Here is a 45,819-nt window from a genome sequence, read left to right as displayed (position 1 = left end):
CCTTCCCCCCCCCCCCCCCCACTCCCCCCCCACTCCCCCCCCCCCCCCCCCCCCCCCCCCCCCCCCGCCCCCCCCCCCCCCCCCCCCCCCCCCCCCCCCCCCCGGGGCCGCGCTCATCCCGTGCCCGCGCGGCGGCGGGAGCCGCTCATGACGCGTCCGGCAGGGTCAGCTGGCCCCGGAACAGCAGCCGGGTGCCGTCCGGCCCGATGGCCGTACGGCCGTGCAGGGTCCGCTGGTTGTCGATGATCAGCAGGTCCCCGACCCGCCAGCGGTGGGTGTACGCGTACCGCTCGGAGCGCAGGAAGGCGTCCAGCTCGGTGAAGAACCGGTCGGACAGCTCGGGGGCCATCCCCCTGACCCTGACCTCCCAGGAGCGCGGGGACACGTCGGGGGGAAAGGCCGTCGCCAGGTTCAGCGACCTCACCCGGCCGTAGTCCCTGGTCGCCGGGATGGCGTACCAGTCCTCGGGGACGGTCGGGAAGTAGCCGCGCTCGGTGACCAGGTACTCGATCTCGTACTCGTCGAGGACCCGGCGCAGGTGCTCGGGCATCTCCGCCCAGGCGGTGAGCTGGTCGCTGACGTAGGTCTCGCCGGAGCCCGGGGCGTCGGAGAACTCGGCGGCGTACAGGATGATCAGGTCGACGCGCTCGCCGACCAGCAGGCCGTCCGTGTGGATCGGCAGCGGGCCGCGACCGGTGACGACCTTCCCCTCCTCGCGCGAGGCGTTGAGCTTGAGAAGGTCGGCGCCGCCCTCGCCGAACTTGTGGTCGACCGTCTCCCCGAGCGAGCGGACCAGCAGCTTGAAGTCCCCCTCGGTCAGGGCGAGTCCGCGCACCAGGGCGCAGCCGCCGCCCAGCGCGGCCCGCTTGGTCTCCTGGGCCAGCTCCTCGACGGGCCGGCCGGGGCTCCAGGGGATGACCGCGCCCATGCCGGACGGAGTCAGCCGCTGGTAGCCGTCGTTCGCTGTGTCGGACATGCCGATTCCCCTCCCGAAGTGGTTGCCTGCCGGTGCCGTCACGCGTGGGTGCCCTGCGCGATCAGTGCCGCCAGCCGGGCCGCCGTGACGGGCTCCGAGAACAGGAGCTCCACGTCGAGGTCGATCCCGAAGGCGTCCTCCAGCGCGGACAGGACCTGGATCAGCGTCACCGAGTTGACGCCGAGGGCGACCAGGTCCGCGTCGTCCTGTGCCGGGGACAGCGGGTGGCCGCGGGAGGCGAGTTCCTCGCGGACGGCACCCGGTACGTCGGTCCCACTCATGCCCTGTCCGTCCTTTCGACCGTTCCGGTGTCCCCGGTGTCCCCGGTGTCCCCGGTGTCTTCGGTGTCTTCGGTGTCTTCGGTGTCTTCGGTGTCTTCGGCTTCCTCGGTGACGGCGTCCGCGATCCGCCGGGCGTTGCCCGGCGCGAACACGTCGAAGTGGCCGCCGGTCAGCACCGCCGTACCGGCGGTCCGCGCCACCCGCCCCCAGGCGTCCGGGTCCGGCTCGGCCGGCCGCTCGGCGGCCCGGAACTCCACGACGGGCAGCGCGGCGGGCTCCGGGCGCCAGGCGGCCAGCGCCGCGAGGTTCTGCCGGTACACCTCGAACCGGGTGCGCAGCGTCGGATCCGCGGCCACCTCCGCCCGGTCGACGTCCGCCCCGCTGGTCTCCCGGATGTCCCGGAGGAACCCGTCCAGCAGGGCGTCGTCTCCCGAGCCGGGAAGCCGCGAGGCGGCGGAGGACCGCGAGGCGGCGGAGGACCGGGAGGCGGCGGAGACCGGGGTGTCGACCACCACGACCCGGGCCACCCGCGCCGCGCAGGCCCGGGCCGCCTCGAAGGCCAGCGCGCCGCCGAAGGACCACCCGGCGAACACCAGCGGCTCGCCGCCGGACAGCACCTCGGCGGGCAGCTCCCGCAGGCAGCCCCGGGCCAGCCCGGCCAGCGAGGACGCCGGACCGGGCTCCGGCACCGGGGCGTCGAAGCCCGCGACATGGACGTCGACGTCCCCCGGCAGCTCCCGGATCAGCCCCGCGTAGCAGGAGACCCCGCCGCCCACCGGCGGGAAGAGCACCAGCCGCAGCCTGGGGCTCGCGGCGGCGCGCGGGCGGTACGTCCAGATGCCGGAGCCGTGTCCGCCCCGCTCCCGGCGGCACAGCGCGACCAGGCCGGCGAGCGTGGGGTCGGCCATGAAGTCGCCGAACGACACCTGGTGGCCGAGCCGGGAGCGCACCAGCGAGAGCAGCCGGATCGCGTCGTACGAACTGCCGCCGGCCTCGAAGAGGCTTCGCCGGCCCGGGAGTTCGCCCAGCACCTCGCGCCAGCAGCCGGCGACCTCCCGGCCGGTCAGGCCGCCCGCCGGGGCACCGGCGGAGGCCTCCGGCCCCGGGCGCTCGGCCTCGGGCAGCGGCAGCGCCTGGAGGCGGCGCCGGTCCACCTTGCCGTTGCCGGTCAGCGGGATCCCGTCGAGGGCGACCAGCGCTTCCGGGACCATGTAGTGCGGCAGGGCCCTGCCGAGCGCGGCGTACGCGTCCTGCCGCCAGGTCGGCGGCGCGTCCTCGGCGAGGGTGACGAACCCGACCAGGTGCCGGCGCCGGCCCTCTCCCCGGACGCAGACGGCGCTGGCGCGGACGCCCGGCGAGCGGTCCAGCAGGTGCTCGACCTCGCCCAGTTCGACCCGGTGTCCGTTGAGCTTGACCTGGGTGTCGGTGCGGCCGAGGAACTCCACCACCCCGTCCGGGTGCCGGCGGCCCCGGTCGCCGGTGCGGTAGAGCCGCCCGAACACCGGGTCCTCGACGAACGCCGCCGCCGTGCGCACCGGGTCGTTGGCGTAGCCGTCGGCCACCCCGGCACCGCCGATGCAGATCTCCCCGATGTGCCAGTCCGGGCACAACCGCCCTTCCCGGTCGAGCACATGGATGTCCTGCCCGGGCAGGGCACGGCCGTACGGGATGGAGCGGCGCCGGCAGTCGGCCTCGGTGACCAGGTGCCGGACGGACCAGATCGCGCCCTCGGTCGCGCCGCCCAGGCTCATCACCCGCGCGGCCGGCGCGAGGCGGCGCAGGGCGGCGGGGAGCGTCAGCGGGATCCAGTCGCCGCTGAGCATGAAGGTCCGCACCGTGGGGACGGCGGCGCCCTCCTCGGCCAGCAGGGAGGCCAGCGCGGGGGCCGAGTTCCAGACCGTGACGCCGTACCGGCCGATCAGGGAGGCCCAGGCGGCCGGGTCCCGGGCGGAGCGCGGGGAGAGCATCACCACGGCGCCGCCGCGCAGCAGCGGCCCGAAGACGTCGTAGACGGACAGGTCGAAGCCGATCGAGGAGACCGACAGGACGCGGTCCCCGGCGCCGAGGCCGAGTTCGTCGTTGACGGCGTCGATCGTGGTGAGGGCGGCGGTGTGCGAGATCACCACGCCCTTCGGCTCTCCGGTCGAGCCGGAGGTGAAGATGACGTACGCGGTGGGTGTGGCCGCCTCCTGGGGGACCACGGACGCACCCGGCTCCGGCAGGCCCAGGGGCCTCACCCCGCGCCCGGCCCAGCCCTCGTCCGTCTGCGGACGGCCGTCGGTGAACGCGAAGCGGACCTCGCCGCGCCGGGCGATGCCGTCGAGCCGGCCGTCGGGGAGGCCGTCGTCCAGCGGGACGTAGACGCAGCCGGCCAGCAGGGCGCCGAGGACGGCGACCACCTGGCCGCGCCCGCGCGGCAGGTGCACGGCGGCCTTGTCGCCGGGGCGGGCCCCCGCCGCGCGCAGGGCACGGGCGGCCGCCGAGGCGCGGGCGACCAGTTCCGCGTAGCCGAGGGTGCCCTGCTCGTCGTGCACGGCCGGGGCGTCGGGCGTCTCGGCGGCGCGGCGCAGCACCCGGCCGTGCAGGGTGTCCCCCGCGGCGGTGGCGGGCGGCCGGGCGGTGGCCGGGGCCGGGGCACGGTGCGGCAGCCGCGCCCAGTGGTCGCGGGACTTGGCGAGTTCCCCGACCAGGTCGGCGTACTGGCCGACGAAGTCCTCCACGAAGCCGGGGTCGAAGGCCTCCGTCCGCCAGTCGAAGCCCAGCCGGACGCTGCCGTCGGCCTCCATCACCACCTGGTGGTCGAGCAGCACCTGGGGCACCCGCAGCCGCACCTCGTCCCAGCGGCGGCGGAAGCCGAGCCGCGCCTCGCGGTGGCCGTCGGCCGTCAGCGCGGTGAAGGCGAACGGGTACGGCAGCCGGCGCGGGTCGCCGCCGGGGTCGGCCAGCCGGGTGATCTCGGCGCCGCTGAGGGAGCCGTGCAGGGCCTGGGCCAGGTAGCGGCGCTGGACCGTCCGGGCGGTCTCGGCGAAGCCCTGCCCGGTGGTCGCCGGCACCTCCAGCGGCATGGTGGTGCCGTGGTTGCCGAGGTCGTCGGGGGCCGGCGACCGCCCGGCGCGCCGGGAGTACAGCACGGTGAGGGTGTGCGGGACGCCGCCGCCGAGGCGGCCCAGGGCGACGCCGTAGACGGCGAGGTAGACCATCGGGGCCGTCAGGCCGTGTTCGCGCGCCGTCCCGGCGAGGGCGCCCGCGGTGGCCGCGTCGACGGTCAGCACGCGGTGGCCGACGCCCGGTCCGGCCCGCCGCCAGTCGGGGCACAGCGGCAGCTCTGCCGGGCCGGGCAGCGCGGCGGCCCGTTCGCTCCAGAACCGCCGGTCGCGTGCGGAGCGGTCCCGGCCGCCCGCCGCCGCGGCAGGGACGGCCGGGGCGGCGGGCGGCCGGTCCGACACCAGGGCGGCCAGGAAGACCTCCAGCGAGGCCGCGTCCATCAGCCACAGGGCGTAGACCAGGTGCAGCCGGGCCCGGCGTCCGGATCGGACGGCGACGACGCGCAGCAGCGGCCCGGCGCCGAAGGCGAAGCCGTCCGCGGCGAGGGCCTCGCGCACGGCGGCGTCGGCGGCGTCGAACTCGCCGTCGGCGACCTCGCGGAGCTCGACGTCGACCGCGTCGGCGGCCTCCTCGGGCAGCACCGGCAGCGAGAGGTCCTCGGCCACGCGGGCGCGCAGCACGGCGTTGGCGCGCACCAGCCGGCGCAGCCGGTCGCCGAGGCCGGGGACGCGGGCCGGGTCCAGGTCGCAGCCGACGTAGTAGCGGGCGGGCCCGCTCAGCTCCATGCCCGGCTGCTCGCCGACGAGGTAGGCGCGCTGGATGGGGCTCAGGGATTCGGGCGGCAGGACGGCCGTCGTGCCGCCGGTCGTGGTCCCGGCCATCAGAGGACGATCTCCCTGGCCCGGTCGCGGCTGAGGAAGCCGCCGGGGCTGAACGTCGGCCCGTAGGCGCCCACGCCGAGGAACATCAGGGTGTCGCCGACCGCCACCGGGGGCAGCGGTACGTCCTCGGCGAGCACGTCCAGCTGCGAGCAGAGCGGCCCGGTCACGTACGCGCGCTCCGAGGCGTCCCCGGGCTCGGCCCCCACGGCCCGCACCAGCGGCTCGCCCCGGCTGCCTCCGGCCACCAGCCGGCCGGCGATGAACAGGTGGTTCAGGCCCGCGTCGACGGCCACGTAGCGCCGGTCGCCGACGGTCTTCACGTCCAGGACGGTGGTGAGCAGCACCCCGGCCGGGCCGGCGATCGAGCGGCCGTACTCGCAGACGACCGTCCGGCCGTCGCCTCCCCAGGGCAGCGGCTCCCCGCCGGCCGCTCCGAGCCCGGCCCAGTCCACCTGCGGGTCCGCGTCGCACCACGGCAGGGCGATGCCGCCGCCGACGGAGACCATCCCGAGCCGCAGGCCGAACCGCTCCTCGACGTCCCGGGCCCGCTCCAGGGCGGCCCGCCGGGCCGCGCCGACGACGGCCGCGTCGGTGTACTGCGAGCCGAAGAACAGGTGCAGGCCGTCGATCGTCAGGGCGGAGTCCCGCAGGACGCCGACGACCTCGTCGAGGTCCTCGGCCGCCACCCCGAACTGGTTGGGCGAGGGCGCGCCGCCCGGAGTGCGGGACGGGTACGGCGTGTTCAGGCGGACGACGGCCCGGCCGCCGACCCCGAGCCGCTCCGCCGTCTCGGCGAACAGCCGTGCCTGGCCCGGGGACTCGACCGTCACCGCGACCCCGGCGGCCAGCGCGGCGGCCGCTTCGGGGCGGCTCTTCGCCGGGCCGGTGAACAGCACCTTCGCGGTCGGCGCCCCGGCGTTCAGCGCCGTCTCCAGCTCGGCGAGGGAGCAGACGTCGAGGCCGTCCACCAGGGACGCCAGGGCGGTGACGACGCCGGGGTGCGGGTTGGCCTTCAGGGAGTAGTAGAGCTCGGCGCCGGGGACGGACGCGGTCCGGACCCGGTCGACGGCGGCGCGCAGGGCGGCGCGGCTGTAGACGAACGCCGGGGTCGAACCGGCGCGGTGCAGCAGGAGCCGGACCTCGGGTTCGGTGGGCGTCCAGAACCCGGCCCGGTCGGAGGGCGCGTCAGTCCGCACAGCCGGTCCCCCCGGTCTGACAGAGCGCTTCGATGACGCGGCCGTGGAGGCGGTCGACGAGGCCGGTGAGGTCGGTTCCGCGCATGGCGATCCCCTGTCGGTAGTAGTACGTCAGCGCCATCTCGGCGGCCGACATCTGCAGTTCGCCCTGGAGCTGGTAGCGCAGCGAGCGGCCCAGCGGGCGGGGCTCCCAGGAGCCGAGGTCGCGGGCCCGCAGGCCGCGTGCCCTGGGGTGCTGGTTGAACAGCACGGTGGAGAACGGGAAGCGGTCGGCGCCGTCGAGGCCGTGCTCGGCGGCGCGCTGGTCGAACTCCCAGGCGCTGTGGGCGAGTCCGGCCGCCAGCTGCCGGGCGTACTCCCGGGCCTTGTCCCGCAGCGTGGCCTCGCCGCCGCCGCGCAGCACGAGCTGGCTCATGAACAGGCCCGCCACCGTGCCCGGCACGCCCTCGCGGGACTGCACGGGGACGACGACGTTCAGCTCGCCGAGGCCGAAGGTCCGGCGGACGGCCCGGTCGTACGCGGCGAGGACGACCGAGAAGACCGAGACCCCGGTCTCCGCCGCGAGCCGGTGGGCGGCGCGCACCACCCGGACGCCGAACGGCCGGGAGAGCAGCACCCCTTCGCGCGCGCCGGCGCCGGGCTCCTCGGGCAGTTCGGTCTGCTCGACGCCCTTCAGCGCCCGCCGCCAGTACTCCGCGTCCGGCGACGGCCCGTCAGGGCGGCGGGTCGCCGCGCAGTAGGCGCGGAAGCCGTCCGGCGGCGGGGCCTCACCGAGCGGCTCGCCGAGCAGCAGCGCGCGCAGCTCGCGGGCGACGAGGTCCATGCTCAGCCCGTCCAGGAACAGGTGGTGGGCGACCAGCAGGACGGAGGTGCCGCCCCCGCCGGGGACCAGGGCGGCCCGCAGCGGCGGCGCCGCGGTCGGGTCGATCAGCGGCGTCACCGCCTCGACCCGGGCCTCCTGCACCGTCCGGGAGCCGGCCCGGTGGACGGTGAGCGGGCAGTGCACCACGGCGGCCTCGGTGTGGACCTGCCCGTCCCACCCCGGGGTGAGGGCGAGCCGCAGCACGTCGTGCCGGGCGACCAGGGTGTCCAGCGCGGCCCGCAGCTCGGCCCCGGTCACCGGCCGCTCGACGCGGATCTCCCGGGAGAGGTTGCACCAGTTGGCGTTGCCGTCCGCCATGCAGGTGGCCAGGTAGGCGAGTTGGCGGGTGGAGAGGGGGTGGACGGCCCGCCCGCCGGCTTCGGGCGCGGCCGGCGGGGGCGGCGCGGGCGCGGGCGCCCCGGTGCGGACCAGCCGGTCGACGGCCGCGGCGAGGGAGGCGAGGTCGCGGTGGCCGAAGCAGTCCTGGGCCGAGAGCTCCAGCCCGAAGTGCCGGTTGACCCGGGCCACGAAGGTGATCAGGTCGAGCGAGCCCAGGCCCGCCTCGACGAACGCGTCAGACGGCGCCAACTCCTCACCGGAGCCCAGGAGTTCGCGCAGGACGTCGACCGTCGCCGTCCCGCCCCGGGCCGGCGTGCCGGGCGCGGACGCCTCCTCGGCGCGGAGCGAGGCCGCCAGCGCCACCCGGTCGACCTTCCCGCTGCGCAGCAGCGGCAGCTCCCGGCGCACCCGGACGCCCGGCACCGGCAGCTCCAGCCGCGCCGCCACCGCCCGCACCCGCTCGCGCAGCGCGCCCTCACCCGCGGGCGGCAGGTCCGGGGCGGCGACGAAGGCGTACGGGGCCTGCCGGTCGACCACCACGCACTGGGCCACCCCCGCCAGTTCCTCGACCTCGGCGACGAACCGGTGGTACGAGACGCGCCGCCCCGACACCTTCAGGTCGTTGCCCGCGCGCCCGGCGATCACCAGGTCCCCGCCCGCCAGGAAGCCGATGTCGCCGGTGCGCAGCGGGGAGGGCATCGGTTCGACGCGGAAGGTGCCCGGGGCGGCGCCGGGGCCGTCGGCGAGGACGCCCAGGGCCGGTGCGGCGGAGGTGACGAGCACCTCGCCGCGGCCGTCCCGGTCCGGCTCGGCGAGCGTCACCGCCACCCCCGGGCGGGGCCGCCCGACCGGCAGCCCGAAGGCGCCGGCCGCGTCCTCGGCGCGCACCGCGCGGCGGAAGAGCTGGGCGAGGGTGCCCTCGGTCATGCCGTAGAGGTTCACGATCTCGGCGCCGGGGGCGAGGTCCGCCCACTGCCGCACCACCCGGGCGGGCAGCACCTCCCCGGCGAAGAAGGCCAGCCGCAGCCGGTCGAGCCGGGTGGAGCGGTCGTGCAGGACGTCCGCGACGCGCCGGGCGAGGGAGGGGACGAGGAAGGCGAGGGTCGGCCCGCTCCCGGCGAGGTGCCGGCCGAGCGCGGCGAGGTCCAGCTGGGCGTCCACGGGCGGCAGGCACAGCCGGCCGCCGGCCGTGAGCACCGCGAGCAGCTCGCGCAGCGACGGGTCGAAGTTGACCCGGGTGAGGGCGGCGCAGGTGTCCCGCGGACCGAGGCCGAACTCCTCGACGAACCAGGTCAGGAAGGTGTGCAGGCCCGTCCGGCTGCCGACGACCGCCTTCGGCGCACCGGTCGAACCGGAGGTCGGGATGAGGTAGCCGGCGTCGTCGTCCGGGTACCGCGAGGCGCTGCCGGGACATCGGCGGCCCGCGGTGTCGAGGACGACCCGGCCGGTGGCCGCGTCCACGACCAGCTCCCCGACGTCCCCACCGGTCGCGCCGCGGAACAGCGCCACCGGGGAGACGTCGCTGCTCAGCAGCACCGACGGCCGGGTGATCCGCTCGGTCCACGCGTACTGCCCGGGCGTCATCCCGGCGTCCACCGGCACCGGGACGGCGCCGCTGCGCAGCGCGGCCAGCAGCCCGACCACGTAGCCGGGGGTGAGCGGGCCGAGCAGCAGCACATGGGTGCGGGCCGCGCCCGCCCCGGTCAGCCGCTCGGCCAGCTCGTCGACGGCCGCGCCGAGCCGCTCGTACGACAGCGCGTGCCCGCACCACTCGACGGCCGGGCGGTCGGCCCGGCCGAGGTCGAGCAGCCGGCCCAGGGAGTCCGGTGTCCGCATCGCGGCGCTCACGCGGTCCCGGCGGTGGGCGGGTCCAGGACCAGCCGGGCGAGTTCCCGCCGGGCGGTGTCGCCGTCGGCGGCGAGCACCTCGGCCAGGTGCCCGGAGTCGTCCTTGTGCTGGTTCAGCCGGAAGCAGGAGGAGATCCGCAGGTCGTGCAGCCGGTAGCCGACGATGTTGCGGAGGTAGCCCTCGGTGATCCGGGCCGGCATCTCGTCCAGGGACCAGGTGGACCCCTCGACGGTCTGCCCCTGGAGCCGGTCGATCAGGTCGACGACGTCGGCGCGGGTGCGGGCCGGGTTGCTGACCTCCAGCCGGCCGGAGATCTCCACCGCGCAGTAGATCCAGGTGGGGATGCGGCCGCGGGTGCCGAACCACTCGGCGGGCACGTAGCTGTCCGGGCCCATCACGGTGACCGTGGCCGGCGCGCCCGCCTCGAAGGCCGCCGTCATGCCGTTGGCGCGGGCGACGTGCCCGGCGACGAACAGTCCGGTCTCCTCGCTGCCGCGCAGGTCCACCGGCAGCGGGGAGGTGTGCACGGTGCCGGCGTGGTAGGTGGCGAGGACGCCGAAGGACCTGGCCCGGACGAAGTCGACCATGGCGGGCAGCGGCAGGGTGAAGGGCTTTCGGGTGTACATGGTCAGCGGCGGTCCTTCGACTCGGCGTCCAGCGGTTCCAGGCCGACGCCCTCGCGGGCGCCGCGTTGCGGCGGGTGGAAGGCGATGGCGTTCAGGGCTCCGGCGAGCAGGGTGAAGAAGCCGGTGCGGGCGAAGGTGCCGCCGCCGGCCGCGCGCAGCAGTTGGCCGCCGAGCGCGCCGATCCCGTCCTCGACGCCGTCGCGGGCGCGGACGGCCGGGTTGAGTCGCTCGCCGTCCGGCCGGTCCTCGTCGACGGCGCGGGCCGCGTCGAGCACCCCCGCCTCCAGTCGGCGCAGCCCGTCGAACGCCTGCGTCCACCGCTCGGAGCCCGCCCGCCGCCCGGGCGGGGTGGCGGTCGCCAGGCAGCGGGCGGCACCGAGGTAGGAGGCGCTGATCAGCAGCTGGAACCAGGTGTAGCAGTCGGTGGCGAAGCTCCGGCCGGTCTCGCCGCGCAGCGGGAAGACCCGGTCGTCGGGGACCCGCACGCCGGTGAGCCGGACGGCGTGGCTCTCGGCGGCGCGGAACACCGGGCTGGTCCAGAACGGTTCGCGTTCCAGGCCCGCGGCCCCGGCCGGGACGAAGACCTGCGCGTAGCCCTCGGGGGTGCCGTCGGGCGCGCGCAGCTCGGCCATCAGGGACAGCACGTCCATGCTGGTGGACAGCGAGCACGGCCGCTTCAGGCCGGTGACCAGCCAGTCGGAGCCGTCGCGGACGGCCCGGCTGCCGAGCGTGCGCAGGTCACGGCCGGGCGTCGACTCGGCGCCGCCGGAGGCGAGCAGCCGGGCGCCGGTGCCGAGGTCCTTGAGGATCGCCGAGGCCCGCTCGTCCCCGGAGCGCGCCACCCGGGCGAGCGCGGCGATCTTGTAGTGGTGCATGGTCGTGGCGACGGCCACGGCCGGGGCCAGGGTGCCGACCGCGATCTGGAAGCGTACGGCGTCCACCGCCGACGCCCCGGCGCCCGCGCACTCCCGGGGGACGAGCAGGGCCGTGGCGCGGGTCCGCTTCAGCGCCGCGAACGCGGGCCCGGCGTCCTGCTCGTGCTGCTCGGCCGACCGGGCGGAGAGGTCCGCGAAGAGCCCCTCGGCCAGCGCGTCCAGTACGGCCCGGGCGTCGGCGACGACGCCGTCCTCGATCTCACCACCGGTCACGGGGCGCTGCCCTCCTGAGGGTTCATCAGCCGCCGCACGGCGGCGTAGTCGGTCTTCCCGAGCGGGGTGCGCGGGATCGCCGGGACGGTCTCGTACCGCTGGGGCAGCTGGTACGACAGCAGCCGCTCGCCGAGCAGCCGGCGCACCTCGGAGAGGTCGAACCGGTCGTCGGTGACGAGCAGCGCGGCGATCCGTTCGGTCTGCTCGGCGTCCGCGACGCCGACCACGGCGCTGTCCAGCACCCCGGGGCAGCCGCGCAGCGCCGCCTCGACCTGGAGCGGGCCGACCTTGTTCCCGGCGACGTTGACGAAGCCGGACAGCCTGCCCCGCACGTACCAGCCGTCGCGGTCGGCGCGGACCAGGTCGCGGGTGCGCAGCCAGCCGTCCTCGAACATCTCGGCGCCGGACTCCGGGTCGCGGTAGTAGCCGCGGGCGAGCGCGGGGCCGCGCACGTACAGCTCGTGCAGCTCCTCCTGCCCGGCGCCGGCGCCCGGTGCGGGCTCCAGCCGCCACTCCACGCCGGAGACGGGGGTGCCGATGGAGCCGTGGCCCACGTACGGCCTGTCGAAGCAGATGACGCCGATCTCGGACAGGCCGTACACCTGGCGCAGCGGCACCCCGAAGCGCTCGTGGAAGCGCTGCTGGGTGTCGAGGCCCAGGGGCGCGCTGCCGGAGATCACTGTGCGCAGGGAGCGGGCCCAGTCCGGCGGCAACCGACTTGCCTGGGTGAGAAGTTGGTAGAGCACGGGCAGTCCGCTCATCAGCGTGACGCCGTGGCTCACGACCTGCCGGGCCAGGCCGCGGCCGGTCAGCCGGCCGGGGCGGGCGAACACCACGGCCGCTCCGGCGAGCAGGGCCGGCAGGGTGAGGACGTCGATGCCGTGGCAGTGGGCCAGCGGCAGCGGGCACAGGACCACGTCCCGCGCGGTCAGTTCCAGATCGCCGCCCCAGAGCCGGACCCGGGCGGCGATGGCCGCCTGGCTCATCACGATGCCCTTCGGCTCGCCGGTGGAGCCGGAGGTGCAGTGCACCACCCAGTCACCGGGCTCGTAGCCGCCGGCCGCCCGGGCGCGGTGCCGCTCGGCGCCGTCGGCCTCGCGCAGGGCGTAGGCCCCCCGGGCGGCCGGCTCCCCCCGGTCGACGGCCAGCCGGGTGACGTCGAAGCGGGCCGCGTGGTGGTCGCGCTCGGGTGCGGACAGGCGGCTGTCGAGCAGGACGGTGACGACGCCGAGGCGGGCGGCGGCGAGGTAGAGGGAGAGGAAGGTGAAGGGCTCGTCGACCGCCAGGCCCAGCACCTCGCCCGGTCCGAGCCGGGCGGCCAGGTCGTCGGCGGCGGCGTCGACGGCGGCGAGCAGGTCCGCGTACGTCGACTCGGTGCCGTCGTAGCCGACCACCGCCCGCGCCCGGGGTGCGGCGAGTGCCACGTCGCGGAACGCCCCGTACAACTCACCGCGCAACTCACCGGACGGCGCGGCCGACTCTCCGGATCTCACGGCCGGCTCACCGGCCGGCAAGGCCGTTTCGGCAGGGATGCCGTCCGGCATGGTGGACCTCCCCCTGGTTGTCGCCTCGATCACGAACGGTGAGGGTCCGTCATGAACCGGGCGGGCGTGAGGAATCGTTACATCGCTGAGCCGGAAATCGATCCCACCACAGCCCCTTTCCGTCACACAAGATCCGGTCGAATCCCGAGATTCCTGAAACGCCGTCAAAAATGGTCAGTTGAGCGGCCACCCTCCGCCCTCCGCGGCGGCCGGACCGAGCTCCTCCGGAGCCGCCGATCCACGCTCTGGCCAGCACGGCAAGCGGCGCCGTCCACAGGCTGTGGACGGCGCCGCCGTGGCGAGAACCCCTCGGCCGCCCACGACGTGATCACTCCGAAACCGTGGCGCAGGTCACGGCGGGGAGAGCGGCGGGGACGGGCGGCGGCGACGGGCCCGGCGGTCAGTCGTCCTGGAGGTCCGCGGTGGTGTGGAGGGTGGCGTACAGGGCCGAGAGGCGGGCGTTCCAGTTGGCGTACGTCGGGGCGTCGACGGCGTGCTTCTTGCCCAGGTCCCTGATCACCTTCTGGGCGTTCTTGAGCTCCTGCGCGGCCGCGTCCGGGTCCCCCTCGTTGAGGCGGGCGGAGCTGGTGTCCAGGACCTTCAGCAGGTCCGTCTGCCTGTCCCGCTCCTTGCCGACGTGGGCCTGGGCCACCGCCTGCCGGAAGGACTGGAGCTGGAGCGCCGCCGGCTGGTTGCGCGGGACGGGCTGGGCCTGGGCCGGGGCCGCCGACGACGTGGCGGGGGGCGCGGAGGCGGTGGTGGCGGTCGGCGTCGGCGCGGTGGCGGTGGCGGTGGGGGTCGGGGGCACGGCGGGGGCGGTGGCCGCGGCCGGTTTCGCGGCGGGCGCGCTGTCGGCCGGCTCGTCGAAGGCGGTGAGGGCCAGCGCGGCGACGCCGGCCAGGCCCGCCACGCCCAACGCGCCGAGCACCAGCGGCTTCCGGCGGCCGGGCCGGGCGGGAGCGGGAGCGGGAGCGGGAGCGGGAGTGCGAGCGGAGGCGGCGGAGGCCGGAGCGGGAGGCGGGACGGGGATCGGCGCCATCACGGAGGTGGCGGCCGGGGGCCGGGGCGGCAGCGGAGTGGTGTGCCGCCCGCTCGACGAGGGGGCGTAGGGCCCGGCCGCGGGCTGGGGCGGCAGCAGGGCGGTGTGCTGCTGGTCCGCCGCCGGGGCGTGGGGCACCGGCGGGAGGAGCTGGGTGGCCGCCCCGGCGGTGCCCGCGAGCAGCTCCGCCGTCGGGTCGCCGACCACCAGCCCCGGCACCGTGCCGAGGAGTTCGGCCCGGGCGGCGGCCGCGTCGGCCGGGCGGTCGGCCGGGTTCTTGGCCAGCAGCCGCAGCACCGCCGCGTCCAGCGCCGGCGGCAGGCCCGGGCGCCGGGCGGAGGGCGGCGGCGGCAGCTCGCTGACGTGCTTGAAGGCGATCGCCACCGGCGTCTCGGCGGTGAACGGGGTCGCGCCGGTGAGCATCTCGGTCAGCACGCAGCCGACCGCGTACAGGTCGGTCCGCCCGTCCAGCGCCGAGGCGGTGGCCTGCTCGGGCGAGAGGTAGGCGGCCGTACCGAGCACGCTCGCCGTCTGGGTCAGGTTGCCGGAGGAGCCCGCCCGGGCGATGCCGAAGTCGACGACCTTCACCCCGCCGTCGTCGGTGATCATGATGTTCCCGGGCTTGATGTCCCGGTGCACCAGCTCGGCCGCGTGGGCGACGGCCAGCGCCTCGCAGACCGCCGCCGCGATGCCGACCGCGCGCTCCACCGGCAGCACCTGCTGCTCCGCCAGCAGGGCGGCCAGCGAACGGCCGTTGACCAGTTCCATGACGATGAACGGGGTGCCCTCGTCCACGCCCGAGTCGAAGACCATGACGATCCTCGGGTGCACCAGCATGGCCGCGTGCTGGGCCTCCCGGCTGAAGCGCTCGGCGAAGCGGGGGTCGTCGGCGAGACCGCCGTTGAGCACCTTGACGGCCACCTGACGGCCCAGCACCCGGTCCACACCGCGCCAGACGGTCGCCATGCCGCCGACGCCGAGTATCCCGACGAGTTCGTAACGCCCGTTCAGCGCCCGTCCGATCACCTGGAGCTCCCCTCACGTGCCCTGCCCGGGGTCCCGGGCCGCCTCGTGCACCCGTGCACGATAGCCGCACCGCCGAACGGGTCCGCCGGGGGCGGAAGGTGGCGGTCGGGGGACCGGGCAGCGGTCCCCCGGCCGCCGGCTCGGGGGTGCGGCCCGCCCTGACTGCGGGAGGGCGGGCCGCACGTTTCCGGGGCCGGCCGGGCCGTCGGCGCGTCCGGGGGTGCGCCTGGCGGTCCGGCCGGAGCCGGCCGGGCGGGCGGAGGGCACAGGGGAGCCGACCGCCACCCGGGGTCTTCGGGTGGTACTGCGCCCCGCCGGTCCGGTCGGCCCTGCGGGGGTACTGCGGGTGGTGCGGGTACTGCCGGTGGTGCGGTTCCGGGTGGGCGGCGAGCCCGGGGGGAGTCGCTCGCCGCCCACCCGGAAGTTCCTTGGGGTGCCTCCCGGGCTACTGCCGGTCCTCGGTCCGGTCCGGGCGGCCGTCCTGCGAGGTGGCGGGGCTCGCCGGTAGGGGCGGGGCGGTCACCCCGCCCTTCCCGGGTCTGTTGCCGTTGCCGCCGCCGTTGGCGTTGTTGCCCCCGTTGGCGTTGTTGCCACCGTTGCCGTTGCCGCCGCCGTTCGGCCTGCCGTTGCCGTTGCCGTTGCCGCCGCCGTTGGCATTGCCGTTGCCGTTGGCATTGCCGTTGCCGTTGGCATTGCCGTTCCCGTTCCCCCACCCGGCTCCGCGCGACGGGGTGGCGGTGCGCTCCTCGCGGAGCGCCGTCGCGCAGTAGTCCGCCACCCGGTCCCCGCCGCCGGCCGCCGCGACCAGCGGGCCGTACAGCGGCTCGCCGACCAGCCGGCCCGGCCGCTCGCCCTTGGCCGTACGGTCGGCGAAACCGGCGCAGAGGCCGGCCAGCGCGGACGGGACGGCCGGAGCGGTGTTCCCGCCCGCCGAGGGGGTGCCGGGCGTCGCGGGGTCGGACGGGACGACCGCCGGCGCCCCGGCGGAGGCACTGCCGGAGGGCCGGGCGGAGCCGGACGCCACGGCACCGAACGGGGCCGCGCCGGTGGACGGCCCGGTGGCCGACGCACCCGGCGCGGAGCCGGCCGACGCGGGCCCTTCCACGGGCAGGCGGTCCGGAGCAGTCGGACCGCCGCCCAGCGCGGACGGCAGGTTGCCGGTTCCGGCGGCGACCGCGACCCCGCACAGCGCGGTGGCGCCGAGCACGGCGGCAGTGGCCTTCGTGCTGAAGGCCCTGGCCAGCGCGGCGGTCGCCATCGATCGTCTCCGGACGGGGGTCGCTATCGGGTCGGACGCGAGACGGGCCTCCCGGAACGCGGCCAGGGCGGCCTCCTCCCCGGCCAGTTCACCGGCCGTCGCGGGGGCGGCGGCCGCGGCGAGCACCCGGGCGAGCTGCCCGGGACCGCCGTCCGGTCCGGTGAGCGAGGCGTCCTGACCGGCCGACGGGCCGCCCACGGCACCACCGAGCAGCTGCTCGGCGGCATCACGGTCGATCCGACGGGATCGGTTGGTGCTCATCTCATGTCCTTCAGCGTCGCGGCCCGGCGTTCTGTCACACCCTGCGGAGAACTTTTTTTCGCGGGTGTCCCGGCGGATGTCCCGGCGCCTCGCCCCGCGGGCTGTCCGGCGGCCGTCCCGGGCGGGCCGGCGGCGTCCCGGCCACCCGTCCGGGACGCCGGGACGCCGCCCGCGGCGAGCGGCTCGACCAGCTTGGCCAGCCGCCGCAGCCCCCGGTGGGCGGCCATCCGGACGGTGCCGGCCCGCTTGCCGAGCACCCGGGCGGCGGTCTCCGCGTCCAGCTCCATGACCACCCGCAGCAGCACCGCCTCGGCCTGGTCGCGCGGCAGCCGGGAGATCAGCGCCAGCGCGTCGGCGGTGCCGACCGCCGTCAGCGCGGACCGCGCCGTGTCGTCCCCGGCCGCCAGCTCGACCAGCTGCTCGAAGGGGAGGCCGCCGACCGGACGGCGGCGCCGGGCGCGCAGGTGGTCCAGGGCCCGGTGGCGCGCGATGGTGGCGGCCCAGCCCCGGAAGCCGTCCCCGTCGCCGGAGAATCCGCGCAGGTCCCGGGCGATCTGCAACCAGGTCTCGGAGGCGATGTCCTCCGCGTCCTGGGCGTCCTCCGGCCGGCCGCCGACCAGCACCCGCAGGTAGCGCAGCAGACCGGGCTGGACGGTCCGGAACAGCAGCCGGAACGCCTCCTCGTCCCCGCCCTGCGCGGCACGGACCGCCTCGGTCAGGTCGGGGGGAGCGGGGGCGGGGTCCGAGTCCGGTGGCGGGCCGGCGGGAGGTACTGGTCCGGACCGGCCGACGGGCCCGTCGGTGCCCGCTCCGGGGCGCTCTGCACTCTGCACCTGCCACATGATGCGCCATCGACTCCGACAGCCCGGCCCCGGCCGAACGACCGGCCCGGGCGGGGCCAAGGTCCCGGGGACCGCTGCCGTTCGCCCACATCCGGAACGGATTGTTCCGGATTACGTTGTCGGTGAACGAAGCAACCGGGACCGCCAACGCGTCCGGCCCCCGTTCCCCCTCTCACCCGAGGCGCCCCCACGAGCCGTACGGGCCCCGGCGGCGCGCCCGCCCGGACCGGCCGGGTCCACGGCGCCGAAGCCTCCACCACCGGCAGGGCCGGGGCCTCCACCACCAGCAGGGAAGACCAGCAGGGAAGACCGCGATGACCACTGCCCACGAGCTCCACGCGGAGGGCCTGCGCGAGCACCTCGCACCCGCCCTGCGCGCCCTGGGCCTCACCGGGTGGCGCCGGACCTTCAGCCTGCCGGACCCGACCCACTGGCTGCTGCTCGGCGTGGTCGAGCGCCCCGCCGGCGACCGGGTGCCGTTCACCTTCGACCTCAGCGTGGTCCGCCGTACCGACTGGACCCTCGCCGCCCTCCCCGGCCACCGGCCCGACCCGCGCACCCGCTACGGCATCGAGGCCTGGCGGGCCCGGATCGGCGAGGTGCTGCCGGTCGGCGAGGACGTCTGGTGGGAGGTGCTGCCCGGACCGCGCTGGCGGCTCCCGCTGGACGACGCCGTCGCCGCCGTCCGCCACTACGGCCTGCCGGAGCTGCGGCGCCGGGCCGAGGCGGACCTCGCCCCCACCGGCGAGACCTACCTCTCCCCCGCCGAGCTGGAGCCGGTCAACGCGGCGCTGCTGACCGCCGCGGTGGCCCGGGTGCAGCGCGCCGAGCTGGCCGACAAGGCGCTGGTGCTGACCGGCGCCTGGACCCGGGGCGACGGCGTCGCCCGGACCGTCCTGGCCGGGGTCGCCCAGGGCTTCCTGTCGGCCGGGGACGAGCGGTTCCGCACCGTCCGCTGCCTGGACACGTTGGGCCGCGAGCTGTGGGCCTTCCCCGCCACCGACTAGAGAACCGCAGGTGGGAGGCGGTGTCATGGCGCGCACCATGACACCTGTCACGCGGATGAGGCAACGGACGGCACTGCTCTGACGGAGGGCCGGACGGAGAGACTGGCGGCACGACGCGGGCAGCGGCCCGCGGCAGCCAGCCGGGGAGGAACCCACCGTGAGCCAGACCGTCAGCGCCGTCGTCACCAGCACCGCCGCCACCGCGCTCGCCGTTCCCGTCGCCGCCCGGGCCGCCACCTCCGCCGTCGCCCCGGCCGCCGCCCGCGCCGAGGCGCCCAACCCGCTGGTCGCCGGGCTCCGCCCGCTCGCCCTCGACGTCGCCGCCCCGCTGGCCGGCTACTACCTGTTGCACTCGGCCTGCGGCCTGAGCGAGTTCGCCGCGCTGGCCTGGAGCAGCGCCTTCCCCGCCGCCCGGACCGTCCTCGGCCTGCTGGGCGAGCGCCGGCTCAACCCGTGGGCCGCCCTGATGCTGGCCGTCAACCTGGCGGGCCTGGCGCTGACCTTCGTCACCGGTGACGCCCGGCTGATGATCGCCAAGGACGGCGGGCTGAGCGGCACGGTGGCGCTGGCGATCCTGGCCTCCGCGCTGATCGGCCGGCCCGTGATGACCCCGGTGCTGATGCCCTTCGTGACCAAGGGCAAGGCCGACCGCGCCGCCGCCTGGCAGCGGCTGGTGGAGGGCCGGGCGGCCGGGTCGCGGGCCTTCCGCCGTCACGAGCGCCTGTTCTCCGGCATCTGGGGCACCGCCCTGCTGGCCGAGTGCGCGGCCCGGGTGGCCGGTGCCTTCACCCTGCCGGTGTCGACCATGGCCTGGCTGTCCACCGTGTTCCTGGTCGGCGCGATCGTGGCCGGCTCGATGCTCGGCCAGCTCGCGGTCGAGCCGATGGAGGAACTGGTCCGCAGCGAGGCCGGGGCCCCGGCCGCCGCCTGAGACCGGCCCGCCGCCCGCTGAACAGCGGGCGCCATGGAATCGAACAGCAAGGAACCATCCCGACCTCCGGGGAGTCGTTGATAACGAGGGGGTAACGGGACCCCCGCCAGGAAACGGGGAGCCCATGAACCGGACGACGCACGCGCCGAGCAGTACCGAGGACCGCACTCTCGTCTGGGACGGCTGCCTGAACGTCCGCGACCTGGGCGGACTGCCCACCGCCTCCGGCCGGCCCACCGCCCACCGGGCGATCGTCCGGGCGGACAACCTGGACCGCCTCACCGCCGAGGGCTGGGACGCCCTCCTCGACCACGGCGTCCGCACCGTGGTCGACCTGCGCGACGCCGGGGAGTACCGGCCGCTCCTCCCGCTCCCCGAGGACGTCGACCTGGTCCGCGTCCCGCTGGACGAACTGGCCGGCCCCGCCTGGTGGCAGGCCCACGGCCGGCTGGACGGCACCCCGCTCGCCTTCCGCCCCTACCTGGACCAGTGCCCGCACGCCGCCGCCGCGCTGGTCTCCGCGATCGCCGACGCCCGCCCCGGCGGCGTGGTCGTGCACTGCGGCGCCGGCCGCGACCGCACCGGCCTGGCCGCCCTGCTGCTGCTCGCCCTGGCCGGGGTCGACCGGGCCGCGATCGCCGAGGACTACCTGCTGAGCGCCCCCAACATCCGCCCGCTGTACGGGATGCTCGGCCTGCCGGACCCGTACCGCCGGATCGACGCGGTGCTGGCCGAGGCCGGGACCACCGCCGAAGCCGCCCTGGCGACCGCCCTCGACGGGCTCGACCCGGTCGGCTACCTGCTCGCGGCGGGGGTGACGCCCGAGCGGATCGCCGCCGTCCGGGAGCGACTGCTGCCCGCCGCGTAGCGCGGCCGGATTCCCCCGTGATCATCGTCAACCGATGGTTGACGATCCTCGGATCGACAACCTACGGTTGACGCATGGAGAATCCCGTTGTTCCCAACAGCACTCCGCTGCGCCTCGACGACCTGATCGCCGCGATCAAGAAGGTCCACACCGACGCGCTCGACCAGCTTTCCGACGCGGTCATCGCCGCCGACCACCTCGGCGAACTCGCCGACCACCTCATCGGCCACTTCGTCGACCAGGCCCGCCGCTCCGGCGCCTCCTGGACCGACATCGGCCGCAGCATGGGCGTCAGCAAGCAGGCCGCCCAGAAGCGCTTCGTCCCCAAGGACCCGGGCGCCCCCGACGACCTCGACCCCAGCCAGGGCTTCAGCCGGTTCACGCCCCGGGCCCGCAAGGTCGTGGTGGCCTCGCAGGAGGAGGCCCGCAGGGCCGGCAACACCGAGATCACCACGGCGCACCTGCTGCTCGGCCTGCTCTCCGAGCCCGAGGGCATCGGCGCGAAGGCGCTCGCCGCCCAGGGCGTCACCCCGGAGGCCCTGCGGGCGGTGGCCACCGCCACCCTGCCGGCCGCCGCCGACGCGCTGCCCGCGCTGATCCCGTTCGACGCCGAGAGCAAGAAGGCGCTGGAGCTGACCTTCCGGGAGGCGCTCAAGCTCGGGCACAACTACGTCGGCACCGAGCACCTCCTGCTCGCGCTGCTGGAACTGGAGAACGGCCAGGGCGTGCTGGCCGGACTGAAGGTGGACAAGGCCGAGGCGGAGACCTTCGTCGCGGAGGCGATCGCCGCCATCATCGCCGCCCGGAACGAGGAGTCCGAGCAGCCGCCGCAGTGACCCGACCGGCGCGCCCGGCCCCGGACGCGGCTCCCGTCCGGGGCCGGGCACGACTGCCTTCCGGGGCCGGGCCGTTGCGCCTAAAAACCGGGGACGTGGGTGCTGACGATCCGGACCCGGCCGTCCACCGCCGCCTCCAGGGCCGCGCGCAGCCGGGCCGAACGGGCCGGGCCGAGGAGCTCCAGGGCCTCCTCGACCGGCGCCCACCGGAAATCGTCCAGTTCGCCGGCCGGGACGGTCACGGGGGTGCCGTCCGGGACGGTGCCGAAGTCGAACACGAAGTGCTGGGCCGGGTGGTCGAGTTCGGCCGAGGCGTGGGTCCAGGAGATGGCCAGCAGCTCGCCGGCCTCCCGGACGAGGCCGGTCTCCTCCTCCAGCTCCCGCACGGCGCACTCGACCGGGCCCTCGCCGAGGTCGATCGTGCCGCCCGGGAACTGCCAGTGCTCGCGGTAGCCGGCCTTCACGATCAGGATCCGGCCGGACTCGTCCCGCAGCAGGCAGCCCGCCGCCGCGTAGATCCGGGGCAGGGACGCCAGCCATTCCTCGCGGGACTTCAAGGGCTCAGCCGTCACGGTGCTCCTCCTGGGGCGGGGTGGGGTGCGGTCGGGCCCCACTCTGCCACCACGTCCGGTCGTGGCCTGACCGATGAGTCCGGGCCGCTCCGGCGGTCCTATCCGGCATGGACACCAAGGAGAGCACACCGGGCAGTCCCGTACTGACCTGCGACCTGGGCGCGTTGACCGCCCCCGACCTGGCCGTCGTCGACGCGCTCGCCCGGCTGCGGCTGGCCGCCGCCCGGCACGGGGTGGCCGTGGTGCTGCTGAACACCGGCGGGCCGCTGCGCGAACTGCTGGGGTTCAGCGGCCTCGCGGAGCTATTCGGCGCCGGCGCCGGCGGCGGCGCCCGGCCCGACACCGGGGCCGACGCCGGACTCGGCGGCGGGCTCGGCGGCGGGCTCGGCCTCCAGCCGGGGTGGGAGACCGAAGAGCGGAAAGAGCACGTCGGTGTCCAGGAAGTGGGTGAACCCGGTGATCCGGCCCTCTGACACCTCCAGCACGACCAGCGACCACGGCTCGTGCCCGCCCGCCGGGCTCGGCCGGTACTGGGCGAAGGCCCGGCCCCCGTTGGCCGCCACCGGCAGCAGCCGGGACCCGCGGCAGCCGATCCCCGGGCCGAGCATCCAGTCGCGGATCTCGCCCTGCCCGCGCAGCCACATCGCGAACGGCGGCATGTTGAGCGTGACGTCCTCGTGCAGCAGCGCGGCGAGACCGTCCATGTCGTACGCCTCGAAGGCGCGGACGTAGCGGTCCAGCAGCGCCCGGTGCTCCGCGTCCAGGGCGGGGGCCGGCCGGGCGGCCGGGGTGTCGGCGGCGAGCACCGCCCGGGCCCGCTGGAGCGCGCTGTTGACCGAGGCCACCGTGACGCCGAGCAGTTCGGCCACCTCGGCGGCCTTCCAGCCGAGCACCTCGCGCAGGATCAGCACCGCCCGCTGCCGGGGCGCGAGGCGCTGGAGCACCGCGACGAAGGCCAGCTTCACCGAATCGCGCTGGGCGGCCACCTCGGCCGGGTCCCCCGTCTCGGGCAGCACCCGGCCGTCCGGCGCCGGGCCGATCCACGTCACCTCGGGCAGCTGGGTGCCGTGGGCGGTGGCCACCGTGACCGGATCGGCCAGGTCCATCGGACGGGCCCGGCCGTTACGGCCGTTCAGCGCGTCCAGACAGACGTTGGTGGCTATCCGGTACAGCCACGAGCGCAGCGCGGCGCGCCCCTCGAAGCCCCGGTGCCCGCGCCAGGCGCGGACCATCGTCTCCTGCACCGCGTCCTCGGCCTCGAAGACCGAGCCGAGCATGCGGTAGCAGTAGCCCGTCAACTCGGTGCGGTACCGCTCCAGCTGGAGCTCGACCGGCTCCTCCGTGATCACGTCGGCCATGTGCCCGTCCCCGCCGTCCTGCCGTGCCCTGCTGAACGGGACCGAACGTAACGCACGCCTCTGACAATCGCCCGTCGAGCCCGGACCCGCCCGCCGGGACCGGGAGGACCCGCTACCCGCCGTACACCTGGCCGGAGCCGAAGCCGGTGGTCACCAGCTTCCACAGGGTGGGGAACTCCTCGCCGGTGATGCCGGTCGGGTTGAGCCCGACGACCACGCTGCGGGAGAAGTCGCGGGTGGCGAAGACGCCGGTGGTGTAGCCGGGCCGGGAGCCGTTCTTGCCCCAGACCTCGGTGCCGTTGGGCAGGACGGTGCGCAGCAGGCCGGCGGTGCTGTAGCAGGCGTGCCCGGCGGTCGGGCCGATCTCGCAGTTCTTGTTGTGGTCGTTCGGCAGGTTCGGGACGGCGAACACCTCGGCCTGCTGGGCGGGCGGCAGCAGCCGGCCGCGGTAGAGCGCGTCGAAGAAGCGCTCCAGGTCGGCGGCGGAGGAGACCATGCCGCCCTCGGCCCACGGGTAAGGGCTCTGCTCGGTGACGTCCACCCGCGACGTGCTGCCGTCGGGGTTGCGGACGTCCACGTAGCCGGTCGCGTGCGGCCCTCGGATGGTGAGGTCGTCGGCGGCCGGGACGTAGGTGGCGCGCAGGCCGAGCGGCCCGGTGATGCGCCGCCGCACCTGGTCCGCGTAGTCGTCGCCGGTGACCTTCTCGATCACCAGCGCCGCGACGAAGTAGCCGTTGCCGTTGTACTGCTGGGCGGCGCCGGGCTCGAAGCTCCTCGGCTGGGTGAGCATGTCCGCCACCACCTCCTCCGGGCTGAAGTAGGCCGCCTTGTGCGCGGCGAACCAGGCCGTGCTGCCGTCCCCCGAGGTCATGCCGCCGCCTCCGGGCAGGCCACTGGTGTGGTTGAGCAACTGCCGTACGGTGACCGGCGGGTAGTCCTTCGGGAGCAGATCCGGCAGGTACCGCTGGACGGTGCCGTCCAGGTCGACCTTGCCCTCGGCGGCGAGCTGGAGCATCACCGTGGCGGTGAACACCTTGGTGACGCTGCCGATCCGGAACCGGGCGTCCGCCGGCACGTCCTCCCCCGAGGTGCCCCGCCACCGGGCGTCCGGACCGCCCACCCGGACCAGCGCGCCGGTGACGCCGGCGGGCAGCGAGTGGAGCGTTCCGGCGAGCGCTCCCCGGTCCAGTGGGCCGGGCCGGGCGGGCGCGGCGGGCGCGGAGAACGTGGCGGCCGTGTCGGGCGCGGAGGCCGTGACGGCGGCGGCCGGGGAGCCACCCGCTGCCAGGGCCGGGGTCGCGACGCCGACGGTGGCGGCGACGAGCAGCGCGCCGGCTGCCGCGAGAGTGGACCAACGTCCGGTACGGGTAAGGGCGTTCATGTCGGCTCTCTCCAATGGCGGCTCGCCCGGCGGGAATCGGCCCGCCCTGGTCGGCGGACGGCCCCGCCGGTCGGCGGTGGCTCTGACGGGAGAGAGTCTTCGGGACGGCGCCACGCCCCGGCATCCGGGAGCGCCCCCGAACCACCCCGGAGAACGCCCCTGAGAACGCCCCCGACGGAGCGTCAGGGGCGTTCCGGGAAGCGGGTTCGGTGGACGGGTCAGTGGGCGGAGTGCTTCTCCGCGCCCCGGTGCCGGTGCCCCTTGAGTTCGGCGTGCATCGCCGGGACCGCGTGCACCGTCGCACCCGGCGCGTCCCGTCCGCCGTGCCGGAAGGCCCCGGCTGCGGCAGACCCGGCGGCGGCAGACCCGGCGGTGGCGGACCCGGCGGTGGCGGAGGACAGCCTGCCGGCGCTCGGCACCGGCGCGAGCCGGGTCGGCGGGCTCGCCATGCCCCGGCGTTCCAGCAGCTCCTGGGCGCCCTGGCGGAGCTTGGTGGTGCCGCCGGGCGTTCGCGTGGTCATCGTCGGCCTCCCTTCGTCGGCCACCGGCCGGACGGGGCCGGCCGGAGGGACCGTACGGGCGTTATGTCCGGATTTTATCCGGGCCGTGGGCCCGCGCCACCGGGGAAGCCGCCCGCGCCGACTCGGCCGGCACCGGCCGGGGGGACCTCAGCCCATGACCTCGTGGACGAAGCACCAGCGCCAGTCCTCCCCCGGCTCGTACGAGCGGATCACCGGGTGGGAGGTGTCGTGGAAGTGCGCGGTGGCGTGCCGCTGTGGCGAGAAGTCACAGCAGCCGATGTGGCCGCAGTCCAGGCAGATCCGCAGGTGCACCCAGTCCCGGCGGCCCTGCGCCAGGCAGTCGGCGCAACCGTCGGTCGGCGGGCGGGGCTCGATCTGCTGAGGGGCCAGAGCGAGGTCTTCGCAGGCGCTCATACCTGAAAGGCTATGCCGCCCCGGCGCGCAGCGCCCGCTCAGCGCCTCCCGCCCGGGCACCCGCCCCCCGAAGCCGCCCCGGCACCCCGGTCTCCCCGCTCCTCACCGGCATCCCCGCTCCCCGCCCAGGGGTGACATGGGAGCATGCCACCCGTGGCGATCGTGGCGGGGAGAACGAACGGCGACACCGGCGGCAACGGCGACACCGGCGGTGCGTCCGCACGCCGGGTGCGCGGGTCGGGCACGCGGGACGGCGGCGCGAGGGCGCGCGACGGCGGGGCGGGGACACGGAACGGCGACGCCGGGGCGGCCGGCGGAAACGGCCCGGGCACGGCCGCCGCCCGGATACCCGGGCAGGCCACGGGCACCAGCCGGTTCCGGGCCCGGCCGCTGCCCATCGGCGAGCGGGTCCGACAGCCCGTCGCCCTGATCCGGCTGCTCGGCGGCCTGTTCGCCATCGCCCTCACCCTGCTGCTCGCCGACTACGCCCGCGCCACCACCGGCGGCATCGCGGCCGACGTCGCCGTGGCGGCCACGATGGTGCCGCGCCCGCTGGCGAGCCTGGCCGGCGGGCTCACCACGGCCGCCGTCCTGCTGCTGCCGGTCGGCCTCGCCGTCCGCCGTCTGCTGGGCCCGGACCGGCGACGGGCCCTCCAGCAGGTCTCCGACGGACTGCTCGCCGCCGTCCTCGCGTACGGTGCCACCCTCGGCCTGGACCTGTGGGCCGACAACCTCGCCCCGGTCTCGCTGCTCCCCGCACTCACCCAGCCGCTGCCCGGCAACGTGCTCGGGCACACCGAGCCCGTCTACGGCTACCTCGCGCCGGTCCTCGCCTTCATGACCGCCTCCGGCAGCCGCGAACGCCGCCTGCCCTGGACCGTCCTCGCCCTCTCCGGCCTCGCCGGACTCACCGGCGGGTACGCCACCCCCACCGCGCTGCTGCTCGGGCTGCTGATCGGCTGGACCGGCGCCCACGGCACCCTGTACGCGGTCGGCACCCCCGACCCCTGCCCCCGGCCCGGCGAGATCCTGCGCGCCCTGCGTGACAGCGGCCTGCGCCCGGTCGAGGCCCAGCCGGCCGGCCCCGACCGCTACCGGGTCCGGCAGGCCGACGGACTCCCCGACCTCGACGTCCAGCTCCTCGACCGGCAGGCCGTCACCGCCGCCGCCGTCCAGCGCGCCTGGCGCCGGCTGCGCCTGCGCACCGCCCCCGACCCGCGTGCCCTGCGCTCCCCGCGCACCGGGCTGGAGCACGAGGCCCTGGTCACCTACGCGGCGCTCGCGGCCGGCGTCCGCACCCGCCGCATCGCCGCCACCGCCGGCATCGGCCAGGACACCGCCCTCATCGCGTACGAGCGGCTGGCCGGACGCACCCTGGACGAACTCGCCGACGAGGAGGTCACCGACGAACTGCTCACCGACGCCTGGCGGCAGCTCGTCCTGCTCCAGCGCCGCGAGATCGCCCACCGCGCCCTCGTCCCCTCCTCCCTGCTGATCGACGACTCGGGCGCGGTCCACCTGGTCGACTTCGCCGACGGCGACATCGCGGCCACCGAACTCGTCCTGCGCTGCGACCTCGCCCAGCTCCTCACCACCCTCGCCCTGCGCGCCGGCGCCGCCCGCTCGGTGCGCACCGCCACCGCCGTCCTCGGCCCCGACCCGGTCGGCGCCGCCCTCCCCCTGCTCCAGCCCATCGCCCTCACCCACACCACCCGCCGCGCCCTCAAGCAGCACGCCAAGCAGACCGCTGCGGCGGCGGCCCCGCCGGACGGCGACGCCGCCCTCCCCCTCGCCCAGCGCACACCCCGACACCACCACGCCCAACAGACTCCCGCAGGTCCCGTGCGTGGCGGCGGGGCTGGGGACCGCGCCGGGGCCGTGGGCGGCGCGGAAAGTCCGGCCGCTGTCGCGGCCGAGGCCAGGGGTGAAGCCACGGTCGGCGGCGCGGCCGGGGGCGAAGCTCCCGAGCCAGGTGCTCCCGGCGGCCTGCTCGACGAGATCCGCGCCGAGGTGCTGCGCGCCCGGCCGCAGGTGGTGGGGCAGCCCGTGCGGCTGGAGCGGTTGCGGCCGCGGACGCTGCTGGTCGTGGCGGGCGGGATCATGGCCGGGTGGCTGCTGATCCCGCAGCTGTTCGCGGCGGAGGACAATCCGGTCGCCACCCTCGCGGACGCCGATCCCTGGTGGCTGCTGCTCGCGCTGGTCGCCGCGGCGAGCAGCCACGTCGCGGCGGCGATGGGCTTCGTCGGCTTCGTGCCGGAGCGGCTGGACTTCCGCAACGCGGTGCTGGCGCAGGTGGCCGGGTCGTTCGTGAAGCTGGTGTCGCCCGGCGGCGTCGGCGGGATCGCGCTGAACACCCGGCTGTTGCAGCGGGCCGGGATCCCCACCGCGCAGGCGCTGTCCAGCGTCGGGGTCGGCAACCTGATGGGCCTGGTGCTGCACCTGCTGCAACTCGGCGCCTTCGTCTACCTGATGGGCTTCGATCCGGGCGGCTCCGAGTTGGACGCGCTGCCCCTCGTGGTCGGCGGGCTGGCCACGGCGGTGGCGCTGCTGGCGGTGGTGTCGGCGGTCCCGGTGGCCCGGCGGTGGCTGGCGACCCGGCTGCGGCCGCTGACCGCCGAGGTGCTGCCCCGGCTGCTGGACCTGCTGCGCAGCCCGACCCGGCTGGCGGTGGGGGTGGCCGGGCAGCTGCTGGTGTCGATCTGCCTGATCGCCTGCCTGTACTGCTGTGTGCGGGCGATCGGCCGGGAGCCGTCCTTCGCCGCGGTCGCGGTGGTGTTCCTGGTGGGCAACGCGGTGGGCAGCGCGGCGCCGACCCCGGGCGGGGCCGGCGCCGTGGACGGCATGCTGGTCGGGCTCCTCAAGCAGACCGCGTCGATGGAGCAGGGCGGCGCGCTGGCCGCGGTGGCGCTGTACCGCCTGCTGACGCTGATCCTGCCCGTGCTGCCGGGCTGGGCGGCGATGGCCTGGCTGCAACGCCGCCGGGCCCTGTAGCCGCCCGGGCCCGGCTACTCCCGGTAGTCGTCCTGGTCGTGCCGGACCGGCCGGTTCTGCTCCACGACGTCCGCGATGTCGGTCGCCGGGTCCGCACCGACGGCCAGGCGTTCGGCCACCTCCTCGTTCGCGTCGCGCTCGGTCGGCTTCTCCCCGGGCTCCTCGGGCTCGACGGTCTCGACGGGCTCGGCGGTCTCGTCGGTCAGGTACTCCTCGTGCTGTTCCTGCGGCATGGCATCCGTCCCCGCTCCTCGGAGGCCTCACGGGCCTGGCTGGCAGTCCTGGCAGTACTGGCAGTATCCGCCGCCCGGTGCCCGGACGCGAGGTCCCGAGGCGCCGGGCGCAGCGCGGCGGCTGCGGCCCGACCGGCCGGATTGACCCATGAAACAGCCCTCTGAATGACCCATACGATGGGTGCATTCGGCTCCTAGGGTCGTAGCCATGACGACGAACGAGACCGCCGAAGCCACCGCCCGCCTCGACTACGCCCGCACCGCTCCCAAGGTGTTCCGCGCGATGATCGCCCTGGACGCCGCCGCCCGCGAGGGCCTGGACCCGGCCCTGGTCGAGCTGGTCCAGATGCGCACCTCCCAGCTGAACGGCTGCGCGTACTGCCTGGACATGCACGTCAAGGACGCCCGCAAGGCGGGCGAGACCGACGAGCGGATCTACCTGCTGCCGGTCTGGCCGGAGGCCCCGGCCGGGGTGTACAGCGAGCGCGAGCGGGCCGCCCTGGCGCTCGCCGAGGAGATCGCCCGGATCGGCGACGGCGTTCCGGACGCCGTGTACGCCCGGGCCGCCGCGCACTTCGCGGAGGCCGAGCTGGCGCAGCTGATCTCGGTCTGCTTCACCATCAACGCCTGGAACCGGATCAACGTGACCACCCGCAAGACCCCCGGCACCGCCTGACCGCTCCGCCCCACCGCACCGGCCCGGCCACACGGGCCCACCGCACCGGCCCGGCCACACGGCCCGACCACGCCGCCCACCGCCGGGCGTTCCGCGACAGCGGCCGGAACGCCCGGCGGGCGGCCGGGGGTACGATCGGTGCCGTACGAAGGGCTAACCCACACCCACCCGGTGGCCCCGAGGCCCATACGAACGACGGGGAAATCATGTCCGGCTCGCACTACTTCACCGGTGCACCCGAAGTCGCCAGCGACCGCCGGCCGATCACGGTCTCCCTGCCGGACCTCACCCTGGAACTGACCACCGACACCGGGGTGTTCTCCCGCAACCGGCTCGACCCGTGCACCCGGATCCTGCTGGAGCACGCCCCGCAGCCGCGGGTGCGCGGCCCGATCCTGGACATCGGCTGCGGCTACGGCCCGATCGCGCTGACCTGGGCGAGCCGCCGCAAGCGCCTCCCGGTCTGGGCGGTGGACGTCAACGAGCGGGCCCTGGAGCTGGTGCGGCTGAACGCCGAGGCGCTGGGGCTCGGCAACGTCCGGGCCGCCCTGCCCGACGACGTCCCCGAGGACGTCCGCTTCGCCACCATCTACTCCAACCCGCCGATCCGGATCGGCAAGGCCGCGCTGCGCCGCCTGCTCACGCACTGGCTCGACCGGCTGACCCCGGACGGCTCGGCGTTCCTGGTGGTGCAGAAGCACCTGGGTTCGGACTCGCTCCAGAAGTGGCTGAACGAGCAGGGCTACCCGACCACCCGGGTCACGTCGGTCAACGGGGTGCGGATCCTGGAAGCGCGGCCCCGCCCCGAGGCGGGCGAGGGCTCCGAGAGTGGACGAGGAACGACGACGTGAAGCAGCTGCGCCCGACCGAACTCAAGCGCCTGCACCGCTCGTGGCGGCGCAGCAACGAGTTCCGGCTCGCGATGATCCTGGAGAACCTCCAGTCCCCCTTCAACGTCGGCTCGGTGGTCCGCACCGGCGCGGCGATGGGCGCCGAGAAGCTGTACCTGACCGGGGACACGCCGTCGGTGCGCTCGTCCGGTGCCCAGAAGGCCGCGATGGGCACCGACAAGTACCTGAAGGTGGAGCACTTCCCGACCGTCGCCGAGGCGATCGCGGCGGCCAGGGCGGACGGCTTCAAGGTGGTCGGTCTGGAGCTGGCGGACGAGGCGGTGCCGATGTTCGCCGCCGAGCTGACCCCGGCGGTGGCCTTCGTGCTCGGGCACGAGGACCGCGGGGTCACCGCCGACGCCCTGGCGCTGTGCGACCAGGTGGTGTTCGTGCCGCAGCTGGGCCGGGTCGGCTCGCTGAACGTCTCGGCCGCCGCGACGGTGGCCTGCTACGAGGCGCGCCGGCAGGGGTACGCGATCAGCGGCACCCCGGACGGCGAGCTCGGCGCCGACCTCGGCGACGACGAGTAGCCGGAACGCGCGGAGCCGCGAGCCCGGGTCGTCGGTGGACGACCCGGGCTCGCGGCTCCGGCCGGCCCCGGGCGCGGTTCCCGGCTCAGCCCTTGAGGTCCGTCTCGCGGCCGTCGCGCAGCACCGCCGTCCCGGTCGGGACCTCGACCCGGTACTTCGTGGCGCAGTCCGCGAAACCGGTGCACCCCGCCCGGAGGTCCAGGACGCCGTTCTCCAGCGTCCAGGACTCCTTGGAGCTGCCGATCTTGCCGCTGGTGTCGAACCAGCGGGTGACCTTGACGTCCGTGCGGTCGGCCGCGACGAGGTCGGCGGGGGCTCCGTGCGACCTGACGTCCAGGCTCTTGCCCGTGAACTCGAAGGTCCTGTCCTCGGGCTCGGCGTCGTTGGCGTCGGCGCAACCCGCGAGCGGGACGAGGGCGGCCACCACGAGGGCGATCAGGGCGGGTGCGGTCTTCGGGCGGCGGTCCACCGGGTCCTCCTGGCGACTGGGACGGGCGGGCGCGCCGCGTCGGACGCGCCTCTCGGTCACGTCCGGAAGCCTCTCCGATCCGCGGCCGCCTGCCATCCGCCGTTCGGCAGATATCCCGGAGGGGGGCGGGGCCCGACGACCCGGTGGCCCGGCCCCCCGACGTCTCGGCTACGCGGCGCCGGCCGGCTGCTCGGCGGGCCGCTCCGGGGCCGCCGGGGCGACGGTGAGCCGGCGCAGGTCGCGGCTGAGCAGCGCCGCGCCGGTGGCCAGCACCACCAGCCCGGCGCCCCAGAGCAGCGTCTGCGGCACGCCGATCCGGTGCGAGACCGGGCCCGCGACCATCTCGCCGACGGGCAGGGCGATGAACGAGCCCAGGGCGTCGTAGGAGTACACCCGGGCGAGCCGGTCGGCCGGGATGTTCTCCTGGAGGGACACGTCCCAGGCCACCCCGAACTGCTCCAGGGCCACGCCGTTCAGGAACATCGCCACCCCGAGCAGCAGGGCGCCCGGCGCCTCGGCGAGCACCACCAGCGGCACCGCCTCCAGCGCGACCAGGGCCACGCCCAGGCAGAGCGCGTGCCGCACCCGCGAGCGCGCCGCGAGGAAGCCGCCCGCGACCGCGCCCGCCATCTGGGCGGCCAGGACCGCGCCCCACAGGCCGCGCCCGAAGGTGTCGTCGGCGATGCCCAGGCCGAGCACCTGAATGCCGCCGGCGACGACGGCGTTCACCACGGTGAACTGGAGCACCACCGCCACCACCCAGCTGCGGGCGGTGAACTCGCTCCAGCCCTCCCGCAGTTCGCGCAGCGGCCGGGAGGGTTCGGCGGCCTCCTCCGACCCGGCGGCCTCCTCCCGCCCGGCGCCCGCCTCCTCCCGCCCGGCGCCGGCCGCCGCCGTCCGCACGCCGCGGAAGCACAGCGCGGCGAGGAACAGGCAGAGCGCGTTGGTCGCGAGCCCCCAGCCGGGGCCGATCAGCGCCGCGACCACCCCGCCCAGCGAGGCGCCCACGATCATGCCCAGGTTGATCGCCATCCGCATCAGGGCGTTGGCCGGCCGCAGCACCTCCGCGGGCACGGTCTGCGGGGTCAGCGCCGCCGAGGCCGGCAGCGAGAGCGCGGACAGGGCTCCGTTCGCCACGCTGAGGACGACCAGCAGCGGGACGGACGTCCAGCCGGCCAGGACGCTCACTGCGACCACCGCCTGCACCAGGGCGGCGCCGGCCGCCGAACCCTGGAGGACCAGGGCCCGGGAGAACCGGTCGGCGACGACGCCGCCGAGGAGCAGCAGCACCACGTTGGCCACCGAGCGCGCGCCCACCACGAACCCGAGGTCGGTCGTCGACCCGGTGAGGTCGAGGACCGCGAAGCCGAGCACCACGGGGGCCATCGCGTTGGCGAAGTAGATCAGCAGCCGCCCTCCGGCGAGCTGCCGGAAGGCGCGGTGCCGCAGCGGCAGGAAGGTCTGGCTCCCGGCCGGGGAGAGCGTCATGCGGTCGGACTCCCAGGGCTTCGGCCGGGCTCGGCCGGGGTCGGCGGGGATACGGTGAAGTGCACGCGCCGGGTGGAGATGCCGAGGTCGTGCACCGCGTACGGGGTGAAGTAGTACGCCTGCGGTGTGGCCTCGGCGGCGATCTCCACCTCGAAGTCGCACCGGGCGCTCTGCCCGGCCCCAACGTCCTTGCGGCTCAAGGCCGGACGCACTCGGGCGTTCAGGTACATGGGCAGCACGATACCGGTGTTGACAGTACCCGCCCGGTGCGGAGCGACGGTGACGGAGACGCGCAGCACCGTTCCGGCCTCGACCCGGTCGGGCGCCGAGACCCGCAGTTCCGTGCCGTCCACCGGGGAGTTGACCACGTCGCCGCACCGCGCGCAGAGCCCCTGCACCGTGTCGGCGATCACCGGCAGCAGCCCCCGGCGGGTGTAACCGCGCAGCGGGCGGCCGCAGTTGCACAGCCAGTCGAGGTCCACGGGCTCCTCGGCGGTGCTGCGCTCGCCGAAGTAGGTCGGGAACTGGAGCACCGGCTCGTCGTGGTGCTTGGCGATCCGGTGGGCCAGCGCGAGGTCCAGGGACTTCGTCTCCTCGGCGATCGCGGCCAGCGCCGCCGGGCCGTCCTGGGGGGACAGCGCGACGAGCCGCGAGGCGTAGCGCAGCATGCTGTCGGAGAGCTGCCGCAGCCGCGGGCGCAGCGGGTGGTCCGCGCTCAGCAGTCCGCTGTCGATCAGGCCGGACAGCCGGGCGCCGACGGTGTGCAGCGGGAAGCCGGACGCGTCGTCAGCGGCGGCGGGCGCCGCCGGCTCGACGGCCCCGCCGGAGCGCAGCCCGATCTGGACGAAGGACGGGTAGGGGTTGATGTCCCTCAGCCGCTCGTTGATCGCCCGGGCCGCGTTCCGCCCGGGGGAGCTCTCGATGAGCCAGGCGAGGTTGTCCGGGCGCGCGCCGTCGCAGGCCGTCAGGGTGGCGACGACGGTCTGGGCCGGGCCGTCCAGCGCGTCGAGCAGGATCACGTACTTCGGGTCGTACATCGCGTGGTCGGTGAGCGGGCCGCTGAAGCAGTTGGCGAGCACCAGCTCCGCGGCCCTGATCCGCCGGCTGGGGATCAGCTTCTCCTCGGGCTTGGTGCAGCCCAGCCCGTACGCGCACTTGGGGCCGGCCAGGGCAGGGTCCCGCTCGCCGACCGGGCTCAGCCCGCAGAGGGTGAACTGGCCCAGGTTGAGCTGGTCGTCCTTGCCGTTGCCATGGAACAGCACCCGGCGCCAGACCCGGTCCAGGGCGATGCCCTGGATGTCCCGGTGCCGGACGTCCTCGGCGCCGAACCAGACGGTGCCGGGGGCGGCGGGCAGGCCGTCCAGCTCCGAGATCAGGCCGGTCTCGCCGTGCGGCGCGGGTTCGGCGTACTGCTTGGCGACCACCCAGCTGACGGTGTGGGCGTCCCGGCCGGTGAGCAGGAACAGGTCCCGGCCCTGGGCGTAGGCCTGCTCGACGACGTCCTGGACGGCGTCGGCGCGCAGGTCCGGGTAGCTGCCGAGGACGAGCACCGAGCCGGTGTCGGGCAGATCCGACACCTTCGCCACCCAGGTGCGGGCCAGCGGCGCGGCGAGGCGCCTGACCTCCTCGGGCAGCGAGGTGCCGACGACCACGCCGGTCGCGGCGGGCTCGGGGGCGCGCCGGCCGGCGTAGACCGGGCCGGCCAGCGCGATCCCGTCGAGCAGGTCGCCGCGCGCGCCGGTCCACACCGGGATCGCGGCGGTGCCGGTGCCGTCGGCCAGCCACCGGGTGACGGCCTCGGCGTAGTCCGGCAGGTCCTGGTGGGCTCCGAACAGGGAGTCCGCTCCCGGCTCGGTCATGCGTCCGCCACCTTGAGCTCGAAGTGGTCGAGCACGGCCTGCATGCGCTGCTCGGCCTCCTCGGCGGTGGCGCCCTCGACGTGGACGTAGCCGGTGCTGGCGTGCGAGGCGCGCGGCGGGTCGAGCAGGTCGCCGGGCCGGGCGGTCAGGTGGGCGCCGATGACGCCGGGCAGCCGGAGCAGTTCCTCCTCGGTGCTGATGCTCACCACCCGGCCGGGCCGGGTGGGCAGCAGCAGGTCGCCGACCGCGCGGTCCAGGGTGTACTCCGGCACCGGGACCCGGTCGAGGTAGGTGTCGAGGATGACGTGCAGGAAGTCGAAGCCGTACGCGAGCCCGTGGTTCATCGGGACCTCGCAGCCGCTAAGGCGGGCCGCGACCTCGCTCATGTAGAACTCGCCGTCGTCGGTGAGGAAGAACTCGCCGTGCAGGTAGCCGTACGGGATGGCGAGCCCGTCGGTCAGCCGCTGGGCCAGCTCCTTGGCGTCGACCGGGAGCCGCTCGCTCGGCGCGTAGGTGATGTTGGCGTTGATCGCCCCGTCCAGGACCTCGATGATCGGGCGGGGGTTCTTGGAGAGGTAGGCGTCCACGACCCGGCCGCGGGCGATCACCGCGCAGAGCTGGAACTCGCGGCCGGCGATGTACTGCTCGACCATCCACTCCAGCTCCGGGTCCAGCGGCGGAACGTCGGCGAGCCCGGCCGGGGAGTCGATCCGGTAGGTGCCGATGCAGGAGTCGGAGTCGATCGGCTTGAGGATGACCGGCCAGCCGTGGTCGGCGCCGAAGGCCTCGACGTCGGCCAGGACGGTGACGGGGCGGTAGGCCGCGTGCGGGATGCCCAGCTCGGCGTAGCGGTCCTTCATGGTCTTCTTGTTGCGCACCCAGGCGACCTGCTCCTCGCTCAGGTGCGGCAGGCCGACCAGGCCGGCGAAGCGCTGGGCGGTCGCCTGGAGCGCCTCGTTGGGGTTGCAGAAGTACTGCGGGCGGTCGGCGACGGTCTCGATCCAGGCCAGGTAGCGGGCGGCCTCCTCCTCCAGCGGGGCGGCGGTGGCCAGGGTGAAGGTCGGCACGTCGGCGGTGCGCTCGACGTACTCCGGGGTCAGCTCGACGGAGTCGAACCGCAGCAGCACGGTCGAGACGTCGTCGCGGCGGAGCACGCTGTCGGTGAAGGTCGCGCGGCGGCTCTCGACCAGGAGGACGACGGGGCGCGGGGGCGTGGTCATGGGGTTCCTCGTTGGGGCGTTGCGGATGGGGGTCGAGGGGGCGGGCGGCCGGTCAGCCGATGACGCGGGTCGCGCCGTCCAGCCGGCCGGGCCGGGTGCGCCGCAGGTCGCGGACGACGTTGACGCGCTTGAGCCAGCGGTCGGCGCCGTCGTAGCCGGCCCGGAACGCCCGGCGGCCGTGCACCACGTTGCGGTTGTCGACGAAGCAGACGTCGCCGGTGTGGAGGAAGACGTCCGTCAGGTTGGCGTCCAGGTGGGCGACCACCCAGTCCAGGGCCCGCGCCGCCTCGGGGTCGCCCGGCCGGGCCTGGAAGAAGTCGCGGTCGATCCGCAGCACGGGGGCGTCGGCGTGCCCGCTGAGGATGGCGACCGGGTCCATCGGCACCTCGTCCTCGGCGAACTCGTGCGAGGAGTCGGGGATCGCGACGAACCGCGGCTCGAAGAGCACCCGGGCGACGTCCTCGGGCATCCGCCGGACGTCGACGTGCGAGACGGTGGTGGCCACCTCGGTGCTGTTGCGCAGCGCGAACAGGCCGACCCAGTCCGCGCGGTGCGGGGAGAAGGCGTCCTCGGTGTGCCAGCCCAGTTCGAGTTCGCTGGAGGCGGAGACCAGGCTCTGCTCGTAGCCGCGGCTCGGCAGCACGTCGGTGACCAGGCGGCCGGACTGCTGGGTCGCCCAGCCGATGACGTCGCCGAGCAGGGCGGAGTACAGCACCAGCAGGGCGCCGTAGACGTGGCTGGACTCGGTGTCGGCCACGCTCCAGTGGTCGGGAGTGCGGCCCAGGGCCTCCTGGTCGACGAGGTTGCCCCGGATGAGGGTCGCGTGCGCCCGCTCGTCGCGCCGGGCGTCGTTGAGGTGCCGGCGCACCGCGAGCGGCAGCTCCTGGGCGAGCACCGGGGCCTCGTCCAGGAAGCGCAGGTCGTTGGCGGCCTTGAAGGTCCGGACGCAGTCCGCGGCCAGCTCGTGGGCGGCGCGGGCGTCCCGCTCGGTGAGTTCGAGGACGTGGTGGTTCTGGCCCGGGGTGTCGGCCTGTCCGCCGGCTGCGTGGATGGATGCCGTTGCAGTCATGGAGAAACCTTGTGTCTGTGAGGGAGGGAGGGACCGGGCGGGCGGGATCAACCGCCGATCCGGAGGTCGGCCGCCGCGTGCTCGGTGAGGAAGTCGAGGCAGAGGTCGCGCAGGTCCTCGGGGTGGACCACCCGCCAACCGGCCGGTACCGGTACGGGCTTGGGCCACAGGGCCGGTCGGCCGTGGTCGTCGGCGAGCACGACGAAGGTGCCGTACTCGTCCTCGAAGGGGTCGTCGGACCACGGCCCGTCGAGGACCTCCAGCCGGCCGTCCGGGCCGCGCCGGGCGGCTCGGCCGGTGCGCCACATGCGCTCGCCGGAGGTCTCGAAGGGGTCGGGGACGAAGCGGTCCCCGGTGGCGTCGGGCCGGTCGGCGTACCCGAGCGCGAGGCTCGCGCCCGCCAGGTACAGCGCGCCGGTGCCGCCCGGGGCCACCGGGCTCAGCTGGGCGTCGAGCACGTGGGCCCGGTGGTTCCAGGCCGGTCGCGGGCCGGCGCCGGGGCGGTGGACGACGGTGGTCCGGGCCTCCGGCCGGCCGGCCCGGACGGTCAGCGTGAGGCCGTGGGCGCGGGCGAGGGCGTGGACCTCGGGGCTCGCGTCGTCCCGGTCGGTGGACACCGTCAGGAAGGCGGGTGCGTCGGCGGCCAGGGCCGCCGCCAGCGGGTCGGTGGTCAGGGCGTGGTCGGCGCCGGCCGCCCGCAGCCAGTCGGCCAGGCCGGGCAGGTCCTCGTACCGCTTGGCGTCCGGCACCAGCACCGTGGCGCCGGCGGCGAGCGACTCCAGCAGGTCGAGCGCGGCGGCGGCGCCGGGGTAGCCCGGGTGCAGCCAGGCGGTGCGCCCGCCCGGCTGCTCGGCCGTGCGCCAGGCGGCGGCGGTGGCGATGCCCTCGGCGCCGATCAGCACCCCGCCGACCTCCGGGGTGGCGGTGGCGGCCAGCAGCACCGGGTGCCGCGGGGTCGGCGCCCCGGCGGGGTCGGCTCCGGCCGGACCGGGGTCGGGGGGCGTACCGTCGAACACCAACCGGACGGCCGGGGAGGCCTGTTCCGGTACGACCCGGTCGGCCTCGGCGTCGAGCAGCAGCACGCGGGTGCTCGCCGGGGGCGCGGCCGGATCGACGGGCAGCCAGACGGCGCCCGTCTTGGCGATCGCCAGCAGGGCCGTCGCGAAGGCGGCCGGGGAGGCGATCGCGGTGGCCACGGCCGTGCCCGGCCCGGCCCGGTGCCCGGCGAGCGTGCGGGCGAGCCGGTCGGAGCGTCGGTCGAGCTCCGCGTAGGTCAGCGGCTGCGAGTCGTCGTCGAGGGCGACGGCGTCCGGGTGCTCCCGGACCCGCGCCGCGAACAGTTCGGGCACCGTGGCGGCCGGGACGGCCCGGCGTTCCCCGTCCCAGGCCTGCCGGGAGTCCGCCAGGGCCCGGTCGGAGAGCAGCCGCAGGGCGCCGATGCCCTGGTCGGGCCGGTCGAGGGCGGAGGCGAGCAGCGTCACCAGGCTGTCGAGCAGCGCCGAGGCGGCCCGCGCGCCGATGGCGTCCGCGCGGTAGGAGGCCTCGATGTCGATCCCCAGCGGCTCGCCGGTCGCGCTCTGCCGCTCGGTCAGCACCAGCGACAGGTCGGCGTCCGGGTGCGGCCGACGGGGCTGCTCGGCCCGGACCACCAGGCCGGCGGTCTCGAAGGCCGCCCCGGCCCGCGGGGCGACGGCGAGCACGATCCCGCCGGGCCGGGCCGGGGTGGGCTCCTGGCGGAACGCCGCCAGCTGGGTGGCGCGGACCCGCTGGAGCAGCGCGGCGAAGGAGGGGTCGCCCGAGGTGTCCACGCGCAGCGGCACGGTGCGGGTGTGCGGGCCGACGGCGTGCCGCAGGGCGTCGGCGCCGCGCACCGGGACGGGGGTGGCCAGCACCAGGTCGGTGCCCGCGTCGAGCCGGGTGAGCAGGGCCGCCAGGCCGGCGTGCGCCGCCATCAGGAGGGTGGCGCCCTGGTCGGCGGCGAACTGCGCCAGCCCCCGGTGCAGTTCGGCGTCGAGGGTGGCCTCCGCGCGGCCGATCCCGGGGTGGCCGGCGGCGGCCTCGGTGGCGGCCTCGGCGGCGCCGGCCGCGGCCTTCGGCAGCGGGGTCGGCTCGGGGGTGTCCGCCGCCGGCGCGGTCCGCGCGGTGACGGCCCCGGTGGCGGGGGCGGCGGGGGCGGCCGACCAGCGCGGCGCCTCGTCCACCGCGCGGGCCTCGTACGCCCGGACCAGGTCCGCGGCGAGCGGCAGGTACGAGAGGGCGTCGGCCAGCTCGGGGCGGAGCGCCAGCACCAGCAGGTGGTCGTCCGGCGCGAAGGAGAACAGCCGTACGGTGCAGGGGAGTTCGGCGTCGAGCGGGTACTGGCCGGCCGTCTCGGCCAGTTCGGCCGTGCCGGCCTTCCCCGGCGGTTCGGCGGTCAGGGCGTCGACCGCCAGGGCGGAGAGCGCGTGGTGCCGGCGGGCCAGGTCCTTCAGCGCGGCCTCCAGGGCCCGGACGTCCAGCGCCCCGTCGAAGCGCACCGGCAGCACCAGGTTGCCGGTGCCGCCCTCGGCCCCGGCCGGCCCGTCGGACCGGTCCTGGTCACCGGCCAGCGCGGCGAGCCCCCGCACCGTCGGCGCCTCGTACAGCGCCCGGGTGCCGGGATCGACCTTGAGGGTGGCGCGCAGCCGGGCGACCAGGCGGGCCGCGATCAGGGAGTGCCCGCCGAGCGCGAAGAAGTCGGAGTCCGCGTACACCTCGTGCTTCGGCAGCCCGAGGACCTCGGCGAACAGGTCGCGGACGATCTCCTCGACCGGTGTCCCCGGCAGCGCGCCGGGCATGGCGGCGGCGAGGCTCAGGGCGGGCAGGGCGCGCCGGTCGACCTTTCCGTTCGGGGTGAGCGGCAGGGCGTCGACCGTCATCAGCGCGGCCGGGACCATGTAGTCCGGCAGCTGGCGCTGGAGGTAGCCGCGCAGGGTCACCGCCAGGTCGACGGTGCTGTCGAAGGCGGTGGGGGTGTTGGCGCAGTCGGCGGCCTCGGGGGCCGCGGCGGCGTCCAGGGCGTAGCCGGCCGTGAGCGGGCCTTCGGTGCCGGGGGCGAGCAGGACGATGTCGACGGCCTCGGCGGCCTCGGCCGACCAGGTGGCGAACGCCCGGTACCCGGCGTCCTCGGCGAGGGCGCAGAGCTCCTCCGGGTCGGGGGCGGCGGGCGTCCGCTCGGCCTGCCGGGCGGCCTCGGCGAGGGTGGCGCCGGAGTCGATCCCGCGCATCACGGCCCACTCCCGGTGGATCCGGGCGTTGGGCACCCCGGCGATCCGCAGCGCGGCGGGCGCCTCGGTCCGCAGGTGCTCCGCCAGTTCGGCGGTGGAGGCCAGGTCGGTGCCCCAGCCGAGCCGCGGCAGCTCCCGCAGGTCGGCGACCGGCTCGCCGGTGCCGAGCACGGCCTCGTAGCGGTAGCGGCTGAGCTCGTTGTGGTGGGTGCCGCGCTTGATCCGGACGTCCACCGCGCGGATCGCCGGCAGCTCGCGGGCGAGCGCGGTGAACAGCGCCGGGGAGAGCAGCAGTTCGGTCTCCAGTTCGATCCGCTGGCCGATCGAACGGCGGGTGCTCTCGACGTCCCGCTCCGGGCCGTCGGTGCCGGAGCGGGCCAGTTCCACGCCGGTCTGCATGCAGCGCAGCAGGTCCAGGTTGCGCAGGTCGCCGAGGAAGAACGAGCCGCCCGGGGCCAGCAGCGGCAGCACCCGCTCGATCACCGTCCGCAGGTACTCGACGTTGGGGAAGTACTGGATGACCGAGTTGATCACGACCGTGTCGAAGTGCCCGGAGGGCAGCCCGTCCACCACGTCCGCGGCCCGGCAGTGCAGGTGCACCCGGCCGCGCAGGCGGGGGTCCGCCTCGGTCTGGGCGCGCAGCGCCTCGATCACCGCCGGGGAGAAGTCGGTGCCCCAGTACTCCTCGCAGTCCGGGGCGAGCTGGGACATCAGCAGGCCGCTGCCCACGCCGATCTCCAGCACCCGGTTCGGCCGGAGTTCGCGGACGCGCTCCACCGTCGCCGCGCGCCACTCCCGCATCTGGTCGAGCGGAATCGGCAGGTCGTCGTAACTGCTGTTCCAGCCGACGAAGTTCTCGCCGAGGTCGGTGGAGGCGGCGTCCTCGTAGAGGGTCTCGTAGATCTCCCGCCACTCGGTGACCTGGCTGGCCGACTCCGCCGCGGCGGCGGCCGCGGGCACCACGTGGGCGACCAGCCGCCGGTCGTCCTCGGCCTGCTGGTACACCGAGACCACGGCCTCGGAGACGGCCGGGTGGGCGGTGAGCACCGCCTCGATCTCGCCCAGCTCGATCCGGAAGCCGCGCAGCTTGATCTGGTTGTCGACCCGGTCGAGGAACTCGACCGCGCCGTCCTCGCGCAGCAGGACGTGGTCACCGGTGCGGTAGAACCGGCCCGAGCCGGGCTCGACCGGGTCGTCGACGAAGCGCTCGGCGGTGAGTTCGGGGCGGTTGAGGTAGCCGAGCGCGAGGCAGGGCCCGCCCAGGTACAGCTCGCCGGAGCCGCCGGGGGCCACCGGCCGGAGGTCGTCGCCGAGGACCAGCGCGACGGTGGCGCCGATCGGCCTGCCGATCGGGATCGTCCTGGCGTCCTGCGCCACTTCGGTGATCTCGTACCAGGTGGCGAAGGTGGTGGTCTCGGTGGGCCCGTACACGTGCAGCAGGTGCTCCGGCGGCCGGGCCGCCAGCACCTGGCGCACCCGCCGGGGGTTGCACGCCTCGCCGCCGAAGAGCAGCACCCGCAGCGGCCCGAAGGCCGCGGGCCGCTCCCGGGCGATCTGGTTGAACAGCGCGGTGGTCAGGAACAGCACGGTCAGCCCGTGCTCCCGGACGGCCCGTTCGAAGGAGGCCGGGTCCACCACGGCGTCCTTCGGCAGGCCGACCAGCCGGGCGCCGGCGGTGAGGGCGCCCCAGATCTCGAAGGTGACCGCGTCGAAGGCGGGGTTGGCGGCCTGCGCCATGACGTCCCGCTCGGTGAGCCGCACGTAGTCGGTGGACCCCAGCAGGTCCAGGACGGCGCGGTGCGGGACGACAACTCCCTTGGGAGTGCCGGTGGTTCCGGAGGTGTAGCAGACGTAGGCGGCGTCCTCGCCGGACGGCGTCACCTCCGGCAGGGCGGTCGGCAGGGCGGCGATCTCCTCGGCGAGGGCGTCCACCGCGACCACGTCCGCGCCCAGGCCCTCGCAGTCCGCCGCGAAGTCCTCGCGCGTCACCACGGCCCGCGCGGCGCAGTCGGCGAGGATCAGCCGCCGGCGCTCCACCGGGTGCGACGGGTCCACCGGCACGTACGCGGCCCCGGTCCGGACGATGGCGAGCAGCGCCACCACCAGTTCGGCGCCGGCCGGCAGGCAGGTGACCACGTGGTCGCCGGGCCGCACGCCGCGGGCCGTCAGGAGCGCCGCCAGCTGGTTGGCCCGGCGGCTCAACTCGCCGTAGCTCAAGGACGTTCCGGTGTCCGGATAGTCAACCGCCGGCGCGTCCGGACGGCGCACCGCGTGCCGCTCGACGAGGTCCGAGAGGGACCCGGAGGCGACGCCGCCCCCTGAAGTTCGCATACCAATGGTCACGCCAGTCATGCCCATATCCCCCATGGCAAGAACCACACCCAAACGTTCGCGGACGCCCGTCCGCCGTTCGACGACACCCCTGGCCGCCGCGGAAGTGTCCGCTACGGGAGGCCCGGTGCCTGAATATCGGTGCTGCCTCGTCAGGCTATGTGCTGATGTGGACATGGTCAATGGTCCAAAAATCTTGCTTTCGAAGGTGGGGCCGCGCACGGCCCACCCCCGGACCCGACCGTTCCGCTCCCCAAACGGCGGGCCCCGCAAACCAGTTCGCCCACCACCCGTCGGCACCGCGGCGTGGACGCGACGCGCGGGCGGCCGGTCGAGGCGGCCGTATAGATCCTTGATGGGCCGCCGATAGTGACGCCCCTCACCCTCGGTCCTGGCAGGTCCGACGCCGTACCCGTACGGCGGGAGAGCGCGCCGCCTGCCTCCCGAGGCTTCGCCGACCGGCGGAGGCCGACCTACCGGACCTCTGAGTGAGCACCACCGGAGAAGGAGGAGAGTGGCCGTGCCGACCCCCGTGGAACGGACCGCCCGTCACGCCCCGCCGACACCCCGCCGCAAGCCCCTGATCGAGCGGGTGGCCGGCTGGTCGGCCGAGCACAGAAAGACCGCCCTGATCGGGTGGATCGTCTGCGTCGTGCTGGCGCTCGCGGTCGGTTCGATGACGGGCGGCGAGAGCCCGAAGGCCTACGACCCGGGCGAGTCCGGCCACGCCCAGCGCATGATCGACCAGGCCGGCCCCAACTCCCGGCCGCCGGCCGAGAGCGTGCTGATCCAGGCCGGGCCCGACGCCCCGGTGTTCGCCGCCAACCCCGCGATGCACCGGGCCGCCGCCGAGGTCGCCGACGCGCTGCGGGCGCTGCCGGCCGACACCCTCACCGAGCTGCGCGAGCCGACCGGGGACGCGGGGAAGAACCAGGTCTCGCCCGACGGGCGGTCCGTGCTGGTCAGCTTCTCGCTCGCCGGCCCCGGCTACGGCTGGGACAACGCGGACGCCAACGTCGCGCTCACCCAGGCCGCGGTGGCCAAGGTGGCCGCCGCGCACCCCGACCTGAAGATCGTCGAAGCCGGGAACGCCAGCGTCAACCAGGCGGTGTCCAAGGCCACCGCGAAGGACTTCGCCAAGGCCGAGCAGACCTCGGTGCCGCTCACCCTGCTGGTGCTGCTGGTCGTCTTCGGCGCCCTGGTGGCGGCCGGCATCCCGGTGCTGCTGTCGATCACGGCGGTGGCGGCGGCGCTCGGCCTGATGCACCTGGTGGGCCACTGGGTGCCGGTCAACAACTCGGCCGCCTCGGTGGTGCTGCTGGTCGGCATGGCCGTCGGCGTCGACTACTCGCTGTTCTACCTGCGCCGGGTCCGCGAGGAGCGGCTCGCCGGCCGTCCGCACGCCGACGCGCTGCGGGTCACCGCCGCCACCTCGGGCCGCGCGGTGGCCGTCTCCGGCCTGACCGTGATGGTCTCGATGGCGGGCCTGCTGTTCACCGGGATCGACACCTTCACCGGGATGACGCTCGGCACCATCCTCGTGGTACTGCTGGCCGTCGCCGGCTCCCTCACCGCACTGCCCGCGCTGCTGTCGATGCTCGGCCACCGGATGGACGCGGGCCGGCTGCCCTGGCTGGGCCGCCGACGCGCCGCCGCCCGGGACTCCCGGATGTGGCGCGCGCTGGTCGGCCAGGTCGTCCGGCGTCCGCTGGTGTGGGGCGGCTCGGTGCTCGCCCTGCTGCTGGTCGCGGCCCTGCCGGCGCTGGACATGCGGCTGGCCGACCCGAGCCTCCAGGACGAACTGCCGCGCAGCGTCCCGGAGATCGCCAACATGGTGGCCATCCAGGACGCCTTCCCCGGCAGCCCGGCCCCGGCCATCGTGGTGGCCCGCGGCCCGGTCGTGCACGGCGGCGAGTTCGACCGGGCGATCACCGCCCTGCACCAGCAGGTGGCCGACAGCAACGGCGCGCTGCACGAGCCGGTCGCGGTCGTCCCGGTCGGCGAGCCGGCCAACAACACCGTGGTGGTGTACGTCCCGCTGGCCGGCAACACCAGTGACGCCCCGGCCGTGGCCGCCCTGAAGACCCTGCGGGAGAAGGCCCTGCCGGAGAGCCTCGGCAAAGTGGACGGCCTGGAGTACGCGGTGACGGGCGAGACCGCCATCTCGGACTTCGCCGACGCCGTGCGCAGCAGCACTCCGTGGGTCTTCACCTTCGTCCTCGGCTTCGCCTTCCTGCTGCTGGTCGCCGCCTTCCGCTCGCTGGCCGTGCCGCTGGTGTCGATCGCGCTCAACCTGGTCTCGATCGGCGCCGCGTACGGCGTGATCACCTGGATCTTCCAGGAGGGGCACGGGAGTTCACTGGTCGGCTTCCACCCCTACGGCGGGGTGATCAGCTGGCTGCCGCTCTTCATGTTCGTGATCCTCTTCGGCCTGTCGATGGACTACCACGTCTTCATCCTGAGCCGGATCCGCGAGCTGCACGTGCGCGGCAGGGACGGCCGGACGGCGGTGACCAAGGGCATCAGCGGCAGCGCGGGTGTCGTCACCAGCGCGGCGGTCGTCATGGTCGCGGTCTTCTCGATCTTCGCCACGCTGTCGATGGCCGACTACAAGATGCTCGGCGTCGGCATGGCGGTGGCCGTCCTGATCGACGCCACGCTCGTCCGCGGGGTGCTGCTCCCGGCGGCGCTGGCCCTGCTCGGGGAGCGCTCCTGGGCGCTGCCGGGCTGGCTGGCCTGGGTGCCGAGCCTGTCGGTCGAGGGCGAGGCCGAAGACGAGGTCGAGGGCGAGGTCGAGGGCGAGGTCGAGGGCGAGGTCGAGGACGAGGGCGGCTTCGAGCCCGAGGCCGCCGCCCCGGCCCGGCCCGCACGGCCAGCGACCGGCGCCGGCCTCCCCGAGCCCGGCGCCCCGGCCCCCGTACGGGAGCCCGTCCGGGCCTGAACCCCGCACCGACCCGGCCCCGGCGCGCGGCAGGGCAGGCCGCCCGCCCACCGGACCACCCTCGCACCACCGCACCAGGCAAGGCCCAGAACGACGGCCCGTCGTACTGCTCAGGCAGCTCGACGGGCCGTTCCGCACCCCTGACGCCCGCTCCGAGGACGCACCCATGACCACTGCCCCGTCCCCCGCCGCCCCGACGGAAGCCTCCCCGGCACCCGGCGAAGTCTCCACCTACCGCCGCCTGCTGGACCTGCTGGCGACGAACCCGGCCGGCTACCGGGCGATCCGCCACCAGCCCGAGGGGAACACCGCCCTCGCCAGCGAGCTGCGCGGCCACCCGCTGGACCAGGCCGCCAAGTCCATCGTCCTGCGGGCCGGGCGGAGCCGGCGGGACGGCGGCGGGCGGTACGCGCTCGCCGTGGTGCCGGGCGACCGCCGGGTCGACCTGGACGCCGTCGGCCGGGCCCTCGGATCCGACCGCGTCGGCTTCGCGGACCGCTCCACCGCCGAGCGGCTGAGCGGCTGCGTCAGCGGCTCGATCATCCCGTTCTCGTTCCACCCCGAGCTCGAACTCCTCGTGGACGCCGACTTGCTGACCCGCCCCCACCTCTACTTCAACGCGGCCCGGCTCGACCGCTCGATCGAGCTGTCCACCGCCGCGTACCGGACGCTCGCGCAGCCCCGGGTGCTCGCCATCGCCGTCTGACCCCGCCGACCGCACAAGGAGTCTCAATGGCCGAGTCAAGCCGTCTGCGCGACGTGATCGGGGGTGAAGACCCGGTTGTCGCGCAGGAGCGCCCACAGGACGCTTACCCGT

Annotated in this window: 33 protein-coding genes; 10 read left to right on the top strand and 23 right to left on the bottom strand. The window is 75.6% G+C overall.

The annotated features are described in order from the left end of the window. Window positions 1-145 precede the first annotated feature (145 nt). The 11 genes from ACZ55U_RS16280 to ACZ55U_RS16230 form a co-directional block, all read right to left on the bottom strand. A complete protein-coding gene (locus ACZ55U_RS16280) occupies window positions 146-976 on the bottom strand; it encodes a TauD/TfdA family dioxygenase (protein ID WP_465526777.1) in 831 nt (276 codons plus the stop codon). A 38-nt stretch (window positions 977-1,014) separates the two neighbouring features. Further along, window positions 1,015-1,257, bottom strand: a complete 243-nt coding sequence (locus tag ACZ55U_RS16275; RefSeq protein WP_465526776.1) for an acyl carrier protein — start codon at window positions 1,255-1,257, stop codon at window positions 1,015-1,017. Then, window positions 1,254-5,183, bottom strand: a complete 3,930-nt coding sequence (locus ACZ55U_RS16270) for a non-ribosomal peptide synthetase (protein ID WP_465526775.1) — start codon at window positions 5,181-5,183, stop codon at window positions 1,254-1,256. Before ACZ55U_RS16270 ends, ACZ55U_RS16275 begins: the two co-directional genes overlap by 4 nt. Further along, window positions 5,183-6,379, bottom strand: coding sequence for an alanine racemase (locus ACZ55U_RS16265; protein ID WP_465526774.1), 1,197 nt, complete (start codon window positions 6,377-6,379; stop codon window positions 5,183-5,185). Before ACZ55U_RS16265 ends, ACZ55U_RS16270 begins: the two co-directional genes overlap by 1 nt. Next, window positions 6,369-9,416 carry an AMP-binding protein gene (locus ACZ55U_RS16260; RefSeq protein ID WP_465526772.1) on the bottom strand — a complete coding sequence of 1,016 codons (3,048 nt, stop codon included), beginning with the start codon at window positions 9,414-9,416 and terminating at the stop codon, window positions 6,369-6,371. The genes ACZ55U_RS16265 and ACZ55U_RS16260 overlap by 11 nt, the downstream gene beginning before the upstream one ends. An 8-nt stretch (window positions 9,417-9,424) precedes the next feature. Next, window positions 9,425-10,054, bottom strand: coding sequence for an FMN-binding negative transcriptional regulator (locus ACZ55U_RS16255; RefSeq protein WP_465526770.1), 630 nt, complete (start codon window positions 10,052-10,054; stop codon window positions 9,425-9,427). Window positions 10,055-10,056: 2 nt separating this feature from the next. Continuing rightward, entirely contained in the window at window positions 10,057-11,202 is a 1,146-nt protein-coding gene (locus ACZ55U_RS16250; RefSeq protein WP_465526768.1) for a hypothetical protein, read from the bottom strand. Further along, window positions 11,199-12,695, bottom strand: a complete 1,497-nt coding sequence (locus tag ACZ55U_RS16245) for a class I adenylate-forming enzyme family protein (RefSeq protein WP_465526766.1) — start codon at window positions 12,693-12,695, stop codon at window positions 11,199-11,201. Before ACZ55U_RS16245 ends, ACZ55U_RS16250 begins: the two co-directional genes overlap by 4 nt. A gap of 451 nt (window positions 12,696-13,146) precedes the next feature. Further along, the gene (locus ACZ55U_RS16240) at window positions 13,147-14,811 is read right to left on the bottom strand and encodes a protein kinase domain-containing protein (RefSeq protein WP_465526764.1); all 1,665 of its coding nucleotides are present in this window, start codon (window positions 14,809-14,811) and stop codon (window positions 13,147-13,149) included. Between the two features lie 445 nt (window positions 14,812-15,256). Further along, window positions 15,257-16,330, bottom strand: coding sequence for a hypothetical protein (locus ACZ55U_RS16235; protein WP_465526762.1), 1,074 nt, complete (start codon window positions 16,328-16,330; stop codon window positions 15,257-15,259). Continuing rightward, window positions 16,327-17,172, bottom strand: coding sequence for an RNA polymerase sigma factor (locus tag ACZ55U_RS16230; protein ID WP_465526760.1), 846 nt, complete (start codon window positions 17,170-17,172; stop codon window positions 16,327-16,329). The genes ACZ55U_RS16235 and ACZ55U_RS16230 overlap by 4 nt, the downstream gene beginning before the upstream one ends. Before the next feature lie 314 nt (window positions 17,173-17,486). On the opposite strand from ACZ55U_RS16230, the gene ACZ55U_RS16225 reads away from it, so the two are divergent. The 4 genes from ACZ55U_RS16225 (at window position 17,487) to ACZ55U_RS16210 (ending at window position 20,814) form a co-directional block, all read left to right on the top strand. Continuing rightward, a complete protein-coding gene (locus tag ACZ55U_RS16225) occupies window positions 17,487-18,179 on the top strand; it encodes a hypothetical protein (protein ID WP_465526758.1) in 693 nt (230 codons plus the stop codon). Between the two features lie 157 nt (window positions 18,180-18,336). Next, on the top strand, window positions 18,337-19,110 hold the full coding sequence (locus ACZ55U_RS16220; RefSeq protein WP_465526756.1) for a VC0807 family protein: 774 nt from the start codon (window positions 18,337-18,339) through the stop codon (window positions 19,108-19,110). A gap of 124 nt (window positions 19,111-19,234) precedes the next feature. Continuing rightward, window positions 19,235-19,978 (top strand): tyrosine-protein phosphatase, encoded by a 744-nt coding sequence (locus ACZ55U_RS16215; protein ID WP_465526754.1) that lies wholly within the window; start codon window positions 19,235-19,237, stop codon window positions 19,976-19,978. A 74-nt stretch (window positions 19,979-20,052) separates the two neighbouring features. Then, window positions 20,053-20,814, top strand: coding sequence for a Clp protease N-terminal domain-containing protein (locus tag ACZ55U_RS16210; protein WP_465526752.1), 762 nt, complete (start codon window positions 20,053-20,055; stop codon window positions 20,812-20,814). A gap of 80 nt (window positions 20,815-20,894) precedes the next feature. Here the strand turns inward: ACZ55U_RS16210 and ACZ55U_RS16205 are convergent, their stop codons facing one another. From ACZ55U_RS16205 to ACZ55U_RS16185, 5 genes are all read right to left on the bottom strand, one after another. After that, window positions 20,895-21,386, bottom strand: a complete 492-nt coding sequence (locus tag ACZ55U_RS16205) for an NUDIX domain-containing protein (protein WP_465526750.1) — start codon at window positions 21,384-21,386, stop codon at window positions 20,895-20,897. A 302-nt stretch (window positions 21,387-21,688) separates the two neighbouring features. Then, window positions 21,689-22,744, bottom strand: coding sequence for a sigma-70 family RNA polymerase sigma factor (locus ACZ55U_RS16200; RefSeq protein ID WP_465526748.1), 1,056 nt, complete (start codon window positions 22,742-22,744; stop codon window positions 21,689-21,691). A 112-nt stretch (window positions 22,745-22,856) separates the two neighbouring features. Continuing rightward, a complete protein-coding gene (locus ACZ55U_RS16195) occupies window positions 22,857-24,125 on the bottom strand; it encodes a serine hydrolase domain-containing protein (protein ID WP_465526746.1) in 1,269 nt (422 codons plus the stop codon). Between the two features lie 218 nt (window positions 24,126-24,343). Continuing rightward, window positions 24,344-24,646 carry a hypothetical protein gene (locus ACZ55U_RS16190; RefSeq protein WP_465526744.1) on the bottom strand — a complete coding sequence of 101 codons (303 nt, stop codon included), beginning with the start codon at window positions 24,644-24,646 and terminating at the stop codon, window positions 24,344-24,346. 147 nt (window positions 24,647-24,793) lie between these two features. After that, window positions 24,794-25,060, bottom strand: coding sequence for a UBP-type zinc finger domain-containing protein (locus ACZ55U_RS16185; protein WP_465526742.1), 267 nt, complete (start codon window positions 25,058-25,060; stop codon window positions 24,794-24,796). Window positions 25,061-25,213: 153 nt separating this feature from the next. Between ACZ55U_RS16185 and ACZ55U_RS16180 the strand changes: the two genes are divergently transcribed. Then, a complete protein-coding gene (locus ACZ55U_RS16180; protein WP_465526740.1) occupies window positions 25,214-28,051 on the top strand; it encodes a lysylphosphatidylglycerol synthase transmembrane domain-containing protein in 2,838 nt (945 codons plus the stop codon). Window positions 28,052-28,065: 14 nt separating this feature from the next. Here ACZ55U_RS16180 and ACZ55U_RS16175 read toward each other — a convergent pair whose 3' ends face one another. Then, window positions 28,066-28,284 (bottom strand): hypothetical protein, encoded by a 219-nt coding sequence (locus ACZ55U_RS16175; protein WP_465526738.1) that lies wholly within the window; start codon window positions 28,282-28,284, stop codon window positions 28,066-28,068. A 208-nt stretch (window positions 28,285-28,492) separates the two neighbouring features. Here ACZ55U_RS16175 and ACZ55U_RS16170 point away from each other — a divergent pair, with 208 nt between their 5' ends. The 3 genes from ACZ55U_RS16170 to ACZ55U_RS16160 all read left to right on the top strand — a co-directional run bounded on the left by ACZ55U_RS16170 (window position 28,493) and on the right by ACZ55U_RS16160 (window position 30,380). Next, the gene (locus tag ACZ55U_RS16170) at window positions 28,493-28,960 is read left to right on the top strand and encodes a carboxymuconolactone decarboxylase family protein (RefSeq protein WP_465526736.1); all 468 of its coding nucleotides are present in this window, start codon (window positions 28,493-28,495) and stop codon (window positions 28,958-28,960) included. Between the two features lie 206 nt (window positions 28,961-29,166). Continuing rightward, complete coding sequence (locus tag ACZ55U_RS16165) at window positions 29,167-29,811, top strand: class I SAM-dependent methyltransferase (RefSeq protein ID WP_465526734.1); 645 nt, start codon at window positions 29,167-29,169, stop codon at window positions 29,809-29,811. Beyond that, window positions 29,808-30,380, top strand: a complete 573-nt coding sequence (locus tag ACZ55U_RS16160; RefSeq protein WP_465526732.1) for a TrmH family RNA methyltransferase — start codon at window positions 29,808-29,810, stop codon at window positions 30,378-30,380. Before ACZ55U_RS16165 ends, ACZ55U_RS16160 begins: the two co-directional genes overlap by 4 nt. An 85-nt stretch (window positions 30,381-30,465) precedes the next feature. On the opposite strand, the gene ACZ55U_RS16155 is transcribed toward ACZ55U_RS16160, so the two are convergent. The 6 genes from ACZ55U_RS16155 to ACZ55U_RS16130 form a co-directional block, all read right to left on the bottom strand. After that, entirely contained in the window at window positions 30,466-30,849 is a 384-nt protein-coding gene (locus ACZ55U_RS16155) for a hypothetical protein (RefSeq protein WP_465526730.1), read from the bottom strand. A gap of 168 nt (window positions 30,850-31,017) precedes the next feature. Next, complete coding sequence (locus tag ACZ55U_RS16150) at window positions 31,018-32,337, bottom strand: MFS transporter (RefSeq protein ID WP_465526728.1); 1,320 nt, start codon at window positions 32,335-32,337, stop codon at window positions 31,018-31,020. Next, on the bottom strand, window positions 32,334-34,196 hold the full coding sequence (locus tag ACZ55U_RS16145) for a hypothetical protein (protein WP_465526726.1): 1,863 nt from the start codon (window positions 34,194-34,196) through the stop codon (window positions 32,334-32,336). Before ACZ55U_RS16145 ends, ACZ55U_RS16150 begins: the two co-directional genes overlap by 4 nt. Then, window positions 34,193-35,416: an ATP-grasp domain-containing protein gene (locus tag ACZ55U_RS16140; protein WP_465526724.1), complete on the bottom strand. Its 1,224-nt coding sequence runs from the start codon at window positions 35,414-35,416 to the stop codon at window positions 34,193-34,195. Before ACZ55U_RS16140 ends, ACZ55U_RS16145 begins: the two co-directional genes overlap by 4 nt. A gap of 52 nt (window positions 35,417-35,468) precedes the next feature. After that, window positions 35,469-36,485, bottom strand: coding sequence for a guanitoxin biosynthesis L-enduracididine beta-hydroxylase GntD (gntD, locus tag ACZ55U_RS16135; protein ID WP_465526722.1), 1,017 nt, complete (start codon window positions 36,483-36,485; stop codon window positions 35,469-35,471). A gap of 47 nt (window positions 36,486-36,532) precedes the next feature. After that, the gene (locus ACZ55U_RS16130; protein ID WP_465526720.1) at window positions 36,533-42,061 is read right to left on the bottom strand and encodes an amino acid adenylation domain-containing protein; all 5,529 of its coding nucleotides are present in this window, start codon (window positions 42,059-42,061) and stop codon (window positions 36,533-36,535) included. A gap of 520 nt (window positions 42,062-42,581) precedes the next feature. Here ACZ55U_RS16130 and ACZ55U_RS16125 point away from each other — a divergent pair. Further along, a complete protein-coding gene (locus ACZ55U_RS16125) occupies window positions 42,582-45,002 on the top strand; it encodes an MMPL family transporter (protein ID WP_465526718.1) in 2,421 nt (806 codons plus the stop codon). A 166-nt stretch (window positions 45,003-45,168) separates the two neighbouring features. Continuing rightward, entirely contained in the window at window positions 45,169-45,708 is a 540-nt protein-coding gene (locus ACZ55U_RS16120) for a YbaK/EbsC family protein (protein ID WP_465526716.1), read from the top strand. Window positions 45,709-45,819: the final 111 nt, after the last annotated feature.

Source organism: Kitasatospora sp. NPDC034533 (genome assembly GCF_055575155.1).
Note: the sequence above shows the minus strand (reverse complement) of the source record. Positions and strands in the feature narration are given on the sequence as shown.

Excerpts from the sequence above, each read along its gene's own strand:
- ACZ55U_RS16120 (WP_465526716.1), top strand. The coding sequence starts at position 45,169 with ATGACCACTGCCCCGTCCCCCGCCGCCCCGACGGAAGCCTCCCCGGCA.
- ACZ55U_RS16260 (WP_465526772.1), bottom strand. The coding sequence starts at position 9,416 with ATGCGGACACCGGACTCCCTGGGCCGGCTGCTCGACCTCGGCCGGGCC.
- ACZ55U_RS16230 (WP_465526760.1), bottom strand. The coding sequence starts at position 17,172 with ATGTGGCAGGTGCAGAGTGCAGAGCGCCCCGGAGCGGGCACCGACGGG.
- ACZ55U_RS16210 (WP_465526752.1), top strand. The coding sequence starts at position 20,053 with ATGGAGAATCCCGTTGTTCCCAACAGCACTCCGCTGCGCCTCGACGAC.
- ACZ55U_RS16190 (WP_465526744.1), bottom strand. The coding sequence starts at position 24,646 with ATGACCACGCGAACGCCCGGCGGCACCACCAAGCTCCGCCAGGGCGCC.
- ACZ55U_RS16185 (WP_465526742.1), bottom strand. The coding sequence starts at position 25,060 with ATGAGCGCCTGCGAAGACCTCGCTCTGGCCCCTCAGCAGATCGAGCCC.
- gntD (WP_465526722.1), bottom strand. The coding sequence starts at position 36,485 with ATGACTGCAACGGCATCCATCCACGCAGCCGGCGGACAGGCCGACACC.
- ACZ55U_RS16225 (WP_465526758.1), top strand. The coding sequence starts at position 17,487 with ATGACCACTGCCCACGAGCTCCACGCGGAGGGCCTGCGCGAGCACCTC.
- ACZ55U_RS16215 (WP_465526754.1), top strand. The coding sequence starts at position 19,235 with ATGAACCGGACGACGCACGCGCCGAGCAGTACCGAGGACCGCACTCTC.
- ACZ55U_RS16200 (WP_465526748.1), bottom strand. The coding sequence starts at position 22,744 with ATGGCCGACGTGATCACGGAGGAGCCGGTCGAGCTCCAGCTGGAGCGG.
- ACZ55U_RS16145 (WP_465526726.1), bottom strand. The coding sequence starts at position 34,196 with ATGACCGAGCCGGGAGCGGACTCCCTGTTCGGAGCCCACCAGGACCTG.
- ACZ55U_RS16130 (WP_465526720.1), bottom strand. The coding sequence starts at position 42,061 with ATGCGAACTTCAGGGGGCGGCGTCGCCTCCGGGTCCCTCTCGGACCTC.
- ACZ55U_RS16140 (WP_465526724.1), bottom strand. The coding sequence starts at position 35,416 with ATGACCACGCCCCCGCGCCCCGTCGTCCTCCTGGTCGAGAGCCGCCGC.
- ACZ55U_RS16150 (WP_465526728.1), bottom strand. The coding sequence starts at position 32,337 with ATGACGCTCTCCCCGGCCGGGAGCCAGACCTTCCTGCCGCTGCGGCAC.
- ACZ55U_RS16165 (WP_465526734.1), top strand. The coding sequence starts at position 29,167 with ATGTCCGGCTCGCACTACTTCACCGGTGCACCCGAAGTCGCCAGCGAC.
- ACZ55U_RS16280 (WP_465526777.1), bottom strand. The coding sequence starts at position 976 with ATGTCCGACACAGCGAACGACGGCTACCAGCGGCTGACTCCGTCCGGC.
- ACZ55U_RS16175 (WP_465526738.1), bottom strand. The coding sequence starts at position 28,284 with ATGCCGCAGGAACAGCACGAGGAGTACCTGACCGACGAGACCGCCGAG.
- ACZ55U_RS16170 (WP_465526736.1), top strand. The coding sequence starts at position 28,493 with ATGACGACGAACGAGACCGCCGAAGCCACCGCCCGCCTCGACTACGCC.
- ACZ55U_RS16255 (WP_465526770.1), bottom strand. The coding sequence starts at position 10,054 with ATGTACACCCGAAAGCCCTTCACCCTGCCGCTGCCCGCCATGGTCGAC.
- ACZ55U_RS16195 (WP_465526746.1), bottom strand. The coding sequence starts at position 24,125 with ATGAACGCCCTTACCCGTACCGGACGTTGGTCCACTCTCGCGGCAGCC.
- ACZ55U_RS16235 (WP_465526762.1), bottom strand. The coding sequence starts at position 16,330 with ATGAGCACCAACCGATCCCGTCGGATCGACCGTGATGCCGCCGAGCAG.
- ACZ55U_RS16270 (WP_465526775.1), bottom strand. The coding sequence starts at position 5,183 with ATGGCCGGGACCACGACCGGCGGCACGACGGCCGTCCTGCCGCCCGAA.
- ACZ55U_RS16275 (WP_465526776.1), bottom strand. The coding sequence starts at position 1,257 with ATGAGTGGGACCGACGTACCGGGTGCCGTCCGCGAGGAACTCGCCTCC.